The organism is Enterobacter sp. MGH85, from assembly GCF_001037655.1.
Classification (GTDB): Bacteria; Pseudomonadota; Gammaproteobacteria; order Enterobacterales; family Enterobacteriaceae; genus Enterobacter; species Enterobacter intestinihominis.
The window spans coordinates 4329536-4386868 of sequence record NZ_KQ089925.1; the positions used below are offsets into that span (position 1 = coordinate 4329536).

The 57333-nt window shown below is 59.8% G+C and carries 51 protein-coding genes and 1 pseudogene (2 of these 52 only partly in view); 21 read left to right on the top strand and 31 right to left on the bottom strand.

From position 1 onward, the window contains the following. A protein-coding gene (locus SK51_RS20600) for a sugar ABC transporter ATP-binding protein (RefSeq protein ID WP_023305667.1) crosses the window boundary here: on the bottom strand, positions 1-1280 show its 5' portion. Its footprint begins 223 nt before the window's first position; 1280 of the gene's 1503 nt are visible here — the first part of the coding sequence; its start codon is at positions 1278-1280; the stop codon falls past the left edge of the window. Positions 1281-1439: 159 nt separating this feature from the next. On the opposite strand from SK51_RS20600, the gene SK51_RS20605 reads away from it, so the two are divergent. From SK51_RS20605 to SK51_RS20620, 4 genes are all read left to right on the top strand, one after another. Next, positions 1440-2528 (top strand): oxidoreductase, encoded by a 1089-nt coding sequence (locus tag SK51_RS20605; RefSeq protein ID WP_023299565.1) that lies wholly within the window; start codon positions 1440-1442, stop codon positions 2526-2528. A gap of 57 nt (positions 2529-2585) precedes the next feature. Continuing rightward, a complete protein-coding gene (locus tag SK51_RS20610; protein WP_022647394.1) occupies positions 2586-3329 on the top strand; it encodes an SDR family NAD(P)-dependent oxidoreductase in 744 nt (247 codons plus the stop codon). A 183-nt stretch (positions 3330-3512) separates the two neighbouring features. After that, on the top strand, positions 3513-3815 hold the full coding sequence (locus SK51_RS20615; RefSeq protein WP_022647393.1) for a type II toxin-antitoxin system RelE family toxin: 303 nt from the start codon (positions 3513-3515) through the stop codon (positions 3813-3815). Beyond that, positions 3790-4194, top strand: a complete 405-nt coding sequence (locus tag SK51_RS20620; protein ID WP_023305666.1) for a helix-turn-helix domain-containing protein — start codon at positions 3790-3792, stop codon at positions 4192-4194. The genes SK51_RS20615 and SK51_RS20620 overlap by 26 nt, the downstream gene beginning before the upstream one ends. On the opposite strand, the gene SK51_RS20625 is transcribed toward SK51_RS20620, so the two are convergent. Then, the gene (locus SK51_RS20625; protein WP_006809671.1) at positions 4191-4388 is read right to left on the bottom strand and encodes a YbdD/YjiX family protein; all 198 of its coding nucleotides are present in this window, start codon (positions 4386-4388) and stop codon (positions 4191-4193) included. The two genes, SK51_RS20620 and SK51_RS20625, sit on opposite strands and share 4 nt — an antisense overlap. Before the next feature lie 104 nt (positions 4389-4492). After that, positions 4493-6598 carry a pyruvate/proton symporter CstA gene (gene cstA, locus SK51_RS20630; protein ID WP_022647390.1) on the bottom strand — a complete coding sequence of 702 codons (2106 nt, stop codon included), beginning with the start codon at positions 6596-6598 and terminating at the stop codon, positions 4493-4495. Between the two features lie 268 nt (positions 6599-6866). On the opposite strand from cstA, the gene SK51_RS20635 reads away from it, so the two are divergent. From SK51_RS20635 to SK51_RS20645, 3 genes are read left to right on the top strand one after another with little or no spacing between them, the layout of a single operon-like run. Next, a complete protein-coding gene (locus SK51_RS20635; protein WP_022647389.1) occupies positions 6867-7562 on the top strand; it encodes a nucleoside recognition domain-containing protein in 696 nt (231 codons plus the stop codon). After that, a complete protein-coding gene (locus tag SK51_RS20640) occupies positions 7559-8023 on the top strand; it encodes a YjiG family protein (RefSeq protein WP_023305665.1) in 465 nt (154 codons plus the stop codon). The genes SK51_RS20635 and SK51_RS20640 overlap by 4 nt, the downstream gene beginning before the upstream one ends. Positions 8024-8036: 13 nt before the next feature. After that, positions 8037-9149 (top strand): M20 family metallopeptidase, encoded by a 1113-nt coding sequence (locus SK51_RS20645; RefSeq protein ID WP_023305664.1) that lies wholly within the window; start codon positions 8037-8039, stop codon positions 9147-9149. Between the two features lie 90 nt (positions 9150-9239). On the opposite strand, the gene entH is transcribed toward SK51_RS20645, so the two are convergent. The 5 genes from entH to entC are packed head-to-tail and all read right to left on the bottom strand — an operon-like array spanning position 9240 to position 14065. Next, positions 9240-9653: a proofreading thioesterase EntH gene (entH, locus tag SK51_RS20650; RefSeq protein ID WP_022647384.1), complete on the bottom strand. Its 414-nt coding sequence runs from the start codon at positions 9651-9653 to the stop codon at positions 9240-9242. Further along, positions 9653-10405 (bottom strand): 2,3-dihydro-2,3-dihydroxybenzoate dehydrogenase EntA, encoded by a 753-nt coding sequence (entA, locus tag SK51_RS20655; RefSeq protein ID WP_023305663.1) that lies wholly within the window; start codon positions 10403-10405, stop codon positions 9653-9655. The genes entH and entA overlap by 1 nt, the downstream gene beginning before the upstream one ends. Beyond that, positions 10405-11259 (bottom strand): isochorismatase, encoded by an 855-nt coding sequence (locus tag SK51_RS20660; RefSeq protein WP_022647383.1) that lies wholly within the window; start codon positions 11257-11259, stop codon positions 10405-10407. The genes entA and SK51_RS20660 overlap by 1 nt, the downstream gene beginning before the upstream one ends. A gap of 10 nt (positions 11260-11269) precedes the next feature. Continuing rightward, positions 11270-12880, bottom strand: coding sequence for a (2,3-dihydroxybenzoyl)adenylate synthase EntE (gene entE, locus SK51_RS20665; RefSeq protein ID WP_023305662.1), 1611 nt, complete (start codon positions 12878-12880; stop codon positions 11270-11272). 9 nt (positions 12881-12889) lie between these two features. After that, a complete protein-coding gene (gene entC, locus SK51_RS20670; protein ID WP_023305661.1) occupies positions 12890-14065 on the bottom strand; it encodes an isochorismate synthase EntC in 1176 nt (391 codons plus the stop codon). Between the two features lie 188 nt (positions 14066-14253). On the opposite strand from entC, the gene fepB reads away from it, so the two are divergent. Continuing rightward, positions 14254-15213 (top strand): Fe2+-enterobactin ABC transporter substrate-binding protein, encoded by a 960-nt coding sequence (gene fepB / locus SK51_RS20675; RefSeq protein WP_032676374.1) that lies wholly within the window; start codon positions 14254-14256, stop codon positions 15211-15213. 77 nt (positions 15214-15290) lie between these two features. Here fepB and entS read toward each other — a convergent pair whose 3' ends face one another. Beyond that, entirely contained in the window at positions 15291-16517 is a 1227-nt protein-coding gene (entS, locus tag SK51_RS20680; RefSeq protein ID WP_023299557.1) for an enterobactin transporter EntS, read from the bottom strand. Between the two features lie 108 nt (positions 16518-16625). Between entS and fepD the strand changes: the two genes are divergently transcribed. Genes fepD through fepC form a run of 3 tightly spaced genes read left to right on the top strand, consistent with a single transcriptional unit; the run spans position 16626 to position 19416 of the window. Next, entirely contained in the window at positions 16626-17630 is a 1005-nt protein-coding gene (gene fepD / locus SK51_RS20685) for a Fe(3+)-siderophore ABC transporter permease (protein WP_022647378.1), read from the top strand. After that, positions 17630-18619: an iron-enterobactin ABC transporter permease gene (fepG, locus tag SK51_RS20690; RefSeq protein ID WP_075551303.1), complete on the top strand. Its 990-nt coding sequence runs from the start codon at positions 17630-17632 to the stop codon at positions 18617-18619. Before fepD ends, fepG begins: the two co-directional genes overlap by 1 nt. Next, complete coding sequence (gene fepC / locus SK51_RS20695) at positions 18616-19416, top strand: iron-enterobactin ABC transporter ATP-binding protein (protein ID WP_023305658.1); 801 nt, start codon at positions 18616-18618, stop codon at positions 19414-19416. The genes fepG and fepC overlap by 4 nt, the downstream gene beginning before the upstream one ends. An 88-nt stretch (positions 19417-19504) precedes the next feature. Here the strand turns inward: fepC and entF are convergent, their stop codons facing one another. The 3 genes from entF to fes are packed head-to-tail and all read right to left on the bottom strand — an operon-like array spanning position 19505 to position 24781. After that, positions 19505-23362 carry an enterobactin non-ribosomal peptide synthetase EntF gene (gene entF / locus SK51_RS20700; protein WP_048207025.1) on the bottom strand — a complete coding sequence of 1286 codons (3858 nt, stop codon included), beginning with the start codon at positions 23360-23362 and terminating at the stop codon, positions 19505-19507. Further along, complete coding sequence (locus SK51_RS20705; protein WP_023305656.1) at positions 23359-23571, bottom strand: MbtH family protein; 213 nt, start codon at positions 23569-23571, stop codon at positions 23359-23361. The genes entF and SK51_RS20705 overlap by 4 nt, the downstream gene beginning before the upstream one ends. A 10-nt stretch (positions 23572-23581) precedes the next feature. Beyond that, the gene (fes, locus tag SK51_RS20710) at positions 23582-24781 is read right to left on the bottom strand and encodes an enterochelin esterase (RefSeq protein ID WP_032670974.1); all 1200 of its coding nucleotides are present in this window, start codon (positions 24779-24781) and stop codon (positions 23582-23584) included. Between the two features lie 146 nt (positions 24782-24927). Here fes and SK51_RS20715 point away from each other — a divergent pair, with 146 nt between their 5' ends. Both SK51_RS20715 and entD read left to right on the top strand, forming a co-directional pair. Beyond that, the gene (locus SK51_RS20715) at positions 24928-27168 is read left to right on the top strand and encodes a TonB-dependent siderophore receptor (RefSeq protein ID WP_023305654.1); all 2241 of its coding nucleotides are present in this window, start codon (positions 24928-24930) and stop codon (positions 27166-27168) included. 519 nt (positions 27169-27687) lie between these two features. After that, the gene (gene entD, locus SK51_RS20720) at positions 27688-28377 is read left to right on the top strand and encodes an enterobactin synthase subunit EntD (protein WP_032670972.1); all 690 of its coding nucleotides are present in this window, start codon (positions 27688-27690) and stop codon (positions 28375-28377) included. On the opposite strand, the gene SK51_RS20725 is transcribed toward entD, so the two are convergent. From SK51_RS20725 to betT, 7 genes and pseudogenes are all read right to left on the bottom strand, one after another. Beyond that, positions 28313-29152, bottom strand: coding sequence for a metal ABC transporter permease (locus SK51_RS20725; RefSeq protein WP_023305651.1), 840 nt, complete (start codon positions 29150-29152; stop codon positions 28313-28315). The two genes, entD and SK51_RS20725, sit on opposite strands and share 65 nt — an antisense overlap. Then, entirely contained in the window at positions 29149-29997 is an 849-nt protein-coding gene (gene sitC / locus SK51_RS20730; RefSeq protein ID WP_022647369.1) for an iron/manganese ABC transporter permease subunit SitC, read from the bottom strand. The genes SK51_RS20725 and sitC overlap by 4 nt, the downstream gene beginning before the upstream one ends. Continuing rightward, positions 29994-30800, bottom strand: coding sequence for an iron/manganese ABC transporter ATP-binding protein SitB (gene sitB, locus SK51_RS20735; RefSeq protein ID WP_023299548.1), 807 nt, complete (start codon positions 30798-30800; stop codon positions 29994-29996). The genes sitC and sitB overlap by 4 nt, the downstream gene beginning before the upstream one ends. A gap of 2 nt (positions 30801-30802) precedes the next feature. After that, positions 30803-31714, bottom strand: a complete 912-nt coding sequence (locus SK51_RS20740) for a metal ABC transporter substrate-binding protein (protein WP_022647367.1) — start codon at positions 31712-31714, stop codon at positions 30803-30805. Positions 31715-31925: 211 nt separating this feature from the next. Then, positions 31926-32210 carry a NadS family protein gene (gene nadS / locus SK51_RS20745; RefSeq protein ID WP_003858821.1) on the bottom strand — a complete coding sequence of 95 codons (285 nt, stop codon included), beginning with the start codon at positions 32208-32210 and terminating at the stop codon, positions 31926-31928. Between the two features lie 65 nt (positions 32211-32275). After that, positions 32276-32467 (bottom strand): annotated as a pseudogene (locus SK51_RS25795) (type II toxin-antitoxin system RelE/ParE family toxin); the annotation flags it as partial. A 138-nt stretch (positions 32468-32605) separates the two neighbouring features. Then, complete coding sequence (betT, locus tag SK51_RS20755; RefSeq protein ID WP_023305649.1) at positions 32606-34639, bottom strand: choline BCCT transporter BetT; 2034 nt, start codon at positions 34637-34639, stop codon at positions 32606-32608. Positions 34640-34767: 128 nt separating this feature from the next. Here betT and betI point away from each other — a divergent pair, with 128 nt between their 5' ends. The 3 genes from betI to betA are packed head-to-tail and all read left to right on the top strand — an operon-like array spanning position 34768 to position 38519. Then, positions 34768-35355 (top strand): transcriptional regulator BetI, encoded by a 588-nt coding sequence (betI, locus tag SK51_RS20760; RefSeq protein ID WP_023305648.1) that lies wholly within the window; start codon positions 34768-34770, stop codon positions 35353-35355. Between the two features lie 13 nt (positions 35356-35368). After that, positions 35369-36841 carry a betaine-aldehyde dehydrogenase gene (gene betB / locus SK51_RS20765; protein WP_032676375.1) on the top strand — a complete coding sequence of 491 codons (1473 nt, stop codon included), beginning with the start codon at positions 35369-35371 and terminating at the stop codon, positions 36839-36841. A 13-nt stretch (positions 36842-36854) separates the two neighbouring features. Then, positions 36855-38519, top strand: coding sequence for a choline dehydrogenase (betA, locus tag SK51_RS20770; protein WP_032676376.1), 1665 nt, complete (start codon positions 36855-36857; stop codon positions 38517-38519). A 93-nt stretch (positions 38520-38612) separates the two neighbouring features. On the opposite strand, the gene SK51_RS20775 is transcribed toward betA, so the two are convergent. From SK51_RS20775 to budA, 5 genes are all read right to left on the bottom strand, one after another. Continuing rightward, positions 38613-39311 carry a GNAT family N-acetyltransferase gene (locus SK51_RS20775; RefSeq protein ID WP_023305645.1) on the bottom strand — a complete coding sequence of 233 codons (699 nt, stop codon included), beginning with the start codon at positions 39309-39311 and terminating at the stop codon, positions 38613-38615. A gap of 107 nt (positions 39312-39418) precedes the next feature. Beyond that, on the bottom strand, positions 39419-39892 hold the full coding sequence (locus SK51_RS20780; protein ID WP_022647360.1) for a cold-shock protein: 474 nt from the start codon (positions 39890-39892) through the stop codon (positions 39419-39421). Between the two features lie 130 nt (positions 39893-40022). Then, positions 40023-40793 carry a (S)-acetoin forming diacetyl reductase gene (locus tag SK51_RS20785; protein WP_022647359.1) on the bottom strand — a complete coding sequence of 257 codons (771 nt, stop codon included), beginning with the start codon at positions 40791-40793 and terminating at the stop codon, positions 40023-40025. Between the two features lie 20 nt (positions 40794-40813). Further along, entirely contained in the window at positions 40814-42493 is a 1680-nt protein-coding gene (gene alsS / locus SK51_RS20790) for an acetolactate synthase AlsS (RefSeq protein WP_022647358.1), read from the bottom strand. A 13-nt stretch (positions 42494-42506) separates the two neighbouring features. Next, positions 42507-43286, bottom strand: coding sequence for an acetolactate decarboxylase (gene budA, locus SK51_RS20795; protein WP_088581799.1), 780 nt, complete (start codon positions 43284-43286; stop codon positions 42507-42509). A gap of 105 nt (positions 43287-43391) precedes the next feature. Here budA and SK51_RS20800 point away from each other — a divergent pair, with 105 nt between their 5' ends. After that, positions 43392-44288, top strand: a complete 897-nt coding sequence (locus SK51_RS20800) for a LysR family transcriptional regulator (RefSeq protein ID WP_023305644.1) — start codon at positions 43392-43394, stop codon at positions 44286-44288. 226 nt (positions 44289-44514) lie between these two features. Here SK51_RS20800 and cspE read toward each other — a convergent pair whose 3' ends face one another. Next, positions 44515-44727, bottom strand: coding sequence for a transcription antiterminator/RNA stability regulator CspE (gene cspE, locus SK51_RS20805; RefSeq protein WP_022647355.1), 213 nt, complete (start codon positions 44725-44727; stop codon positions 44515-44517). Between the two features lie 703 nt (positions 44728-45430). Between cspE and SK51_RS20810 the strand changes: the two genes are divergently transcribed. The 3 genes from SK51_RS20810 to SK51_RS20820 all read left to right on the top strand — a co-directional run bounded on the left by SK51_RS20810 (position 45431) and on the right by SK51_RS20820 (position 47027). After that, positions 45431-45886, top strand: coding sequence for a hypothetical protein (locus SK51_RS20810; RefSeq protein ID WP_023305643.1), 456 nt, complete (start codon positions 45431-45433; stop codon positions 45884-45886). Between the two features lie 200 nt (positions 45887-46086). After that, positions 46087-46497 (top strand): ASCH domain-containing protein, encoded by a 411-nt coding sequence (locus SK51_RS20815; protein ID WP_023299534.1) that lies wholly within the window; start codon positions 46087-46089, stop codon positions 46495-46497. 200 nt (positions 46498-46697) lie between these two features. Continuing rightward, positions 46698-47027: a type II toxin-antitoxin system HigB family toxin gene (locus SK51_RS20820; RefSeq protein WP_032671566.1), complete on the top strand. Its 330-nt coding sequence runs from the start codon at positions 46698-46700 to the stop codon at positions 47025-47027. Positions 47028-47110: 83 nt separating this feature from the next. Here the strand turns inward: SK51_RS20820 and SK51_RS20825 are convergent, their stop codons facing one another. The 5 genes from SK51_RS20825 to SK51_RS20845 all read right to left on the bottom strand — a co-directional run bounded on the left by SK51_RS20825 (position 47111) and on the right by SK51_RS20845 (position 53789). Continuing rightward, a complete protein-coding gene (locus SK51_RS20825; protein WP_023305642.1) occupies positions 47111-47674 on the bottom strand; it encodes a hypothetical protein in 564 nt (187 codons plus the stop codon). Positions 47675-47806: 132 nt separating this feature from the next. Continuing rightward, positions 47807-48145 (bottom strand): barstar family protein, encoded by a 339-nt coding sequence (locus SK51_RS20830; protein ID WP_023299531.1) that lies wholly within the window; start codon positions 48143-48145, stop codon positions 47807-47809. Next, complete coding sequence (locus SK51_RS20835; protein ID WP_082193729.1) at positions 48145-52326, bottom strand: RHS repeat-associated core domain-containing protein; 4182 nt, start codon at positions 52324-52326, stop codon at positions 48145-48147. The genes SK51_RS20830 and SK51_RS20835 overlap by 1 nt, the downstream gene beginning before the upstream one ends. Before the next feature lie 17 nt (positions 52327-52343). After that, a complete protein-coding gene (locus SK51_RS20840) occupies positions 52344-52781 on the bottom strand; it encodes a DcrB-related protein (protein WP_023305635.1) in 438 nt (145 codons plus the stop codon). A gap of 117 nt (positions 52782-52898) precedes the next feature. Further along, positions 52899-53789 carry an oxidoreductase gene (locus SK51_RS20845; RefSeq protein ID WP_023299515.1) on the bottom strand — a complete coding sequence of 297 codons (891 nt, stop codon included), beginning with the start codon at positions 53787-53789 and terminating at the stop codon, positions 52899-52901. Between the two features lie 105 nt (positions 53790-53894). Here SK51_RS20845 and SK51_RS20850 point away from each other — a divergent pair, with 105 nt between their 5' ends. Beyond that, positions 53895-55016: a YbdK family carboxylate-amine ligase gene (locus SK51_RS20850; RefSeq protein ID WP_022647338.1), complete on the top strand. Its 1122-nt coding sequence runs from the start codon at positions 53895-53897 to the stop codon at positions 55014-55016. On the opposite strand, the gene SK51_RS20855 is transcribed toward SK51_RS20850, so the two are convergent. Beyond that, a protein-coding gene (locus SK51_RS20855; protein WP_023305632.1) for an efflux RND transporter permease subunit crosses the window boundary here: on the bottom strand, positions 54946-57333 show its 3' portion. Its footprint extends 768 nt past the window's final position; 2388 of the gene's 3156 nt are visible here — the last part of the coding sequence; the start codon falls outside the window, past its right edge; it ends in the stop codon at positions 54946-54948. The two genes, SK51_RS20850 and SK51_RS20855, sit on opposite strands and share 71 nt — an antisense overlap.

Consider the following 57333-nt stretch of genomic DNA (forward strand, 5'->3'; position numbering starts at 1 on the left):
TTGGTCGGCTCGTCGAATATCAGCACGCTGGCGTCATTGCGCAGCCATTTCCCGATGGCGACCTTCTGCTGGTTACCGCCGGAAAGCCGACGCAGCACCTGCCCCGGCCCGCGCGTGCGCACGCCGACGCGGGCAATCACCTCTTCCGCCCAGCGCCACGCCTGACGATGACCAAACAGGCTCCAGCGCGAGAAACTGTTATCGGCGCACACGGCAAGGTTCATGCTCACCGGCTCGTCGATAAAAATGCCCTCTTTGCGCCGCTCCTCCGGCACCAGCGCCAGACCGCGTAGCACCGAGTCTGCCGGATCGCGCGGTTTCCAGGCCTGATGGTTCAGCTCGCCGCGCGCCACGCGGCTTTTGCTGGCGCCAAACAGCGCCTTGCAGAGTTCCGTTTTCCCCGCCCCCGCCAGCCCGGCAATGCCGAGGATTTCACCTTTGCGCAGATGCAGGGAGATATCTTTCAGCAGCGCGTCGTCGTGCAGGCCTTCCACCCGCAGCAGCATCTCTTCACCGTGCGGCGGTCGCGGGGGCGGATAGATATCGCTCAGCTCGTGGCCGAGCATCTTCTCGACGATCTCCTCTCCGCTCAGATCCGCCATCGGGCCGGACTCAATCAGCCTGCCGTCGCGCAGCACCGTCAGGGTGTCGCAGATGGCCTTCAGCTCGTGAATGCGGTGAGAAATAAACACCACGCCAATGCCCTGCTGTTGCAGACGTCTTACTACCGCAAACAGACGCTCGCTTTCTTGCGCGTCCAGCGGCGCGGTGGGCTCATCAAGAATGAGAAAACGGCAGTGGTGCGAGAGCGCCCGCGCCAGCAAAATCTGCTGCTTTTCAGCCAGCGTGCAGCTGTCGATGGAACGGCGAACGTCCAGCGAAACATCCAGCTGCGCCAGCGCCTGCCGCGCCTGCTGACGAATCGCGCGCCAGCTGTAGCGGTGTCCCGGCTGCGCCAGCTGGTCGAGCATAATGTTCTCCGCAATGCTCAGCCCGGGGATCAGCGCCACGTCCACCTCCTGCTGCACAAGGTGGATACCCAGCCGTTTGGCGTCCAGCGGCTCGCGGATGCTTACCTGCTGGTTGTTAATGCAGATTTCGCCTTCATAACGATCGTGCGTCCCACACAGCACCGCCATCAACGTCGATTTTCCCGCGCCGTTGGCGCCGGTCAGCGCATGCACCGACCCGCCATTCAGGGTGAAATCCACGCGCGACAGGGCCTGAAAGCCGGAAAAGGCCAGGCTGATACCGCGCATCTCAAGGCGACTGGAAACCATCCGCGTAAATCCTTCATTACTCTTCTGATTTAGCGAATTTTTCACAGCTCCGGTTGACTGACAACGACGGAAAAGGCATAAGATAAAGCGAAATATTATTAGCCATCCGGATGTCCAGACATAACATCGGGTTAGCGCTTGCTAAAAAAGGACAACTTCATGAGCAACACCGATATCCGCGTCGTGCCCGGCCCGGCGAACTACTTCTCTCATCCGGGAAGCCTTGCGCACCTGGATGATTTCTTTACTCCGGAACAGCTTTCCCGCGCGGTGTGGATCTACGGCGAGCGGGCTATCGAGGGCGCACGCCCTTATCTGCCGGAGAGTTTTAACGCGACGGGGGCAAAACATCTGCTGTTTAAGGGCCATTGCAGCGAGCGTGACGTCACTCATCTGGTGAACGCGTCGGGTGGTGAAGCCAGCGTGGTGATTGGCGTGGGCGGCGGTGCGGTAATGGATACCGTCAAGGCCGTGGCGCGTCGTCTGGGCGTGCCGTTCGTGGGCATTCCCACCATCGCCGCCACCTGCGCGGCGTGGACCCCGCTCTCCGTGTGGTACAACGATGCCGGGCAGGCGCTACAGTTTGAGATTTTTGACGACGCCAACTATCTGGTGCTGGTGGAGCCGCAAATCATCCTTAACGCCCCGGCGGAATACCTGTTGGCAGGCATCGGCGATACGCTGGCGAAGTGGTACGAAGCGGCGGTACTCGCCCCTGAACCGGAAAACCTGCCGCTGACCGTGCGTCTTGGCCTGAACGGTGCGCTGGCGATCCGCGACGTGCTGCTGGAGCGCAGCGAAGAGGCGCTGGCCGACCAGCAGCGCGGCGACCAGACGCAGGCGTTTCGGGACGTGGTGGACGCCGTTATCGCCGGTGGCGGTATGGTCGGCGGTCTGGGCGAACGCTATACCCGTGTGGCGGCGGCACATGCGGTGCACAACGGCTTAACCGTGCTGCCGCAGACGGAAAAATACCTCCACGGCACCAAGGTGGCCTACGGCATTCTGGTGCAGAGCGCCCTGCTCGGTCAGGAGGACGTGCTGGCGCAGCTGGTGGCGGCATACCAGCGTTTTAACCTGCCGACCACGCTTCGCGCGCTGGAGGTCGATATCCATAACCGCGACGAGCTGGACAAGGTCATTGCTCACACCCTGCGCCCGGTGGAGTCGATTCACTTTTTACCGATTACGTTAAGCCCTGACGTTCTGCGCGCCGCGTTTGAGAAGGTGGAATCCTTCAGCCGTTAATCGCGCCGACGGGCTATACCTAATGATGATTCTCTCCACTCTTACAACGAGGTCATCATGCAGATCGATTTAACAGGTAAAAAGGCGCTGGTCACCGGCGCCAGTCGTGGGCTGGGTCGGGCGATTGCGCTGTCGCTGGCACGCGCCGGTGCCGATGTGGTTATCACCTACGAAAAATCCGTCGATAAAGCCCAGCAGGTCGTCGATGAAATCAACGCGCTGGGGCGACACGGCGAGGCGATTCAGGCCGACAGCGCCAGCGCGCAGGCGATTCAGGATGCGGTCACGCAGGCGGCGCGCTCCCTCGGCGGGCTGGATATTCTGGTCAATAACGCCGGGATTGCACGCGGCGGCCCGCTGGAGTCCATGACCCTGGCGGACATCGACGCTCTGATCAACGTCAATATCCGCGGCGTGGTGATCGCCATTCAGGAAGCGCTGGTGCATATGTCTGACGGCGGACGCATCATCAACATCGGCAGCTGTCTGGCGAACCGCGTGGCGCAGCCGGGGATCGCCGTCTACTCGATGACCAAATCGGCCCTAAACTCCCTTACCCGGGGTCTGGCCCGCGATTTAGGCCCGCGCGGCATTACCGTCAACCTGGTTCATCCCGGCCCGACCAACAGCGATATGAACCCGGAAGACGGCGAGCAGGCGGAAGCCCAGCGCCGGATGATCGCGCTTGGTCATTACGGCCAGCCGGAGGATATCGCAGCGGCGGTCACCTTCCTCGCCAGCCCGGCTGCGGGGCAAATTTCCGGCACCGGTCTGGATGTGGACGGCGGTCTGAACGCCTGATCGCAAATTTACTGTATGCCTCTGTCGCCCGGCAGAGGCCTGTTCGAGTCGCCTCGACGATTCGCGTTTTGCCGCTTTCTCGCGGTTTTTCTCCGCTCTACAGTACCCCATAAGAAATTCGGAATTTATCTAATAGTCTTATTATTTCCTTATGTTTTGTGTGGGCGTACAGTGGAGGTACGGATGAAGATTGTCTGGTCTAAAACAGCAGAGAAGCAGTTTTCTAAAATCGATCCTCGATATCAGAACCGCATTAAATTCAGGCTGGAGAAGATGGACGATAAAACATCACCTGTCGCGGATATCAAGAAATTATCTTCTCCCGAAAACCACTACAGGTTGCGATTAGGTGATTACAGGGTCATTTACACCTTCGGAGACCCGCCGGGTGATATCTGCTACGTAGTGGCAGTAAAACGCCGGACAACCACTACCTACCTTCATGAGGAGCATACGGAATATGACTATTCAGTTCATCAAGGATGAAGAAGGAAAAAAACAGTATGTTGTCATACCCTACGGTGAATATTTTCGCATGCGTTTAGCCATGCTTGAGTATGATGACGATGATGAAAACGACTGGGAAGACATCCCTTACGAATCAGACATCTACGATAACGTAGGTTTACCGGGTGAAGTGTGCGACATCATGCATAGCGAGAACGTCAGCCTGCAGGCCGCGTGGCGTATCCTGCGCGGGCTATCCCAGCAGGAGGTGGCGGAAAAACTCGGCATCAGCCAGTCCGCTGTATCACAGCTGGAAGCGCTGGACTCCCGTCCGCAAAAGCGCACACGCGAAAAGCTGGCGGCAATTTATGGCTGCAAGCAGGAGCAAATCAGCCTCTATTTACCGAAAGAGGGTTAACAGCACTTCGCCCCGCCCTTACCGCCGTAACGGGCGTCCTGGCGGTCGCGGAAAAATTCTTCGTAGGTCATTGGCGTCTGATCCGGGTGGTTGACGCGCATATGCTCGACGTAGTTGTCGTAATCCGGCACGCCAATCATCATTTTAGCGGCCTGGCCCAGGTATTTACCTGCTTTGGAAAGGGTGTCGAACATAATCAGTTTCTCGTTTGTTTCCCTCACCCCGGCCCTCTCCCGGAGGGAGAGGGAGGATAAGAAATGTAGGCCGGGTAAGGCGAAGCCGCCACCCGGCACACGGGTTAATGCGCCCCTTTCGCCTGGGTGACAATCTCGTCCAGGTTCTCAGGCATTGGCTCATACGGCGTCTCTTTCGCCGTTGGCGTGTCGACTTTCAACGCCGCCAGCGCGGTTTTCAGAGAATACAACGCCAGCACCACAACCACCACCATAAAGAAGATGGTCAGCCCGGCGTCCAGGCGGTTGTTAAACACCAGCTGGGACAGCTGAGATTCGGTGTACTGCGCCGGGATCTTGCCGCTGTCGATCATCGCCTGGAACTTGTTGGCAATGGCCAGGAAGCCCACCTTGTTGTCCGGGCTGAAGGCTTTCTGCCAGCCTGCTGTCAGGGTACAGATCAGCAGCCACGCCGTTGGCACCAGCGCCACCCATGCGTAACGCTGGCGCTTCATCTTGAACAGGACTACGGCACAAAGCATCAGCGCCATGCCCGCCAGCATCTGGTTGGCGATACCGAACAGCGGCCACAGGGTGTTAATCCCGCCCAGCGGATCGACCACGCCCTGATGCAGGAAGTAGCCCCACGCCAGCACGCACAGTGCCGTCGCCAGCAGGTTAGCCGGGAGTGAATCGGTACGTTTCAGATTCGGGGAGATCACCCCCAGCAGATCCTGCAACATAAAGCGCGCCGCGCGCGTACCGGCATCCACCGCCGTTAGGATAAACAGCGCCTCGAACAGAATGGCGAAGTGATACCAGAACGAGACATCCATCAGCCCGCCCAGCGCACCGTGCAGGATGTAGGCCATACCCACCGCCAGCGTCGGCGCCCCGCCCGCACGGGAGATAATCGACTGCTCGCCGACCTCGTTAGCGATATGCGTCAACGTATCAGGGGTGATCGCAAAGCCCCAGCCGCTCACCACCTGCGCAGCAGAGGCGACCACGTCAACAGTGCCGGCCGGGGCCAGTACCGCCATCGGGCTGTTCATCGCGAAGTACACGCCCGGGTCGATAATACAGGCCGAGACCAGCGCCATAATCGCCACGAAGGATTCCATCAGCATGCCGCCATAGCCAATCAGGCAGGCCTGATTTTCATTCGCCAGCATCTTCGGCGTGGTCCCGGAGGCGATAAGCGCATGGAAGCCAGACACTGCCCCACAGGCGATGGTGATAAACAGGAACGGGAACAGATTGCCGGTCCAGACCGGGCCGGTGCCGTCAATGAATTTGGTCAGGGCAGGCATGGTCAGGGTCGGGCGCATAATCAGAATGCCGATCGCCAGCCCGACGATGGTACCAATTTTCAGGAACGTAGAGAGGTAGTCACGCGGGGCCAGCAGGAGCCATACCGGCAGCACCGCCGCCACGAAGCCGTAGCCCACCAGCATCCAGGTCAGCTGCACGCCGGTGAAGTCGAAGAACGGTGCCCAGGTCGGGCTTTCCGCCACCCAGCCGCCGGAGATAATAGCAAACACCAGGAACACCAGGCCAATGACTGAAACTTCACCAATGCGTCCCGGACGCAGATAGCGGATGTAGATCCCCATGAACAGCGCCAGCGGAATGGTGAAGGCGACGGTATAGGTTCCCCACGGGCTGTGGGTCAAGGCTTTCACCACAATCATCGCCAGTACCGCGAGGATGATGACCATGATCATAAAGGTCGCCACCAGCGCAATCACCCCGGCAGTTGCCCCCATCTCCTCTTTCACCAGCTCACCCAGCGAACGACCGTCGCGACGGGTGGAGACGAACAGCACCATGAAGTCCTGCACCGCGCCCGCCAGCACCACCCCCGCGAGGATCCAGATCATCCCCGGCAGGTAGCCCATCTGCGCGGCCAGTACCGGCCCCACCAGCGGGCCTGCCCCGGCAATCGCCGCGAAATGGTGACCGAACAGCACTTTTTTATCGGTCGGCACGTAGTCCAGACCATCGTTATGACGCACGGCCGGCGTCATGCGCGTGCCGTCTACGCCCAGTACCGTCTTCGCGATATAACGGCCATAAAAACGGTATGCGATCAGATAAATGCAGACGGAGGCGACCACGATCCAGAGCGCATTGATCTGCTCCCCCCGGTTGAGGGCGATGTAGCCCAGGGCAAAGGCTCCCACAACGGAGAGCCCTGCCCATATAAGGTATTTCCCTGAGTTGTTCATAATGGTTATCCGTTGTTGTGAAACAGTGAGATGTTACATTTTGTTTCTAGAACAACGGATAAAATTTAACAACTTTGAAACGCAATAATGCGTGGTCAAACCAGACATTTACACCACATTGTTAAGCCGATCACTTTCGTAGCGTCACCGTTCACACTTTTACCTTTTTCGGCCAGACACCGCCTTACGGAATGATTTGTATCATTTTTTTTGGCCATAACCTCGCCAGAATGATCCTGCGCAATCGCGTGCATACAAGGAAAAGGATATGAACAGTTCAGTACCTCAGGATAGTCAGGTCGGGCCGGGCGCGTACTTCGCGCTGGCGTTTGCAGCCGTTTTCTTCTCGGGTCTGTTAGGCGGACAAGAGTGGTACGGCGTCTTTGATTTCACCACCCTCAACGGCGCTTTTGGCAAAGTGGTCAGCAAGGCCAGTCTGGATGACGGTACGTTAACCACAGCCAGCAGCGCCTTTCGCGGCACCGGCGGCAGCGGCGCGATGGACGGGTTTCTCTTCGCGCTCGGTTTAATTCCTGCGGTGATGTTCGCCCTGGGGATGATCAACGTGCTGGAGCACTATGGCGCCCTGCGTGCCGCGCGCAAACTCTTAACTCCTCTGCTGCGCCCGCTATTGGGGATCCCTGGCACCACCGGGCTGGCGCTGATTGGCAGCCTGCAAAGTACCGACGTGGGCGCGTCGCTTACCCGTAATCTCTCTGATGAAGGGCAAATCAGCGAAAAAGAGAAAGACGTTTTCGCCATGTTCCAGTTCTCCGCCGGGGCGATGATCACCAACTTTTTCTCTTCCGGGGCGATCCTCTTCACGCTGCTCGCCGTTGACGGCACGGCGGCGGTGCCCACCTCCATCGGGGCCTGTATCGCGGTGATGTTTATCATGAAAATTGTCGGCGCCAATCTGCTGCGCCTGATCCTGACGTTTACCCATAAAGGAGACGCCGCATGAGTGCCCCACAGTCCAATCCCGTCATTACCGATGTGTTTATCGAAGGCGCGCGCAAAGGCTGGAGCATTGCCACCAGCAGCACGCTGCCCAACGTGGTGATGGCCTTTATCATCATCAAGGCGCTGGAAATTACCGGCGCGCTGAAAGGGCTGGGCACAATCTTTTCCCCGCTGATGGGCCTGTTTGGCCTGCCGGGCGAAGCGGCCGCCGTGCTGATTGGCGGCTGGATGTCGATGGGCGGCGGGATCGGCGTTGCCATCGGCCTGTTTGATAAAGGCATCCTCACCGGCGAGCACCTGGCGATCCTGGCGCCCGCCATCTACCTGATGGGCTCGCAGGTGCAGTACCTAGGCCGCATTCTGGGGGTGATTGGCACCCGCGCCAAACGTATTCCGCTGATGATCGCCCTCTCGGTGGTCAACGCTTTCTTAGCCATGCTGCTGATGCGCATTATTCTCTGAACAGGACGTGAACATGAATCTTGACCATTATATCGAAGAGCTGAAAACCCTGGTGAACGTAGACTGCGGCACCCAGACGATTGACGGCGTCGCCGCTGTTGCAGGCATCATGCAGCAACTGTGGCAGCGCGAAGGCTGGCATACGGAGCAGGTGAACCTGGGCGACAAGGTGGGCCCCGGCGTCTTCGTCAGTAACAAGCCGCAGGCGGAACGGTTCGACGTGCTGCTGGTCGGGCATCTGGATACCGTATTTCCCGCCGGCACCGTGGCCGCGCGTCCGCTGAGCGAGGATGAAACCCGCCTGTACGGCCCCGGTGTCTCGGATATGAAGAGCGGACTTCTGAATATTTTGTGGGCAATGCGCGCGCTTGACGCCGCAGACAACGATCGTCTCGCGATTGCCGTTGCGATGAACCCGGACGAAGAGACCGGATCTGTCCATTCCCATGAGTGGATTGGCGAGCTGGCTAAGCGTTCCCGCTGCGTGCTGGTGTGCGAAGCCGCCCGCGCCGACGGTTCGCTGGTGAAAGCGCGTAAAGGGATGGCGGGCTATCACTTCACCTTTAGCGGCGTGGCGGCACACGCGGGCAATGACCCGGAAAAAGGCCGCTCGGCGATCACCGCGCTGGCAAAGAGCGTTATCGCCATCAATGCGCTGACGGACTGGGATCGCGGCACTACACTTAACGTCGGCGTGATTCAGGGCGGCAGCGCGGCGAACGTGGTCGCGGACAGCGCTGTGGCAGAACTGGACGTTCGCTTCTGGGAAAACGACGAGTATGACCGGGTGAACCAGGCGCTGGAGTTGTTATGTGAACAAGGCTTTTTAGACGGCGTGACCACCACGCTGACGCGGGTTAATCACAAACCGGCGATGGCCGCGAGCGACGCGACGCAGGCGCTGATGCAGCAGGTTGAAGCGGCGGGTAAAGCGGAAGGCATCGACATTACCTGGCAGGCAGTCGGCGGCGGCAGCGACGCCAACCACACCGCCGCGCTCGGCATCCCCACGCTTGACGGCTTCGGGCCGGTTGGCGCCGGGTTCCACAGCCCGGCGGAATGGCTGGATAAAGCGTCCATTGCACCGCGAGTTCGGCTGTTGAAGCGGGTGGTATCGATGTTGTAACAACCGCCGGGTGGCGCTTCGCTTACCGGGCCTGCATGTTTCGTAGGCCGGGTAAGGCGAAGCCGCCACCCGGCACTCCCGCCGCACAATCTAACCCAGCACCATCGTACTCAACCGACACGTACAGCAGCGCCGCCCCTGCTCGTCGAACACCACAATCTCCCAACTCTGACTGGAGCGGCCCAGATGCAGCGGCTGACATACGCCGCGCACCTTACCGTGAGAGACCGCGCGGTGGTGCGTAGCGTTCAGTTCCGTGCCCACCACATTCTGCCCGTCGCGGGTCATCAGAAAACCGGCCATCGACCCCAGCGTTTCCGCCAGCGCCGCCGACGCACCGCCGTGCAGCAGGCCAAACGGCTGGTGGGTGCGCGCATCCACCGGCATCTCCGCTTCCAGCGTATCGTCCCCGAGGCGGGTATAGACGATGCCAAGGTGTTCCACCATCGTGTTCTGGCTAGTGGCATTCAGTTCGTCGAGGGATAAATGACGTTTCCAGATCATTACGCCCCCAGCGTGGAGCCGCCGTCCACCACGATATCCTGCAAGGTGATATGGCTGGCGGCATCGGATGCCAGGAACAGCACGGTCGCGGCAATCTCCTGCGGACGGGCAATTTTACCGAGCGGAATGCCGAGTTTGAACTGCTCGCCGAAGCCGCGAATGCGCCGCTGTTCCGCATCATCGCTGGTCCACAACGTGCGCTGCATGTCGGTATCCGTAGAACCCGGCGACACCAGGTTACAGCGTACGCCGCTGCCCGCCAGCTCCAGCCCGACTGTCAGCGCCAGGCTTTTCAGCGCCGCTTTCGACGCGCCGTAGGCGCTCATGCCGATGCGCGGCGTGTGCGCCGCGTCAGAGGCTACGGTCACAATCGCCCCGCCCTGCTGACGACGGAACTGGCCCATCGTCTGCTGGAACAGGTTGAACGCGCCGCCGACGTTGACCGCAAAGGTCTGCTGCCAGTCCTCCTGCGAAAGCTGATCCGTCGCGCCCATACGCAGAATGCCCGCCGCGTTAACCAGCACGTCGAGCCGCTCAAGGCTGCTGAGCAAACGCCCGCAGACATCACTCGCCTGCGCCGCATCCGCCACGTCCAGCGTTTCGGTGGCAAACGGATATTCGCCGTGAGGGAAAGCCAGATCGAACCCGGTCACCTGCGCCCCGGCCTCCACAAATGCCAGCGCGGTCGCATAGCCAATGCCCTTACCCGCGCCCGTCACCCAGACGGTTTTACCGGTAAAATCAAAAGCCATCACTTCACCTCGCGGGAGAGCAGCGCCCACCAGGCGTCGAGGGTCGGATTTTTTGCCAGCATCACGAAATCAATGTCGCCGTGCACTTTGCGCCAGCGGGCGGCGAGCGCCATCATCCGTACTGAATCCAGACCGTAGTCGATCAGGTTTTCGTCATCCATCGGCTCGTCGGACTCGTCCAGCAGCGGCAGGATCAGCTCACGCAGCGCGGCTTTCGTTGCCGGAACAGACGGCAGCAACTCGTCGGTCATCACCACGCGGCCCGAACGTCCGGCCACGTATTTCAGCGACATCAGGTGCTCGTCGCGGGTGAAATCCGCCAGCGCGTCGGCGATAAAGAACGGTTTGATGTCGCGCATAAAGGCGTCGGTGGCGGTGGTCATGCAGCCGATGTGGGCGTACACGCCGGTGATCAAAAGCTGGTTGCGGCCGGTCTCTTTCAGCATCTGCTCCAGCGGGGAGCGGTGGAACGCGCTGTAGCGCCACTTCACCAGCACGGTGTCCGCTTCGTCCGGGGTCAGCTCAGCGACGATGCGCTGCTGCTCCGGCGAGCGAGTCAGACCCGGCCCCCACATATCGTTCAGCAGGGCGCGGTCTTCATCGCTCTGATCTTTCGGCTGCGCGGTGTAGTACACCGGAATATTGTGCTCTTTGCAGTACGCGCGCAGTTTAGCGATGTTCGCCACTACCTGCTGCATCATGTCGCTATTTTCGCCCCAGAAATTCAGGAAGTACTCCTGCATATCGTGGATCAGCAGCGCGGCGCGCTCCGGCTCAAACGCCCAGCTTACTTTACTGGTCGGCAGTTCGGCGGCGGTTGGCAGCGCATATGCGGTTAATTTTGGAATAGCCATTCTCTGTTCCTCAGCCCCGGGCGCGTTCAGCAAGCCACAGGCGCAACTGTTTCTTATCAACTTTGCCGACCGGCGTGAGCGGAAGCGCATCCACGCTCTCCACGCGGTCCGGCAGCTTAAATTCGGCAACGCCCTGCTCGCGCAGGAAGCGGCGCACCTCCACCGCGCGCAGCGGCTGTTTCACCACCAGGTACGCGCAGCTTTTTTCGCCCAGCAGGCTGTCCTCCATGCTCACCAGCGCGGCGTGGATCACCGCGTCGTGGCGCAGCAGCAGGTTTTCGATCTCTTCGGCGGCGATCTTCTCGCCACCGCGGTTGATCTGATCTTTCTCGCGCCCCTGCACGGTGATGTAACCCTGCTCATCGATGGCGATCAGATCGCCCGAGCAGTAGAAGCCGTTGGCATCGAAGGCGCTGGCGTTGTGGTCCGGGCTGTTGAAATAGCCGCGGAAGGTGTAAGGGCCGCGCGTCATCAGACGCCCGACCTCCCCGCGCGGCAGCGGGTTACCGTCCTCGTCCGCCACCCACACTTCATCGTCCGGGCACATCGGGCGGCCCTGGGTATTGATGATGCGCTCCGGCGCATCGTCGAGGGCGGTATAGTTCACCAGCCCTTCCGCCATGCCAAACACCTGCTGAAGCTGGCAGCCAATTTCCGCCGGAATGCGCGCCGCAAGCGTGGCGGAGAGGCGTGCGCCGCCCACCTGGAGCAGCCTGAGGGATTTCAGCTGGGCGTTCCCCGCGCCGTCGGCAATCGCCTGCAACCACAGGCTGACCGCAGGCGGCACCAGCGAGGTGACATTTATCTGATGCTGCTCAATCAGCGGGAAGCAGAGCGTGGCGCTCGGATCGTTAGCCAGCACCACGCAGCCACCCGCCGTGAAAACGCCTAACGATCCTGGCGAGCTCATGGCGTAGTTGTGCGCCGCGGGAAGCGCGTTCAGATAGCGGGTGTGCGCAGTGATACCGCAGATTTCGTTGCTGCGACGGATGCTGTAGTCGTAATCGTTATGCGTGCGCGGGATCAGCTTCGGCGTGCCGGTGCTGCCGCCGGAGAGCTGGAAGAACGCCACTTCGTCGGCGGGCGTCGGGTTCGGGATGAAATTGTCCGCCGGGCGCGCAATCGCCGCCTCCAGCGCATGTTCGCCCTTATCGCCACGCAGCAGCACAACGCGTACCGAGCGATGCGCATCCACAAAGGTGTTGAGAAAATCGTCGCCCGAGAACAGCGCGTGGTCGCGATCGGCAATCAGCACGGCGGGTTTAATCTGCTCCGCGTAGGCGTTGAGTTCACTGCGCTGATGGCTAAAGAGCGCGTTGACCGGCGCGACGCCGATTTGCAGTAGCGCGAAGAAGGTGATGTAGAACTCAGCCACGTTGCCAAGCTGCACCAGCGCGGTCTCCCCGCGATGCAGCCCCTGCGCCTGAAGGGAGGACGCCAGATTCGTCACCGCCTGATTAAACGCGCGGTAGGTGATGCGGCGATCGCCGTCAATTATCGCGACCGTATCGCTGTCCGCATGGTCCGTCAGGATGTGGGTCAGCGGCAGATCCTGCCAGTAGCCTTTTTCACGGTAGCGGCGGGCAAACTCCTCAGGCCAGCGGGTAAAAGGGATGGTCATGAGTATTCCTTAGTGCAAACCAAACACGTTGAGCATGGTGGAGAGCTTCACGCCCGTCTCGCGCCACTCGCCGAACGGGGAGGAGGCAGGCACAATGCCCGCGCCGGCAAACAGGCGAACGGTATTTTGATGCAGCCGCGCGCAGCGGATAGTTACCACCCACTCGCCGTTACCTTCGCTGTCGCACCAGCCGACGATGCCGCCGAACAGCTCGCGGTCGAACGGCTCCAGCTCGGCAATCAGCTCTTTTGCCGCCTGATGCGGGAAGCCGCTCAGCGCGGGCGTCGGGTGCAGCAGGCAGGCCAGCGTCAGGGCGTTCTCGTTTTCACGTGCCTCACCTTCTACCGGCGTGGCCAGATGCCACAGCGTCGGGGTGGTGATGAGCTGCGGGGAAGCCGGCATGCTCAGATGATGGCTACGCGGTTCCAGAATGGTTTTCATCGCCTGCGTGACCAGATCGTGCTCGTGGCGGTCTTTTTCGGAGGCCAGCAGCTTAGTGCCCGCTTCGCGATCCAGCACATCGTCCGGCTGACGGCGCGCAGAGCCTGCCAGCGGCAGCGAGCTAAAGTGCGCGCCCTCTTTGCGCAGCAGCAGTTCCGGGCTGGCGCCCAGCAGCACGCCGCCGTCTTCCAGCGGTACGTGGAAGTTAAAGCTCGCCGGGTTCTGGGCGATAAGACGCTCCATCAGCGCGCTGCTATCGATCTGTTTGTCGGTAGCGATATCAATCAGGCGCGACAGCACCACCTTATTCACCTGCGGCGTAGCGGTGAGCGACGCGGCGCGAGCAACCATCTCCTCGAAAACCGGCTGCGACGGGATCTCGGTGCGCTGTTGCACGTTCAGCGTCTGCGCGCCGGAGGCATAACGTGCGGACTGCTGACGCGCCGGGCGGGAGAAGGTTTGCCAGCGTTGCGGAATAAACAGCGATGACGGTTTGCGGGTATCGAAGGGGATCGCCCCTACCATCACCGGATGGGCAATGCCGCTGTTTTTCGCATTCCGGAAAGCCTGAGCTAATTTCTGCTGAAAGGGACCCGCCGGATCGTCACTGCCGACGGCGGGTTCAGAAAAACGGGCAAAACAGCCGGACGTGGTAAAACTGCGGTAAGGCGACATAAAGAAAAAGCTGTCTGATTGCAGCGTTGTCGCGGTGTGCTGAACTTCCTCAGCCAGGGACGTGTCCATATCATCCTCCTTAAAATGATAAAAGAAGCAATAATGATTATCATTTATATTTTCGTCGGCTAACCTAATCCCACATCGCCCCGCTGTCAACCGTCGGGCAAATAACTTGTGCGACAAACGCTTGCATCCCTTCCCTACAGCCCTGAAAATGAGAAGCATTATCTTCAATAAAATCAGGATGCCGCTCTGTGAAAATCGCTGCCGTTTGCCGCAATGCCCTTCTTTTAACAGGACTTTTTGTTTTAGGACTAACCTCAGCCCTCGCCGCCGACTGGCCGCGCCAGGTCACCGACAGCCGCGGCGTTCACACGCTTGAGAGCAAACCGACGCGCATTGTCTCCACCAGCGTGACCTTAACCGGCTCCCTGCTGGCCATTGACGCGCCGGTCATTGCCAGCGGCGCGACCACGCCAAACAACCGCGTGGCGGATGCGCAGGGCTTCCTGCGTCAGTGGGGCGATATCGCCAAACAGCGTAAGGTTGCCCGGCTGTACATCGGCGAGCCGAGCGCCGAAGCCGTCGCGGCCCAGATGCCGGACCTGATTTTGATCAGCGCCACCGGCGGGGATTCCGCGCTGGCGCTCTACGATCAGCTTTCCGCCATCGCGCCGACGCTTATCATTAACTACGACGACAAAAGCTGGCAGGAACTGCTGACCCAACTGGGGACGATCACCGGGCAGGAGACACAGGCCGCAGAGCGCATCGCTGCCTTCGACAAACAGCTCGCCAAGGTGAAACAGCAGATGAAGCTGCCGCCACAGCCGGTGAACGCCATCGTCTACACCGCCGCGGCGCACACGGCGAACCTGTGGACGACAGACTCCGCGCAGGGCAAGCTTTTGCACCAGTTGGGCTTTACGCTGGCCGACGTGCCTGCCGGGTTGCACACCTCAAAAAGTCAGGGCAAACGCCACGACATTATCCAGTTAGGGGGTGAAAACCTGGCGACGGGGCTGAACGGCGAAGGGCTGTTCGTGTTTGCCGGCGATCAGAAAGACGTGGACGCGATTTACGCCAACCCGCTGCTGGCGCATCTGCCGTCGGTGAAGAACAAGCGCGTCTGGGCATTAGGAACCGAGACGTTCCGCCTGGATTATTACAGCGCGATGTTGGTGTTGCAGCGTTTGAATTCAATTTTTAAATAAGTGGCACGTTCCCCGTAGGCCCGGTAAGCGCAGCGCCACCGGGCGTTTTGTCGGGTGGCGGCTACGCCTTACCCGACCTACAGGGTTTGCCTGAACCGACGCAACTCCACCAGAACCGCCAGTAAAATCACGCCAACAACGGCTAACACAAACCCGCTGCTGCTCGCCGACGCCACCGGGGTCATTATCGCCCCCAGCCCGCCGAGGATCGCCGCGCCAATCGCATCGCCCGTGACGTTCTGCGCCGTCCACAGGCCGTTAATGCGCCCGAGCATCCCTTCCGGCGTCTGGGTCTGGATCAGGGTGTACTGTAAAAGAGAGCTGACCGCGCTCAGCCAGCCGAAAATCACCAGACACATCACGCCCAGCGCCCACACCGGCATCAGGCTAAAGAAACCAATGGCGATAAACGAGGCCAGCGTCGCCACCAGCATGATCAACCCCGGTCTCGCGCTCTGCGCCAGGTTGCCGCTGGTCAGCGCCCCGAAGGCCGCACCGAGCGGAATGGCGGCGTACAGCACGCCAATCTCTGAGGCGCTCATCTGCCACTCACCCGCCAGCGCCGGATACAGCACGCGCACGGCGCTCGCCATCGTCAGCAGGCCGCCGAGCAGCGCAATGCCGCCAATCAATGGGTTGCTGAACAGGAAACGAATCGCGGCCATCAGGGACTTCAGCGGATGCTCGCGCGGCTGCGGCGGGGGTGGCAGGAGCGGCAGACGCAGTAGCGTCAGGGTGGTAATAAACGTTCCCGCCGCGGCAAGGCCGTAGTTCCACGCCACGTTGCCGGTCGCCAGCAACAGACCGCCCACCATCGGCGAAATCACCGAGCCGAGACGTACGGTGAGCATGGTGATCGCCCCCGCCTGCATCAGGTTCTCGCGCCCGACCAGCGCGGGCGTGGCCGCCAGCAGCGCCGTCACGCCTAACGAAGCAAAAAAGCCGTCCCACAATCCCAGCACGTAAATGGCCACCAGCGACGGCTCCGGCAGCATGGCGTTCAGACACAGCCCGACAAAGCCCACCCCGCAGGTGCCGCGCGCCAGCAGGATCAGCTTTTTACGCTCGTAGCGGTCCGCCAGCACGCCGCCCACCATCAGGCCGATAAACATCGCCCCGCCGGTTAAGGTGACGGATAACCCCACCAGCCAGCTGGAGTGAGTCATGGTCTGGATTTGCACCGGTACGGCCACACCAAGCAGACCGAGGGACAAAATGGAGATAAAGCGAGCGATAAAAACGGCGCGATACGCCGGGTGTGTTTTGAGCAGGCTGAGGTTAAGCAGCCAGGATTTTTGATTCATGACAAAGCCTTGAGTCTATTTCTACCCATTCCATGGGCGCACATGCTAACATAGCCAAATAAGATAGATAACGATAATCACTATCATTATCAAATCATGGATGTTGCTATGTCGTTTTCCTCTTCTGCGGTGCGCGCCCTTGCCGTGCCCGTTTTATTGCTACTGCTAATCCTTGCGATTGCACTCAGCCTGCTGGTCGGCGCAAAACCGCTGCCCGCGTCCGTTATTGTCGATGCGCTATCCGGTACCTGTCAGAGCGCCGACTGCACCATCGTGCTCGACGCTCGCCTGCCCCGCACCCTTGCCGGATTGCTGGCTGGCGGTGCGCTCGGCCTTGCCGGTGCCCTAATGCAAACCCTCACCCGCAACCCGCTGGCGGACCCCGGCATTCTCGGCGTTAACTCCGGCGCCAGCTTTGCCATCGTGCTCGGCGCAGCGCTGTTTGGATTTACGTCCCCCTCTGAACAGCTGATGATGGCTTTTTGCGGCGCGCTGGCAGCCTCGCTGGTGGTGGCGTTTACCGGCAGCCAGGGCGGCGGCCAGCTCAGCCCGGTACGCTTAACGCTGGCGGGCGTAGCGCTCGCGGCGGTACTGGAAGGCTTGTCCAACGGCATCGCCCTGCTCAACCCGGACGTGTATGACCAGCTGCGCTTCTGGCAGGCGGGTTCGCTGGATATTCGTACCCTTGAAACCTTAAAGGTGGTGGTGATCCCGACGATCGTCGCTGCCGCCGTGGCGCTCTGTTTAAGCCGGGCGCTGAACAGCCTGAGCCTCGGCAGCGATACCGCGACCGCCCTCGGCAACCGCGTGGCGCGCACGCAGCTGACGGGGCTACTCGCCATTACCGTGCTCTGCGGCAGCGCGACCGCCGTGGTCGGGCCGATTGCCTTTATCGGCCTGATGATGCCGCACATGGCGCGCTGGCTGGTGGGGGCGGATCACCGCTGGTCGCTGCCGGTCACGCTGCTGGCGACCCCTGCCCTGCTGCTCTTTGCTGACGTACTGGGCCGCCTGCTGGTGCCGGGTGAACTGCGCGTCTCGGTGGTCAGCGCCTTTATCGGCGCGCCGGTGCTGATCTTCCTGGTTCGACGCAGACGCGGGGGTGGCGCATGATGGCCCCGTCCCGTCGTTTACTTACCAGCGTCGCCCTGCTGGTCGTCGCCAGTCTGCTGCTGGCGGTCTGGAGCCTGCAAAGCGGTGCCGTAACGCTTGATTTCGCGCAGGTCTTTCACGCTCTCAGCGGCAGCGCGCCGCGTAACATCACCATGGTGGTCACCGAATGGCGACTGCCGCGCGTGGCGATGGCGATCCTGGTGGGCGCGGCGCTTGGCGTCAGCGGCGCGATATTCCAGTCGCTGATGCGTAACCCCCTCGGGAGCCCGGACGTGATGGGCCTGAATACCGGCGCGTGGAGCGGCGTGCTGGTGGCGATGGTGCTGTTCGGGCAGCATCTCACGGTCATTACCTTTACGGCGATGGCGGGCGGCATTCTCACCTCCCTGCTTATCTGGGCCCTGGCCTGGCGCAACGGCATCGACACCTTCCGTCTGATCATCATCGGGATCGGCATCCGTGCGATGCTGATGGCGTTTAACACCTGGCTTCTGCTACAGGCATCGCTGGAAACCGCGCTCTCCGCCGGGCTGTGGTACGCCGGCTCCCTCAACGGTCTGACGTGGGGAAAAACCTGGCCCGCCGCGCCGCTGATTTTGCTGATGTTTATTGGCGCGTTGCTGCTGGTCTGGCGCATGCGGCTGCTGGAGATGGGCGACGACAGCGCCTGCGCGCTGGGCGTGAGCGTAGAGCGCTCGCGCCTGATGCTGATGCTGGTGGCGGTCTTGCTGACCGCAGCGTCTACCGCCATCGCCGGGCCGATCTCCTTTATTGCCCTCGTAGCCCCGCATATCGCGCGGCGTCTTAGCGGTACCGCGCGCTGGGGATTAACCCAGGCGGCGCTGTGCGGCGCATTGTTACTGCTGGCCGCCGATCTCTGCGCTCAGCAGCTGTTTATGCCTTATCAACTGCCGGTGGGCGTGGTGACCGTCAGCCTCGGCGGGATTTACCTCATCGTCTTGCTCGTTCAGGAGTCACGCAAGAAATGACAGATTCAACATTCCGCTTGCGCGGCGAAAACTTGACCCTCGGCTACGGCAAAAAAATCATTGTCCGGGATTTATCCGTGTCCATTCCGGACGGCCACTTCACCGCCATTATCGGTCCGAACGGTTGCGGCAAATCGACCCTGCTGCGCACGCTGAGCCGCCTGATGTCGCCGGTTGAGGGTAGCGTGTTCCTCGACGGGGAGCAGATCCAGCGCTTCGCCAGCAAAGAGGTGGCGCGCCGAATTGGCCTGCTGGCGCAAAACGCCACCACGCCGGGGGATATTACCGTGCAGGAGCTGGTCTCCCGCGGGCGCTACCCGCACCAGCCGCTGTTTACCCGCTGGCGCAAGGAGGACAACGAGGCGGTGAAGCGCGCGATGCAGGCGACGGGCATCACCGATCTGGCCCAACAAAGCGTCGATACTCTCTCCGGCGGACAGCGCCAGCGCGCCTGGATTGCAATGGTACTGGCGCAGGAAACCTCGATTATGCTGCTGGACGAGCCGACAACCTGGCTCGATATCAGCCATCAGATTGATCTGCTGGAGCTGCTGAGTGAACTGAACCGCACGCAGGGGTACACCCTGGCGGCAGTGCTGCACGACTTAAATCAGGCGTGCCGCTACGCGACGCATCTGATTGCGCTGCGCGACGGCGAGATTGTGGCGCAGGGCGCGCCGAAGGAGATTGTGACGCCGGATCTGATCGCGCGGATCTACGGCATGCGCTGCATGATTATTGACGATCCGGTGGCGGGTACGCCGCTGGTGGTGCCGTTGGGCAAGCGTGCGGTCTGATGCCCTCACCCCGGCCCTCTCCCACAGGGAGAGGGAGCAAACCATCCCCTCTCCCCGTGGGAGAGGGTTAGGGTGAGGGGCATTTGCACTAACCTAAAATTTCCTTCAGTACCGGCCCAATCTTCTCAAACGCCTGCGGTGAAATAATATCCACGTGGGCGCAGTCCTGGCTGTACACCTCCAGCGCACTCACCCACGGCGCCCATGCGGCCTGCGGATCCATGGTTCGCGTGCGTTCGGCGACAAACAGCGTCGCTTTACCGTCAAACCGCGCGCTGTGCGCCGTAGTAAGCAGCCGCACCGCATCGGCGTAGTTGCCTTCAATAGCGTTAAACAGCTCGCTGGAACCTTGCCCCTGCTGGGCGGCGATAAACGCCTGACGCTCGCGCTCAATTTCCGCCAGCACCTCCGGATCGAGGCCATTGGCCTCTTTCTCCGCCCAGTTCTGGGTTTCCGGCGGCCAGGTATCCAGCAGGCCGAGGAACGCCACCGCTTCACCCTGCTCGCGCAGACGCGCCGCAATGCCCTGCGCCAGCGTGCCGCCGAGGGAATAGCCGAACAGATAATACGGCCCCTGCGGCTGCTGCTTACGCAACGTGTTCAGATGATGTTCGATCACCGCATCGAGATCCGCACACTGCTCCATCGGCCCCTCAGGCCGGGGAGACTGAATGCCGAGGATTGACCAGCGCGGGCTGAGGTAGCGCGCCAGGACGCTAAACTGCCAGGCAAAGCCGGACGCCGGATGGAAGCAGAACAGCGTCGGGCCGTTGCTTTCACGCAGCGGGAGAACAGTTTCATACCCCAGACGCTGCGCCTGCTCGTCGCTCATCTGCGAGTCCAGCAGGCCGCTAAGCTTACTCACCGTCGAGGCGACCATAATCTGGCCCGGCGTGACCTTACGGCTGAACGCACGGCTGAGCTGAGCCGCGAGGCGCATCGCCAGCAGCGAGTGGCCGCCGAGGGCAAAGAAATCGGCTTCGATATCGTTCACTGCGCAGCCCAGCAGGGCAGAAAACGCCTGCGCCACGGCGACTTCGGTTTGTGTCTCAGGCGCGCGACCAGAGGTTTTGCTGGTCAGCTCCGGCAGCGGCAACGCCTTGCGATCCAGCTTGCCGTTGGCGCTTAACGGCAGCGCGCTGATTTGCAGCAGCACCACCGGCACCATATGTGGCGGCAGCTGGGCTTTGAGTGATGCTAGCAGCGCGTCGCGATCCAGCGGTAAGCCGGATTCGGAGACAACGTACCCCACCAGCTGGCGGGCATCGCCACCTGTCGCCGCTGCCTGGTTGAACACGCAGGCGTGCGCCACGGCCTGGGCCACATCCGGCAGCGCAAGCATGGCCCGGTCGATTTCGCCCAGCTCAATGCGCTGTCCGCGGATTTTTAACTGGTCATCGCTGCGGCCCAGATATTCTACCGCGCCGTTGTCCAGCCAGCGGGCAACGTCCCCGGTGCGGTACATCCGCTCGCCGGGGGCAAACGGATCGGCGATAAAGCGGCTGGCGGTAAGGTCGGGGCGTCCCAGATACCCCTGCGCCAGCTGGATGCCGGTGAGATACAGATCCCCCGCCACGCCGAACGGCACCGGGCGCATCATCGCGTCCAGAATGCGCAGCCCCGTATTCCACACCGGGAAGCCGATCGGCACGCTGTTCCCTTCCACCGCCGCCAGCTCGGGGCCGTACGCCGGATACCAGCTGACGTCCACCGCCGCTTCGGTCGGGCCATAGAGGTTGTGCAGCGGCGCATGGGTGAGCTGTTCCCACTCGCGGCACAGCGCAGTCGGCAACGCCTCGCCGCTACAGAACACCTGCTTCAGCGTCCTGCAACAGTCGACGTTTTCCGGCGTCAGCGAGGCGACGAACGCCGCCAGCATCGACGGCACGAAGTGGGTGGTGGTTACGCCATATTGTGCGAAGAAGCTCTGCATCGCCTGCGGATCGCGGTGCGCGTCCGGCTCGGCCATCACCAGCTTCGCCCCGGCGATAAACGGCCACCAGAACTCCCACACCGACACGTCAAAGCTGCACGGCGTTTTCTGCGCCACCACGTCATGCGCCGCCAGTGAATAATGATCCTGCATCCACTTCAGGCGGTTAACGATGGCGGTATGGCCGACCATCACGCCTTTTGGTCGTCCCGTCGAACCGGAGGTAAAGATGATGTACGCGGTCTGCTCCGGCTTCGCCAGGCGCAGAGGTTCAGCATCGGTGCCCGGTAATAGTGTGTTGTAACTAAAGGTGGCGATCGGCAGATCGTTAAAGCGCGGAAGCTGCTGGGCGGTGGTAATGAGCAGCGACGGCTTCGCGTCCTCCAGCATCATCCGCAGACGGTCGTCCGGGTAACCGGTATCCAGCGGCAGCCAGGCGGCGCCAGCTTCAACAATCCCGTGCAGCGCCAGGGTCAGGAACACCGAGCGCGGGAGCGCCACCGCCACGCTGTCGCCCGGCTTCACGCCGCGCGCGCGCAGCAGATTTGCCAGCGCGACCACCTGCTCGCGCATCTGGCGGTAGTTCAGCTCAGTATGGGCATCCGCCAGCGCCGGGGCGTCCGGCGTTTTGCTCGCCTGCTCCGCGACAAGGTCCGCCAGCGTGGTGGACGGCAGCGCCAGCCCGGTATCGTTGATTCGCGCCAGCCGGGCGTATTCCTGCTCTGATACGGTTTCCACGTCGCCACAGCGCAGGTCCGGGTTGGCGGCAAACTGCGTCAGCATTGCGTTCAGCCGCGCCGCGTGCCCCTTCAGCGTCGCCTCGTCGTAACGCTGCCTGTTGGCGAGGATCTCAATGCTTAGTCCGCCCTGCTCGTCCGGGAATAGCGCCAGCTCCAGATCGTTCACCGGGCCGGTCGCCAGCGTGTGGGTAATGGCCTCCACGCCGTCGATATCCAGCTGATAATCGAACACCTTGACGTTCAGCACCGGACCAAACAAGGGTTCGTCCCCTGCTGCCTGCCCGCTGTCGCGCACGATCTGCTCGGCATCGTAGCGCTGATGGCGGCGCATCTTTTTCAGCTGGTTCGCCAGGCGCAGCGCCAGCGCTGGCAAGCTCTCGTGCGGGCGAATATTCACCGCCAGCGGCAGGACGTTGAGCACCGGTCCGGTCGCGGTCAGCGCGGCGGAGCCCATACGGCGCATAAAGATAAACCCGGCGGCGTAGTCCAGCCGTCCGGTCAGGCGGCCCAGCCACAGCGCCACCAGCGCAAGCGCCAGATCGGTTCGCTGCGTTTGTCCGGCCGCCTGTGCAAGCTGGCTGAACGCACGGCCGTCCATCGCCATTTTCAGGCGCAGGATGTCGGTGGTGGCGGCGCGTCCCGGCAGGGGCGCGGAAGAGAGCGAGACCGGAGAAGGAAGCTGTTGGCGCTGTTCGGCCCAGAAAGCACCGTCGCGCTGATACGCCTCGCTGTCGCGATAGCGCTGATACTCCTCCACCACCTCGGCGAACGGAGTAAACGGGGAGGCGGGCGCAGGTTCACCTTTCTGCCACGCAGCGTAAATGGCGGCGATCTGACGGGTAATGGCCGGGAAACTGAAGCCATCTACCACCAGATGATGATACCGCTGATACCAGTACCAGTGGTTTGCTCCCACCTGAATCAGCTGGTGAAACGCCAGCGGCTGACCGCTGTCGACGCGCAGGTTCTGGTTGAGATCGGCCTCCATCAGCGCCACGGCGGCGTCGTGGGAGTTAACGCGCACAATGGACGGCTCCGGCAGGATCATGGCCTCATCGACCCACTGCCACACCTCGCCGTTATCCTCAGCGAAACGCATCCGCAGGGTGTCGGCCTGCATCATGCCTTCAGCGATGGCTTTTGCCAGCAACGGCGCGTCGATAGCGCCTTTCAGTTCGGTGTAGTGCGCCACGCTCCAGGCGTTTGGCAGGGAGGAAAGCTGCTCTGCCATCCAGATCCCCGGCTGGGCGGCGACAAGAGGGAGACGGTTCATGCGCGCTCCCCCGCAAAATAAGACGGCTCAAGCGTCTGCCACTGTTCCGCCAGCCACTGCTGGCACGCCTCCTGAGAATGTGGTTCGCACACCACGCGCCAGCCCGCGGGCAACTCGCACTCCTGCGGCCACAGGCTGTACTGCCCCTGGTCATTTTGCAAAATGGCGAACTGTCCCTGCGGATTATCGAAAGGATTGCTGAATTCCATACAGACTCCGTTATTGAATAAGCGGCTGCCAGAGGGTCATCAGCCCCTGTGTCAGCCCACCGCGCCAGCAAAGCGCATCGTGTCCGCCGTCAACCTGACGCCAGAAAACCGGTTGCTGAGTGTGTAGTTCGGCGAGGATCGCCTGGTTTGCGCGTAAGATAAGCGGCTCGTTGCGCCCGGCCTCAAGGACGATGCGCAGCCCGCGAGCGGTTTTTTCACCCGCTTTGAGTTGTTCAATGAGCAGCCCGTCCTGCTGCGCGCCGCGGTGCGGCCACCAGTAGGATCCGGACTGGCTGAGGATGCAGCCAAAACGCTGCGGCCAGTTGAGGCCCGCATAGAGGGAAGAGAGCCCGCCGAAGCTTTGGCCCGCCACCACGGTATGGTCGGCGCGGTCGCTGAACGGGGCCATGCTTTTCACCTGCGGGAGGAGTTCGTCCTGCACCGCCAGCCAGAAATCAGGGTTGCACGGCAGCTCGCGGCTGCGGTGTGCGGTGTCAATGACGTCGATTAAGACATAAACCGCAGGCGGCAGTTTGCCTTCATGGGTGAGCGACGCCAGCGCAGGCCAGACGGGCATGCTTTCGGCCCAGAACTGCCCGTCAAGCAGCACCGCCAGCGGGCGCTCCGGGCTTTCATCCCCGGTGGTAAAAATCCACACGCGGCGATGGTTCCTCAGACGCGCGCTGTGCCACTCAATGCAGACTGGCTTTTTATAGGGCGTATCGGGATGGTTCCAGCCGGGCTGTACGGGCGCCTCCGGCATCTCCAGCGCCGAGACGGCGTGCCCGCGCCCGCCGCGCCAGCTCTGGGCATTCAGCGGATCGGAAACCGCGTGCGGCAGCAGTTTGCGCCAGCCTTCGCGCAGCGCCATGCGGTCCGGCTGCTCGCCTTCAAACACTGCGCTGGCAAAATCATCTTCATTGTCGGAGGGGATAAAACAGTAGCTGCCGCGCCATTCGGGGCTGAACTCGCCCTGCCACTGCCAGACGTCGGTATCCGGGATACGTTCAAGGGACTGCGGACGGGCATTTTGATGGTGATCGGTCACGCCGGTGACGTAGAGCCAGACGCGTTTAATCGTCGACGTTTTCTGCGTTCCCGCCGGGTCCCGCCACCAGAATGTCACGCGATAGTTTTCCTGATGACGTTCCCGTTCCGGCCCGTTTTTCGCCTGCCACCACGCTTCACTTCCGGTTGTTAACGCCGTCACCCTTATAACCCCATGTTTAACAGTCTTTTTTGTTTCAGAGCAAATTTTATTGATAATATTATTGATAACTATTTGCATTTGCAATAGCGTAATGCCCGCGCTGTGGGAAGCGCGCTCATTAAATAACCATAAAAGCGGGACGTACAATGAATAAGAAGATTCACTCTCTGGCCTTGCTGGTCAATTTAGGGATTTATGGTGTCGCGCTGCCCGCCATGGCAGACGACAACACCGCCTCCGCGCAGCACGAAGACACCATGGTGATCACCGCCGCCGAGCAGAATTTGCAGGCGCCGGGCGTGTCGACCATCACCGCCGATGAGATCCGCAAAAACCCGCCCGCGCGCGACGTGGCGGAAATCATCCGCACCATGCCGGGCGTTAACCTGACCGGCAACTCCACCAGCGGCCAGCGCGGGAACAACCGCCAGATTGACATTCGCGGCATGGGCCCGGAAAACACCCTGATTCTGATTGACGGCAAGCCGGTCACCAGCCGCAACTCCATCCGTCTGGGCTGGCGCGGCGAGCGTGACACCCGCGGCGATACCGGCTGGGTACCGCCAGAGATGATCGAGCGCATCGAAGTGATCCGTGGCCCGGCCGCTGCACGCTACGGTAACGGCGCGGCGGGCGGCGTGGTGAACATCATCACCAAAAAATTCGACGACCAGTGGCACGGCTCCTGGAACACCTACCTGAACGCGCCAGAACATAAGGACGAAGGTTCGACTAAACGCACCAACTTCAGCCTGAGCGGCCCGCTGGGCGGCGACTTCAGCTTCCGCATGTTTGGTAACCTGGACAAAACCCAGGCCGATGCGTGGGACATCAACCAGGGTCACCAGTCTGAACGTACCGGTGCCTACGCCAACACCCTGCCCGCAGGCCGTGAAGGTGTGGAAAACAAAGACATCAACGGCGTGGTGCGCTGGGACTTCGCACCAATGCAGTCGCTGGAGTTTGAAGCGGGCTACAGCCGCCAGAACAACCTGTATGCGGGCGACACGCAGAACACCAACAACGACAACGCGCTGGTGAAGAAGAACTACGGTAAAGAGACGAACCGTATTTATCGCCAGAACTTCGCCGTGACCTGGAACGGCGGCTGGGATAACGGCATTACCACCAGCAACTGGGCGCAGTACGAGCACACCCGCAACTCCCGTCTGGGTGAAGGACTGGCGGGCGGTACTGAAGGTCTGTTCAACAGCAATAAATTCACCGACACCGATCTGTCCGACGTGATGCTGCACAGCGAAATCAACCTACCGATTGATTTCATTGTGAACCAGAACCTGACGCTCGGCACCGAGTGGAACCAGCAGCGCATGAAGGACTCGACCTCCTTCACGCAAACCCAGCAGGGCGGCACCATCCCGGGCATGAGCGAAGACCGTAGCCCCTACACGTCAGCGGAGATCTTCTCCCTGTTCGCCGAAAACAACATGGAGCTGACCGACAGCACCATGCTGACCCCTGCCCTGCGCTTCGATCACCACACTATTGTCGGCGATAACTGGAGCCCGTCCCTGAACCTGTCGCAAGGTCTGGGGGATGACTTCACCCTGAAGATGGGCATCGCGCGCGCCTATAAAGCACCAAGCCTGTATCAGACCAACCCGAACTACCTGCTGTACAGTAAAGGCCAGGGCTGCTACGCCAGCTCCGACGGCGTGGGCTGCTACATGATGGGTAACGACGATCTGAAAGCGGAAACCAGCATCAACAAAGAGATTGGCCTGGAGTGGAAACGCGACGGCTGGCTGGCGGGCGTGACCTGGTTCCGCAACGACTATCGCAACAAGATTGAAGCGGGCTACGCGCCGATTGGCCAGACGTCCACCGGCAAAGTCACCACCGATATCTACCAGTGGGAAAACGTACCGAAGGCGGTAGTGGAAGGTCTGGAAGGCTCCCTGAACGTGCCGGTCAGCGATACCATCAACTGGACCAACAACATCACCTACATGCTGCAAAGCAAGAACAAGGAGACCGGCGATCGTCTGTCGATCATCCCGGAGTATACGCTGAACTCTACCCTGAGCTGGCAGGTACGTCAGGATGTCTCATTGCAGTCGACCTTCACCTGGTACGGCAAGCAGCAGCCGAAGAAGTACAACTACAAAGGTCAGCCGGTGACCGGGTCTGAGAAAGACGAAGTCAGCCCGTACAGCATCGTTGGCCTGAGCGCGACCTGGGACGTGACGAAAAACGTCAGCCTGACCGGCGGCGTGGACAACGTCTTCGACAAGCGCCAGTGGCGCGCCGGTAACGCCCAGACCACGGGTAATACCACGACGGGTGCGTATATGTACGGTGCGGGTGCGTATACGTATAATGAGCCGGGTCGCACCTGGTACATGAGCGTGAATACGAGGTTCTGATACAGGCAGTGACTTCCCCCTCTCCCTGTGGGCTGAGGGATCCCCAGTAATTTTTTTATGCAGAAGCAATAAAGTTGCTTTCTAAATGACTGAGGGCTGTCAGCGATGCCCTGGTCCGGCTGTAAATCGCTGAGGCGTTTGCCTTCCGGCCGGGGCGAGGCGCAGGGATGCGCCGAGAGGGCGGCTTTACAGGGACGTTGCCTCCGCCCGTACCCGATAAGCCGGAAGGAATAAGCCGAGGGCACCGCGAAGCGGCGATTTACCGCCGGGAGCCCGGGTCGCCAGGGTGGTGGCGACTGAGCCACCCTGGCACGTTCACCGGTCATGTCGTTACAGAGTAGCAAGGAACATAAAGTGAACGGAATGACCACCACCGCCGTATGTTCCCCTCACCCTAACCCTCTCCCCGGAGGGGCGAGGGGATTGCTCAGTGCTCGCATTAATTTGTGGGGAACCCTCAGCCCTTTGGGAGAGGGCCGGGGTGAGGGCATCAGGCCGCACAATACTGAAGGGAAAACCATGCACACAACCCACAGCACATTTTCTCTCGCCGGCCACACCCTTCACCGCATCACTTTCGACCCCACCACCTTCATCGACGCCGATCTCCTCTGGCTCCCCCATCACGCACAGCTGGCTGACGCCGGACGCAAGCGCAAATCCGACCACCTGGCAGGCCGCATCGCCGCGGCGCATGCGCTAAACGAGCGCGTAATCCCCGGCATCGGACCCAGCGGCGAACCGCTCTGGCCGCAAGGTATTTCCGGCAGCATCACCCACAGCGGCACGCAGGCGATGGCCGTCGTCACGCAATACCCTGCGCTTATCGGCATCGATTGTGAAACGATCCTTTCCGAAAACGAAGCCTGGGAAATCAAAGACGGCATTATTGATACGCAGGAAGAACCTGTGCTTTCCCGCTCGGGATACCCGTTCGCCCTCGCCCTGACGCTGGCGTTCAGCGCCAAAGAGAGCCTGTTCAAGGCCCTCTTTCCGCAGGTGCAGGCCTGGATGGGTTTTGACAGCGCCCGCATTACCCTGCTCGACGACAGGACGCTTACGCTGGCATTGACCCGTCAACTTGCAGGCTTTGAGGAAGGCACTGCCTTCACCCTTCACTGGCAGCAGCACGGCGAACAGGTCATCACCCTGCTGTCACACGCTCCTGCCGACGTGCCTTCACGCTGGTCAACACAAACGTCACGATAAACACCATCGCGAACAGGACCACAATGGTCGGCGCGGGCGCGCTGTCGAGATAAAACGAGGCATAAACGCCGCTTACCGACACCAGCGCTGAAACGGCGACCGCCACCAGCAGCGCCATGTGAAAGCGTCGGGTGATCAGCACCGCCACCGCGCCGGGGGCAATCAGCAGCGAAATCGACAGAATTATACCCACCGCTTTCAGCGTCGCCACGATGGTCAGCGAAACCATGCATAGTAAGCCGTAGTGCAGCCAGCGGGTGCGCAGGCCGCTCGCCTGCGCCTGCTGATAGTCAAAGCAGAACAGCAGAAAATCGCGCCACTTCAGGCCAATCACCAGCGCAATCAACCCCGCGACGAGACCGCTTTGCAAAATGTCCATCCCGTTAATGCCCAGCATATCGCCGAACAGAATGTGGTCGAGATGCACCTCAGGTTTGACGGCGATATAGAGGATCAGCCCGGCGCCGAACATGCCGGAAAAGACGATCCCCATAACCGTATCTTGCTTGATTCGGCTGTTATCCTTCAGGTATCCGGTGGCGACCGCGCAGAACAGACCGGCCACGAATGCGCCCAGCGCCAGCGGCAGGCCCATCATCCAGGCCAGCACGACGCCGGGAAACACCGCGTGGCTCATGGCGTCGCCCATCAGCGCCCAGCCTTTCAGCACCAGAAAAACCGACAGCAGCGCGCAGGGCACGGCCACCAGGAGTGAAATCATCAGGGCGTTGTTCATAAACGCAAACTGGAACGGTTCGAGGAGCTGCGTCATCATGGATGTGCCTCCCGCGCCCGACGGCGGCTGGCAAGCAGCCCGTGCTTCGGCGCAAAGACGAACGCCAGCAGGAACAGCAGCGTCTGGGCGACCACGATAATGCCGCCGGTGGCGCCGTCCAGGTAATAGCTGGCCCACGCACCGAGGAAGCTGGTGATGCTGCCAATGGCGACGGCAATCATCAACAGGCGCGGGAAGCGATCGGTCAGCAGCCAGGCGGTCGCACCGGGCGTAACCACCAGACAGATCACCAGAAATGCGCCGACGGTTTGCAGCGCCGCCACGGTAGAGACCGCCAGTAGCGTAAAGAAGAGAATTTTCAGACGTTCCGGGCGCAGACCGATGGCGCGGGCGTGGTTCTCATCAAAAAAGGTCACCATCAGATCTTTCCATTTGAACAGCAGGATAACTATCGACACCACGCCGATAATCGCCAGCTGGACGATATCTTCCGGGGCGATGGCGAGAATATTGCCGAGGACGATGGTCTGAATGTTCACCGAGGTCGGGTTGAGTGAGACCATAAACAGCCCCAGCCCGAAAAACGAGGAGAAGATCAGCCCGATAATGGCGTCCTCCTTCAGGCGGCTGCGCTGGTTGAGAAACAGCATGCTGCCCGCCGCCAGCCCGCCCGATAAAAACGCCCCCAGCGAGAACGGCAGTCCGAGCATGTAAGCGCCCGCTACGCCCGGCACGATGGAGTGCGACAGCGCATCGCCGATCAGCGACCAGCCTTTGAGCATCAGATAGCAGGAGAGAAACGCGCACAGCCCGCCCACCATCGCCGAGACCCACATCGCGTTGAGCATGTACTCGTAGCCAAAGGGTTCGAGAAGCGCGTTCATTTGGCCTCCTGTCGGTGCGTGACGAAGGGGCGTTCGTCGTCGGTAATAATGCGATCTTCCGAGCCGCTGAGCACCACGTGGCGCAGCACACCGCTGAAGGCGCGCTCAAGATTCTCGGCGGTAAAGGTGATATCCGTCGGGCCGCTCGCCAGCACGGTGCCTTTGACCATCACCGTGTAATCGCAGAATTCCGTGACCGAGCCCAGATTGTGGGTCGAAACCAGCATCGTTTTACCCTCGTCGCGCAGCTCCCGCAGCAGGCTGATGATCCTGGCTTCGGTTTTGACGTCCACGCCGGTAAACGGCTCGTCGAGCAGGATCACCTCGCCCTGCTGGGCAATCGCCCTCGCCAGAAACACGCGCTTCTTTTGGCCGCCGGAGAGCTCGCCAATCTGCCGATGACGCAGCTCAAGCATGTCCACGCGCTTCAGGGCGTCGGTTACAATCTGCCTGTCGCGCTCTTTAGGCCGACGCAGAAACCCCATATGCCCGTAGCGGCCCATCATCACCACGTCCTCGACCAGCACCGGAAATGACCAGTCGACCTCTTCCGACTGCGGCACGTAGGCGACCAGGTTCAGGCGCAGCGCCCGGTGAGGCGGAAGCCCGAGAATGGAGATAGTGCCGCTCGCCGCCCGCACAAAGCCCATCACCGCCTTAAACAGCGTGGACTTGCCGGAACCGTTCACCCCCACCAGGGCGGCAATCGATCCGCCCGGCACGCTGAACGACGCGTCGCGCAGCGCCGTGTGGCCGTTGCGGTAGGTCACGGTCACGTCGGTTACAACAATCCCCTTCTGCATGGTTACTCCTTCATCCCGTCGCGGATGCCCTGCACCAGCGTGCGGGTGGTGACGTTCAGTAGATCGATATAGGTCGGCACCGGGCCGTTTTCTGCGCTCAGAGAGTCGACGTACAGCACGCCGCCGTAATGGGCGCCGGTTTCCCGCGCCACCTGACGGGCGGGCTTATCCGAGACGGTGCTTTCGCTGAACACCGCCGGAATGTGATGTTTTTTCACCAGATCGATAACCTTGCGCACCTGCTGCGGCGTGCCCTGCTGATCGGCGTTGATCGGCCACAGGTACAGCTCTTTCAGGCCCAAATCCCGCGCCAGATAGGAAAACGCCCCTTCGCTGGTCACCATCCAGCGTTTGTCTACCGGGATCGCCGTGACCTGCTTGCGCAGCGGTTCGAGAGTGGCGGTGATCTTCTGCTTGTAGGCGTCGGCGTTACGCTGATAGGTCTGCGCGTTGGCCGGATCGTACTTCACCAGCGCGTCGCGGATGTTATCGACGTAAATCAGGGCGTTGTCCGGCGACATCCACGCGTGCGGGTTGGGCTTGCCGTTATAGGGCCCTTCGCTGATGCCCATCGGGGTGATGCCTTTGGTAACAATCACCTCCGGCACGCCGTTCAGATGCTGATAAAAGCGCTGGAACCACAGCTCCAGATTCATGCCGTTCGCCAGGATCAGCTGCGCCTTCTGCGCGCGTTTGATATCGCCCGGGGTGGGCTGGTATTCGTGAATTTCCGCGCCCGGTTTGGTGATGGAGGTGACCTCTGCGGCATCCCCCGCTACGTTTTTCGCCATATCAGCGATAACGGTAAAAGTGGTGATGACCTGGAACTTTTCAGCCGCCAGCGCGCCGGTTGTGGTCGCGGTCATAAGCAGCGCGCCGAGCAACAGACGCTTCAATCCTTGCCGTGGATGCATCGCAGAAGTCTCCTGAGGTGATTAAATTAAAAGCAAAATTAGCCCGTGCTATAAGGTATAGCACAGGCTATATTTAAATGAAAATAATTATCATTAAAGTTGTATCAACGGAGGGAGAGCCTGATGGCGCTTCGCTTATCAGGCCTACGGTAAAGCAGTTTTGGAGTTTTGTAGGCCGGGTAAGCGCAGCGCCACCCGGCATAAGGGCGACTCACTGCCCGGCAAGTGCCTTATAAAATGCAGGATTCTCCCGAATCACATTAAGTACCTTCGCCGCCAGCCCGGTTGGGTTGCGACGTTTAGACTCCCAGCTCTTTATCGTATCGACGCTCGTGCCAAGCGCCTTCGCCATTTCGCTTTGCGTGATATTGAGCTGCTCTCTGATGGCGCGCACATCAGCAACTTCATAGCGGGTTACCCGGGAAGCGGCTTTTCTTCCGTTATGGATCTCAACGGCCTCTTCAAGCGAAGATTTTAATTCATTAAAAATACTCATTATCAGCCTCCACCTGCCTGATTAGGGTACATAGTACACCTCAAATTTACGTCACTGGAAGCAGTATCTTTCAGAATGGAAGTCAGCTTTTTAAGTTCTGCTTTCTCTGTCTCTGTCAGGCTGTCCTTTATGCATTTTGGATAGGCCATAATGAAATAGATCACCTCTTGCAGATCCTTTAATTCATCATCCGTAGCAATGCTTTTAATCTGTCGGGTAAAGAGTGATGTTTCGATAAACTCTATCGCATGACTCATCCATAGTTCCTTCCCTAAACGCAGCAAAAGCCCGAATGCTTCAGCATCAGGCTCTTGCTGCATGGTTACTCTTCCTTGAGTAATGCTGCGCCAAATAACTGTATTTATATACAGTCTGAAGGTATTTTAAGAATCCGTTTAGACATCCGGGAACATCACGCTATTCCCCGGCGCTTCCCTGTGGAGATGGATAAAGTTCAGGTGCCGTTCATACTGGTCCAGAATATCCGTAATTACCTGCTCCTTGCTGTAATCCATCAAATCATTCCCTTGGCTCCCTTCCAGCAGGAAGGTCTCCAGCCGGTAGTAGGTCGATTTCCCGCTGCGCGCCCGGTAGGTAAAGCCGGGAACCGAATACTGCTGCGGCCAGATCTGATAAACAAAGTTCTGCTCGTCGCCCATGTGCACCAGCAGATCCAGGTGCCCCAGGGTTTCGCCCTCTTCCGGCGGCAGGTTTTTCAGTTCCACGTAGGCGCCACGCAGCTTCAGCTCCTGCGCCACCTCTTCCATCGCCGGGAAGCAGACCGTCTCCATCATCTGGCTGGTGTAGCGCGTGCCCGGGTAGTTCATCAGGCGCGACAGGCGTTTCTTCCAGCTCAACCTGTCCTGCGCGCCCATCGGCCGCGGCGCGGTGTCGCGGCTGGCGCTGACGCGGCGGTAGTCTTCCACCTTAAGCGATTTATACAGCCCGGCCATCACGAAGAAGATCACGAAGCTGAACGGCAGGCCCATGATCACCGTGGTGTTCTGCAACGCAGAGATACCGTTGGTCATCAGCATCCCGAGCGTCAGCAGGCCGATGGCGACGGACCAGAAGATGCGCAGCCAGTTCGGCGCATCGCTGTTGATGTCTTTAAGCTTCGAAGTGAAGTTCCCCAGCACCAGCGCGCCGGAGTCCGCCGAGGTGACGTAGAACAACAGGCCGGTAATGGTTGCTACGGACGCGCTAAAAGTAAACGCCGGGTACTGCGCCAGCAGGCTGTAGAAGCCGCGCTCCGGGTGCACCATCGCTTCCTGCGCGAAGGTCGCATTGCCGTGGATAATTTCGTGCAGCGCGCTGTTGCCGAAAATCGACAGCCACAGCAGGGTGAAGGTGAACGGGATGATCAGCGTGCCCATCACGAACTGACGGATGGTGCGCCCACGCGAAATGCGCGCCAGGAACAGGCCGACAAACGGCGACCAGGCCACCCACCACGCCCAGAAGAAGAGCGTCCAGTTGTTCATCCACTCCACCGGGCGGTCAAAGGCGAAGCTGTTCAGCGTCATGCCCATAAAGCGGTTCACGTAATCACCTACGTTGAGCACTAAGGCGTTGAGCAGGAACGAGGTGTCGCCCATAAACAGCACGAACAGGATCAGCCCCAGCGCCAGCGCGACGTTCAGCTCGGAGAGCACGCGAATACCTTTATCCACGCCGGAGGTCACCGAGATGGTAGCGATGATCACCGACAGCGCAATCAGCGCCGCCTTCGCCGCCATCGAATCCGGGATGTCAAACAGCACGCTCAGCCCGTAGTTAAGCTGCACCACGCCAATCCCGAGCGTGGTGGCGATACCAAAGATGGTGCCGATCACCGCCGCGATATCGACGCTGTGGCCAATCGGGCCGTTGATCTTTTTCCCGAAAATCGGGTACAGCGCGGAGCGGATGGTAAGGGGCAAATTATAACGATAGCTAAAGTATCCGAGCGCCATGCCCATCAGGGCATACATTGACCAGCCCGTCAGGCCGTAGTGGAACAGCGTCCAGACCATCGCCTGACGCGCGGCCTCCATCGTCTGCCCTGCCCCTTCCGGCGGCTGCATATATTGCGTGACCGGTTCCGCCACGGAGAAGAACATCAGGTCGATGCCAATGCCCGCGGCAAACAGCATCGCGGCCCAACTCAGCAGGCTGAACTCGGGCTTGGACTGCTCCGGCCCAAGCTTCACCGAACCGAAGCGCGAGCAGGCAATGCAGACGACGAAGACGATATAGAGCGTCGCCGCCAGAAGGTAGTACCAGCCGAAGGTCTTCGACACCCAGTTCAGGGTGCGCCCAATCCACTCGGCAGAAAAATCACGAAAGAAGATGGTCGTCAGGGAAAACAACAAAATCAGCCCGGCGGACGTATAAAAAACGACCGGGTTGATTTTGTCTTTTTCTCTGTCTTGTGAAAGGTCTGTCATCCAGTATCCCCACTGTTTTTGTAACTATTAAAATCCAAAATCGCAACAATTAAGACACATTTTATATTGAACGTCCAATCAAAAACCGCTTTAATAGATTACCAACGCTGATGAATGGAGTGGCAAAAATGCCCAAAGTGGGGATGCAGCCGATCCGGCGCAGGCAGCTCATCGATGCCACGCTGGAAGCAATTAATGAAGTGGGAATGCATGACGCAACCATCGCGCAAATCGCCCGTCGGGCGGGCGTGTCCACGGGGATCATCAGCCACTATTTCAAAGATAAAAACGGTCTGCTGGAAGCAACCATGCGCGACATCACCGGTCAGTTACGCGATGCGGTATTAAGCCGTTTACGCGCCCTGCCGGAAGGCAGTGCAGAGCAGCGTTTGCAGGCGATTGTCGGCGGCAATTTTGATGAAACCCAGGTCAGCGGCGCGGCGATGAAGGCCTGGCTGGCCTTCTGGGCCAGCAGCATGCATCAGCCGATGCTCTATCGTTTGCAGCAGGTCAGCAGCCGCCGGTTGCTCTCAAATCTGGTGTACGAATTCCGCCGCGAACTGCCGCGTGAACAGGCTGAAGAGGCGGGCTACGGGCTCGCCGCACTGATTGACGGGCTGTGGCTGCGCGCCGCGCTCAGCGGCAAACCGCTGGATAAAACCCTGGCCCAGTCGCTTACCAGCCACTTTATCAGCCAGCATTTACCGACCGAATAACCGAGGAGGAAGCATGTCCCGAATGGCAGAACAGCAGCTTTATATCAATGGTGGTTATACATCCGCCACCAGCGGTCGCACCTTCGAGACCATCAACCCGGCCAACGGTGAAGTTCTGGCGAGCGTGCAGGCCGCCGGGCGTGAAGACGTGGACCGCGCCGTGGATAGCGCAAAGCGCGGGCAAAAAATCTGGGCGGCGATGACCGCCATGGAGCGCTCGCGCATCCTGCGTCGCGCCGTCGATATCCTGCGCGAGCGCAACGACGAGCTGGCAAAGCTGGAAACCCTCGACACCGGTAAAGCGTTTTCTGAAACCTCGACCGTCGACATCGTCACCGGCGCGGACGTGCTGGAGTACTACGCGGGGCTGATCCCGGCACTGGAAGGCAGCCAGATCCCGCTGCGCGAGACCTCCTTCGTCTATACCCGCCGCGAGCCGCTGGGCGTGGTGGCGGGCATCGGCGCGTGGAACTATCCGATCCAGATCGCCCTGTGGAAATCCGCCCCGGCGCTGGCGGCGGGCAACGCGATGATCTTCAAGCCGAGCGAAGTAACGCCGCTTACCGCCCTGAAACTGGCGGAAATCTACACCGAAGCGGACGTGCCGGACGGCGTGTTTAACGTTCTGCCGGGTGTGGGCGCGGAAACCGGCCAGTACCTGACCGAGCATCCGGGCATCGCCAAAGTCTCCTTTACCGGCGGCGTCGCCAGCGGCAAAAAGGTGATGGCGAACTCGGCGGCCTCGTCCCTGAAAGAGGTAACGATGGAGCTGGGCGGTAAATCCCCGCTGATAGTGTTTGACGATGCGGATCTGGATCTCGCGGCAGATATCGCCATGATGGCCAACTTCTTCAGCTCCGGTCAGGTGTGCACCAACGGCACCCGAGTGTTCGTGCCCGCGAAGTTTAAAGCCGCGTTTGAGCAAAAAATCGTTGAGCGCGTGGGCCGCATCCGCGCGGGCGACCTGTTCGATGAAAACACTAACTTCGGCCCGATGGTCAGCTTCCCGCACCGCGACAGCGTGATGCGCTACATCGCCAAAGGCAAAGAGGAAGGCGCGCGCGTGCTGTGCGGCGGTGACGTGCTGAAGGGTGACGGCTTTGATAACGGCGCGTGGGTTGCCCCGACCGTGTTCACCGACTGCACCGACGAAATGACCATCGTGCGCGAAGAGATCTTCGGCCCGGTGATGTCCATTCTTTCCTATGACACTGACGAAGAGGCCATTCGTCGCGCCAATGACACCGACTACGGTCTGGCGGCGGGCATTGTCACCGCCGATCTGAACCGCGCCCACGGCGCTATTCATCAGCTCGAAGCGGGCATCTGCTGGATCAACACCTGGGGCGAATCCGCCGCGGAGATGCCGGTGGGCGGATACAAACACTCCGGCATTGGCCGCGAGAACGGCGTCATGACGCTTCAGAGTTACACCCAGGTGAAGTCCATCCAGGTTGAGATGGGTAAATTCCAGTCCATATTTTAACCGGGAGGTTTATTTGCAATTTGACTACATCATTATCGGGGCCGGCTCTGCCGGCAACGTTCTGGCAACACGACTGACTGAAGATCCGAACACCACCGTCCTGCTGCTTGAGGCGGGCGGGCCGGACTACCGCTTTGACTTCCGCACCCAGATGCCTGCCGCGCTGGCCTTCCCGTTGCAGGGCAAGCGCTACAACTGGGCGTATGAAACCGAGCCAGAGCCTTTCATGAACAACCGCCGCATGGAGTGCGGACGTGGAAAAGGGCTGGGCGGCTCGTCGCTGATCAACGGCATGTGCTACGTGCGCGGCAACGCAATGGATCTGGACAACTGGGCGAAAGAACCGGGTCTGGAGCACTGGAGCTATCTCAACTGCCTGCCCTACTACCGCAAGGCAGAGACCCGCGACGTGGGGCCGAACGACTACCACGGCGGCGACGGTCCGGTGAGCGTCACCACCTCTAAGCCGGGCGTGAACCCGCTGTTTGAAGCGATGGTGGAGGCAGGCGTGCAGGCGGGCTACCCGCGCACCGACGATCTCAACGGCTATCAGCAGGAAGGCTTTGGCCCGATGGATCGCACGGTCACGCCGCAGGGCCGACGCGCCAGCACCGCGCGCGGCTATCTGGATCAGGCCAAACCGCGCCCGAATCTGACCATCCGCACCCACGCCATGACCGATCACATTATCTTTGACGGCAAGCGCGCGGTGGGCGTCGAGTGGCTGGAAGGCGAAAGCACCATTCCTTCAAAAGCGACAGCGAAGAAAGAGGTACTGCTGTGCGCGGGCGCTATTGCGTCACCGCAGATCCTCCAGCGCTCCGGCGTGGGCAACGCTGAACTGCTGAAGCAGTTTGATATCCCGCTGGTACATGATTTACCCGGCGTGGGGGAAAACTTGCAGGATCACCTGGAGATGTACCTTCAGTATGAATGCAAAGAGCCCGTTTCCCTCTACCCTGCCCTGCAGTGGTGGAACCAGCCGAAGATTGGCGCGGAGTGGCTGTTTGGCGGCACAGGCGTGGGCGCGAGCAACCACTTCGAAGCGGGCGGGTTTATCCGCAGCCGCGAGGAGTTCGAGTGGCCGAATATTCAGTATCACTTCCTGCCGGTAGCGATTAACTACAACGGCTCGAACGCGGTGAAAGAACACGGTTTCCAGTGCCACGTCGGCTCCATGCGCTCGCCGAGCCGCGGGCACGTACGGATTAAGTCCCGCGACCCGCATCAGCATCCGGCGATCCTGTTCAACTATATGTCCCACGAGCAGGACTGGCAGGAGTTCCGCGACGCGATCCGCATCACCCGCGAGATCATGCACCAGCCCGCGCTGGACAAGTATCGCGGTCGCGAAATCAGCCCGGGCGTCGAATGCCAGACCGACGAACAGCTGGACGAGTTCGTGCGTAACCACGCCGAAACCGCCTTCCATCCGTGCGGCACCTGCAAGATGGGCTACGACGAAATGGCGGTGGTCGATGGCGAAGGCCGCGTTCACGGGCTGGAAGGGTTACGCGTGGTAGATGCGTCGATTATGCCGCAAATTATCACTGGCAACCTGAACGCCACCACCATCATGATTGGTGAGAAGATTGCCGACGGCATTCGCGGGCGCGAGCCGCTGGCGAAGAGCACGGCGGCGTATTATGTGGCGGATGGGGCGCCGGTTCGCCGCTGAGTGCGAACTTCTCCCCTCACCCTAACCCTCTCCCAGAGGGAGAGGGTGTCATCGTCCCCTCTCCCTCTGGGAGAGGGTTAGGGTGAGGGGAAATTATTGCCGAAATGCTTCAAGCCGCTTAACCTGCCGCCCTTCCGCGTCAAAATTCTCCGCCGCCAGCCAGGCGCGCAACTCCGCGTCCCTTTCCTGCCACTCGCCGTCAATAATAGAGAGCATGTCGCTGTCGCGGTTGCGCCCTTTACGCACCAGCCTCTGGCGCAGGCGCCCTTCCCAGACAAACCCCAGCCGCTCCGCCGCGCTGCGTGAGGCGGTGTTCATCGAATCGCATTTCCACTCCAGCCGACGGTACTTATGCTCAAAGGCATTTTTCAGCAGCAGCCACACCGCTTCGGTGCCGATGCGGGTGCCTTTCATCCTCCGCGACCAGGTGACATGGCCGATCTCCACCGAGCCCTGGAACCGCTCTATCGCCATGTAGCTCACCAGCCCTACCGCCTTTTCGGTGCGCAGATCGATAACGGCAAAGGGCACCAGATCGTCATCCATCACCTTGCCGAGCACCCAGTGGGCGGTGGCTTCCACGCTTTCAGGCTGGGTGCTGGCAAGCCACGTCCAGTCGCTCTCATCACCCAGCGCGTAGGCCTCATATAAATCAGCCGAGTGACGATCGGCGTCCAGCGGCTCCAGACGACAATACTGACCGGTGAGCGGGGTGCGGGTTAAGACCCGGGCGCACTTCCAGTCCGGGACGATATCGTTAACGGTTTGACCATATTGATTGATTTCGGGCACGGCGATGACTCCCTGAAAGGTAAGGAGTTTGTTATAGCAGGTTAAAAAGCGGACGAAAAGAGAGGAAATGCAGGCCGGGTAAGGGAGAGCCGCTACCCGGCACGAAATTACTTCAGCAGCTTAACCGTCGCGTCGATGTCGATTTCATCTTCGGTGAAGATCATCGTCGTGTTCTGGAAGGTGGTGATCGCCAGCTTCTTCACCGTGCGCATCTCGCCCGGCTTTTTCTCACTTTTCGGCTTGATGCTGTTCATCAGTAGCCCCACCGACAGCACCGCGTTCTCTTTGTCGATTTTGGTCTCAACGGGCTCTTCTTCGCTGAACACCACGAAGGATTTGATCGAGGTGAGCTTCACGCGCTCGCCCGCGATATAAAGATGCTTGCTCTCCGGGATCACCTTCACCGCATACGCGGAAAGGCCTTTGGTGTTGGTGGTGGGTTCGAAGGTCACCGCCGCATCTTTCTTAATCAGATCAGGGTTGGCGACCTTAATCACGTGAAAATAGCGGTTGTCGCCGTTTTCATCTTTGATAAATCCGAAGCCTTTATCTTTAAACCACGTTGTGATTGTACCGTTCATCGCTGTTACCGCCTGTCAGATCTTAAGACTAAAGTTTTGCAGCGCGCAGTGTAATGCACAATGGCGGAGGAGACAAAAAAAAGCCCCTGCACGGGGGCAGGGGAAAACTCATGTCAGAGCTTATTAGAATTTAGTTGAACACCATCCCACCATCAATCAGCAGCGACTGACCGGTCATGTAGTCGGAGTCTGGTCCGGCGAGGTAAGAGACACAGGCGGCCACATCTTCCGGTTCGGACAAACGGCCAAGCGTAATGCGTTTGGCAAAGGTCTCGGTCCCGTAGCCGAGCGGTTTACCCGCTGCCTCGGAGACCTGACGGTCGATCTCCGCCCACATCGGCGTTTTAACGATGCCCGGGCAGTAGGCGTTGACGGTGATCCCCAGCGGAGCAAGATCCCGTGCGGCGGTCTGGGTTAAGCCGCGCACCGCAAATTTACTGGAACTGTAGACGGCCAGCTCCGGGTTGCCGGTATGGCCCGCCTGGGAGCAGGCGTTGATGATTTTGCCGCCGTGCCCCTCTTTGCGGAACGCGTCAATCGCGGCCTGAATGCCCCAGATCACCCCTTTCACGTTGATGTTGTAGACCTTGTCGACAATTTCCGGCGTGATGGATTCGATTGGCGTGGACGGCGCCACCCCGGCGTTATTGACGATGACGTTGAAGCCGCCCAGCGCGGTGCGGGCTTTTTCCACCGCCGCAAACACCTGGTCGCGGTCAGAGACGTCCACCTTCACGGCGACGGCTTTCCCGCCGTTGCGGGTGATCTCATCCGCGACCGCTTTCGCCGTCTCTTCGTTGTAATCCGCAATAGCGACGGCAAAGCCGTCCTTCACCAGGCGAAGCGCGATCGCTTTGCCAATCCCCTGGCCGGAGCCGGTTACGAGAGCCACTTTTTGCATTTCTCTGTCCTTATATTGATTCACAAAATCTGGCTGAGATGGAGCTGGCCCATCAGCAGCGGGTTATCGCTGTAGTCGACGGGAATGGCCACCACGGCCGGGCCATCGACATCCATTGCGGCACGCAGCGTCGGTTCGAGCGCGTCGGCGCTCTCGACGGCAAAGCCTTTCGCACCGAAGGCGTCGGCATAGGCTTTAAAATCGACCGGGCCAAACTCCACGCCGGAGAGACGCTGGTATTTTTTCTCTTCCTGGATCGCCACCATGTTGTAGGCGTTATCCACCCAGATGATGTGCAGCACGTTGGCATTGAGGCGCACAGCGGTTTCCAGCTCCATGCTCGACTGCAAAAATCCGCCGTCCCCGGAGACCGACACCACCTTGCGCCCCGGGTTGACCAGCCACGCGCCAATCGCCCACGGCAGCGCCACGCCCATGGTCTGCTGACCGTTGGAGATCATCACCTGACGCGCGCGGAAGCTGTAGAGGTAGCGGGCGATCCAGATGTGGAAGCTGCCCATATCGACGGTGAGCGTTACGTCGTTATTCACGATGTCCTGCATGGCGCGCACGATGCGCAGCGGATGCAGGGCAAACTGGTTTAGCGATGCGCCGCGACGGTCGAGGAGGTCACGCTGATGCTGGCGATCGACAAGAATTTCCGAGGCGCGCTGGCTGAGTTCAAGTTTGTGCTCGATTCGGCTGGCAAGCAGATTCAGCGTGGCGGCAATATCCCCGACCAGTTCCAGATCGGGAACATACTTGCGCTCCTCATAGGCGGGCAGCACGTCAATGTGCACCAGCGTGGCATCGCCGCTGTTCCACATGGACGGCTCGTATTCCACCGGGCTGTAGCCGATGCAGATAATCAGATCCGCCAGATGCAGCAACCGATCTCCGGCCTGGTTGTTGAACAGGCCGACGCGCCCGGCGAAGCGGGTGAAGTGTTCCTGATTCACCGCCCCGGCGGCCTGATAAGTGCTGGTGACCGGAATGCGGCTTTTCTCCAGCAGCGTGCGCAGCGCGGCGCTGTTGGCGGGCTGGCTGGCCATCAGGCCGAGTAAAATGACCGGGTTTTTGGCGTTCTCGATAAGCTTCGCCACGTCGTTAATGGCGGACTCCGGTGCCGGGCCCATCAGCGCCGGGCCGCTGGCGGGTAAAATCGCTCCCGTGGTGGGCTGGTCGACAATATCCTGCGGCAGGCTGACAAACGCCCCGCCCGGCCTGCCCTGCTCGGCAGCGCGAAACGCGTTCGATACCACCTCAGCAATCGCGTCAGGCGAATTGACTTCGACGGCGTATTTGGTCACCGGGCTGAACATGGCGACAGTGTCCATGCTCTGGTGCACCAGCTTGGCTTTATCCGCCCGCTTCACCGCCCCGCCCAGCGCGACGACCGGGTCGCCTTCGCTGTTGGCGGTGGCGATGCCGGTGATCAGATTGGAGCAGCCCGGCCCGGAGGTGACCAGCGCGACTCCGGCCTTGCCGGTTAACCGCCCTACCGCTGCCGCCATAAACGCCGCGTTCGCCTCGTGACGCACCGGGATAATCTCGATGGAGGAGTCCAGCAGAGAGTCAAAGACCTTGTCGATTTTTGCGCCCGGGATCCCGAACACCTGCTTCACACCCTGCGCTTCCAGCTGGCCGACAACCATATCGGCGCCGTGCGCCCACTGACGTGACTGTTTCTCACTGTTCACGGTAGTTCTCCTGTTAGTTTTCGACGGCGCGGATAGCCGCATCAAGGTTGCTGGGGTGCAGGTTGGCCTGTAAAAACGCGCTGTCGGCGGGCAGGTCAATCATCAGCTTGTGGATTTCGCCGAAGGTGAGCACGCCGCTCTCCAGCTGATAGTCGAGCAGATGGCCGCCGCCCTGACGGTCGTCGGTGATAAAGTGCTCGTGATAGCCCGCCACGTTGATGCCCTGCATATGCTGCGGGGTGCGGAACCCGACCAGCACGCCCTCGCGCTGGTTAAAGCGGAACACCGGCTGGTCGTCCAGCACGTCGGTCATCGCCCGGTACGGCGGCGTCTGGCGCGGAACGGTGCGGGTATGCGCATGGCGGAAGTTGCCATCGATGCGCAGCGCGCAGAACAGGTTATCGGAGGGGATCTGCTGGTCGATCACGTCGTGGATCTGCTGACGGCTGACCGGACCGTTAAAGGTTTTGCGGTACTGCGGCTGGAACCAGGTCATCACCGCGAACGGCGTTTTTTGCTCCGGCTTAGCGGCGCGGGCGCTGCCGTCGGCGCGCAGCTGGTACACCTGGCTGCTGAAGGCAATCATTTCACCGTCCAGCTCGTTAAAGGTGCCGAGACCAAAATCACCGTGTGCCAGCAGGTCGGCGATCGTCGTCTCCCCTTCGTAGACGCCGCTTAGCAGGGCGCTCATTAGCGATGTCTGATAGATCACGCTGTCAGGATGCTGAGCCGAGAACCCACGCAGGGTCTCGCATAAACTCGCCTCACAGTCGCATGCAGATGAATGCATCATCATGCCCGTCCTCTTCAACTTTATTTATAAAGGTTAAATAAATGTTGACCCGATTCAGCAGAGAGTTCCAATATAGAATCCATGCTGGTTTGAGACGTTTTTGATATGGAACTTCGTTATCTGCGCTATTTTGTCGCGGTTGCACGCGAGCGACACTTCACCAGGGCGGCCAAAGCGCTGGGTATTTCACAGCCTCCACTGAGCCAGCAGATTAAACGGCTTGAGGAGGAAGTGGGCACACCGCTGTTCAGGCGCCTGACGCGGGGCGTGGAGCTGACCGAGGCGGGAGAAGCCTTCTATGAGGACGCCTGTAAGATCCTGGCGCTGAGCGACGCCGCGCTGGAGAAAGCCCGGGGCATCGCGCGCGGCCTGAACGGCAGCCTGTCGATTGGCATCACCAGCTCCGACGCCTTTCATCCCAAAATTTTCGCGCTGATTCGTCAGTTTCAGGTGCAGAACATGGCGGTGCAGGTTCACCAGGTGGAAGCCAATATGTCTTCGCTGACGACAATGCTGGCGGAGGGTGAACTGGATATCGCCTTTGTGCGCCTGCCGTGCGAAAGCAGCAAGGTGTTCGAGTTGAAAATCCTCGACCGGGAGCCGATGGTGGTGGCGTTGCATCGCGATCATCCGCTGGCTGCGTGCGATTCGCTGGCGTTAGAGCAGCTTCGGGATACACCGGTGGTGCTGTTCCCCCAGGAGGTCGCGCCGGGACTGTATGACCGCGTTTACGGCAGCTGCGAGCGGGCCGGAGTCGATATGCAACACACGCTGCAATCTTCACAACTTTCCTCTTCTCTGAGCATGGTCTCCGCTGGCGGCGGGTTCGCGCTGGTGCCGAAATCGATGGCCGCTATTTCTCCGCCGAATGTCACCTACCACGCGCTGAGCTCACCGGAGCTTTATACCGATATCGCGCTCTGCTGGCGGCGCTTTGAACGCTCACGGACGGTGAAACGGTTTCTGGCGATGATGAGCGAGGGGGAACGGGAGCAGGGATGAACCTTTTCAGAAACTGCGGACTGTATTGATGCTCAATTTATTGCGAAGCAGTTTTTGAGGCTGAATTTGAAGGGAGTACGGGCAGGCTGCCATATAAAACTCAGTACCATTACCCTTTAAAAATAAAAAACCCGCACAGGTGCGGGTTAATTTTTATCAGTACAGCTTAACTGCTCGGATTATTGTCTTCATCGCTATCGTACGCCGCACTGATATTTAGCGCGGGTTACAGTGGAGAAACGTTTCCAGCTGCTGGACCTTTTGCGCCATTCTCAATGGTAAAGGAAACTTTCTGACCTTCATCAAGCGTTTTGAAGTTGTCGCTCTGAATTGCAGAGAAATGTACGAATACATCTTTGCTGCCGTCGTCAGGGGTGATAAAGCCAAAACCTTTATCTGCGTTGAACCATTTTACTAAACCAGTCATTTTATTAGACATAGATAAATCCTTAATTTATGAGCCACTTAAGCGCGGCGATGATGGCCTGTATTTCGAGAGTTACTTATTTGGCACTTAGGAGGAGGCTCACGAAGAAGGAGTATCTACTGATAACACCTGAACTGAGGACTGCTTTACTAAAACTGCTTTCATAAGGTCTGTATTCCAAACCGATGACGCTATTAAGACACAGCGAAATTTATTGCGCAATGATTATTATTATTTATTTTAACCATTTAAACGCCCGGATGGCTGGTCGCGGTGCCAGACATCGTTCTGGCTTGAGGTCTACCATGTACTACAAAATGTCTACGCTTTCACTGTGCCGGGAGTTTGGGGTGTTTTGTTCACAGGCGGGAAAATCCTCCCGCGCGACGCAGACATCATTAGAAGGGATGCTCAAAATGAAAAGGTCTGCGTAAGACGTAACCGCAGTGCAAACTGTGCCCGGGGGCGCTGCGCTTGCGCGGGCCTACGGGTCGTATCGCGGTGGTTTTGGAGGCCGGGTCGGGCGTAGCCGCCACGCGGCAATCCCCTTCTGGAAGCCGCCTCGCAAACCTGCAAGCAACCTTATGTAATTCAGGGTTATCCCTTTTCATCCCTTCTTCACGGTCGTAAAGTGCCTGCGTTGCGGCACATCCGTAACCGGGCGTAGGAACCCGTTAGCATAACATGACACTTTTCTGCACGACGAGGATGCTAAATGGCTACTACACCTAACTTTTCTTATGCGCTCTCTGAAGAAAGCGCTGTTCATCAGCTCATCAACGCTTCAATTTCCGATTTTGCGAATCTTTTCGAGCTGGCTGATACCTGCGCCGCGTATGTCAGCGTGCTGGTGGAAACTGACGACACAGTGACGTTTACCACGCTCTGCAAGCGATTGCTGGCCGCGCTGAAGCGGCTGCGTGAGTGCTGTGACTCAGAGCTTCCGTCGTATCTGGTTGAGCAATTGATTGCAGGTGAAAAGATTACTTCCTGCGTGCCGGACTGCTGGCAGGAAACGGTGTTGCAGGTGGATTATGCCGTGGCATTAACGCTGGCGGTGATGGGCGGGACACTGCCTGCGAGCGTGGCGAAAGAACTCACCGGGCTACTGCATGATATGGTCTGGTTGCTGGCAGAGTTTGTGAAGGAGCCGTATATAACGACGCACTGAGGCGGGTGATGGGAGGCCGGAGTTCTGCTGGGTAAGAAGCGGATCCCCGGCCATACGCAAAATTTAATGTTGTTTTTGAATGTCTGGTAAGAGCGAAGAGCGGACAAAGTAGCAGAGGGAAAGCATCAATGTTAATGTCCGGAAAGTTCATGTTAAAACTCTGTATGACATTTTTCATCGACGATTAAAAAGGGCTCTTAATGGCTACTGTTGAGGTATTAAAAGTAAAGTATCCAGGCGCAGATGCCTGGCAAATGGGAGACAGCCCGGAACTGGCCAGCGAGCTTGCGGACCTGATTAAAAAAGGGATTAAAACGGCCTCCTGCGGATCCTTTGCCTCTTACCAGCAAGAAAAGTCTGCCCCGAGGATTGGAAGCTATAACATTATCCTTGATGGCCTGAATGCCCCGGTCTGCGTGACCCGGCTGGTTTCAATGCGACTGGTGCGTTTTTGTGATGTGACTGAGGAGTTTGCCCGCAAAGAAGGTGAAGGCGATTTAAGCCTTCAATACTGGCGAAATGAGCATCAGCGATTTTTTACCCGCGAAGGTCATTTTTCTAAAGATATGGAGTTGATCGCAGAAGAATTTGAAGTGGTTGAAGTGCTGTAAGACGAGAGAGTCCGGCTGGCGTCTGCTGCTATTAATAACAATGTCCGCTCCTGGCACAAAGTGGACATTTCTTTCACAGTCACCTCTTACAGTGTTCACACTCATTAAATGATCGCCTTTATCACGAGCAAATGAAAACTGCAATCCATGACAATTCCCACATTCTCAACCCGCCGACCACCACCTTAAATGTTTCCAATCTGGAAACAAGGGGCAAAAATGCCCGCAGTCTCAAGAGCGCTTTCGACGCGGCCACCAGACATTTTCCTATTCAAGAACTCGCTCTGGAAGATCTTTACTGGGTACTAAAAGGAGACCACTACCCATCACCAGACGACATGCGAAAGCGCTTCCCCAGCCGGGAGAGGATGAAATACCGGGAAAAATGGTGGGTCATTGACGTAGGTGGCGGGTATTTAAGAGTAATGTTATTTACTGATTTTGAGCGCGGAAAGCTCTTCATCAAACACACCAGCACTCACGCAGAGTATGACAAGCTCACGTACCTCTACCGGAGAACGAAAGAATGAACTTTGCAGCAGCCATCAAAGCGGCGAACAATCTGACAAGCGAGGCATATCCCATTCATTTATTTAAATAAAAAACATGTACCCTAGCCATAAAAATAATCATAGAATGCATTAAAACCTTCATTACCGATAAGAGGCGCAATTCTTTTCCGCAACTCATCAATAAAGTCACCTTTCACTTCGTCATTATCATCTGCTATATCAAAGATACCGTATTGACCATATACCAAATCAATAAGCTCAGCTAATGAAAATATAAATCCAGAGAGACTGCTAGCTATTTTAAATGGTTCAATTACATCATAACTAGCATAGACAGAGGTATTCCCTTCTTCGATAACCGCAATTAAAGGTTTACCTCCACCTAAATCATCACCAATAACAAGATAATTATCCGGTAAGTATTCATAACCACTTTGAGCCTTCGAGAGCTCACTGATAGAGTGAATTTTAATTGGCGTGAAGCCTGTTTCAATGTTTAATTTTTCCGGATTGTAATTTTTATATAAGTAATCAACATCTGTGGAACGAGGTAGGTTGGTTGGAAATGCATTGTCCAAGTCATTAACGGTATTGAAATTTCCGGATACCGAGTATTCATTACAAATAACGGCTAGTTGCTTCAACGCCTCTTTAATCCCTCTCATCAGCCCTCCCTAAAGTATCTATGATTACACTCCACATAGTGAGTGAAAAATATACTTTCCGCAACATACTTCCGTTCAGAATAATATCAATTAATAAAAAACAGGCGAATTTTTCTTTTCGCCCGCCATATTTCACTTATGTTGTGCACAAAGCAATAACAAGATAGTTGGCTCCTCACCAAATAAAATACTTCTATTATTTACCTCTTGAATTGACAAAAGAAAATCATGCTTCAATCCCTCATTCAAATTGTTGATATTACTTATCTTAAGTAATAAAAACTCGTCTTGCTTTAAGTTTAAAGATGTCATCCCCTCTTCTGGGAATCGCAAACTAGTCAGGCAATCTATGAATGCATGGAAATTATTACCATAGAAATCAGGAAAGCCAAACAAGTGCTTAACCCTATCATGAAATTCTGTAACATCATTTATTTCTTTAAAGTCAATAGATAAAGTAATTACTTTCATTACTTCCATCCTCCCAGACCGATCTCTATGAAAGTGTTGTAATGGTCGTGACTATAAAATGCTTGACCTGTTTTTGTATCCACAACTATACGCCTGGCTCCTCGATTTCCTACACCAGGTGTTTTTACTGTCCATTCTCTATAAGGACCGCTTCCTGTATTAAGGCGCTGACTATCTGGTGAAATTTTGAAATTATTTTCAAAAGGTATTCCATCACGAGGAAAAGCTGGTCTATTCAATTTAATATTATCGATTGTTTTTTGTACTTCCCTCATTTCTGAGGCGGTCATTTTATGCCCCCATTTTTCGTTTACAACAGCATGAAATTCTTTAGGATTCTTTGATGAATGAGAACATTTAAGACCCAGCGGATCAATCCACCCCAACGGATTCGGCGCATACTGATATAGGTTCCACCCACCATTCAACCCAATCGGATCCTGCACAATAAACCGCCCGACCTGCGGGTCGTAGTAGCGGAACAGGTTATAGTGCAGTCCCGTCTCACCGTCAGCGTACTGCCCGGCATAGCGAAGCGGCTGGTGTGCCATCGCTGTGCGATTCACAACCCGTGAGAACCCTTCGCTCTGATGGCGCACCTCGCCAAAGCTGCCGTACTGGCCGCTCCAGCGCACCGCGCCGCGCTCGTCTGTGACCTCCAGCGGAGCACCGTTCAGATCGGTATTGAACCAGTAAATCTCACCGCTGCTCTGGTCACGAAGGTGATCCACCCGCGCCAGCGGGCTCCAGGCTTCATTCGGGTCGTATACATAGGTGCTGCGCAGCCCGCTCTCCTGCTGCTCCTGCAACAGGCGGTAGCCCTGCCACAGGAAGCGGGTGTCGGTGGTGCCGTGCGTCGTGGTGACGATTTTGCGCGTACGGCGGCCCAGCGCGTCGTAGTGATAGCGCGCCTCAAACCGCCCTTCCGGCCCGGTTCCCCGGGCGGACACCAGCCGGTTCTCGGCGTCATACGCGTAATGCTGCTCATACAGCCCGTTGCGGCGGCTGACCAGGTTGCCCCAGTGGTCGTATTTCATGAAAAGCGCCTGCCAGTGCTGGAGGCGGTTATCCGTGACCGGTGCCGCAGCGTCACTGGCGGCGAGGTTATCCGCGGCGTCGTAGCTGAACTGCGCGCGGCTGTGTCCCTGTCGGGCCTCGTAGTGCTTCAGCAGACGCCCTTCGGCGTCGTAGCCGTAGTCCACCTCACCGCGCAGTGTATCGCTGACGCCGGAAAGCTCACCGCGCGCGGTGTAGCGGTACAGGCGTTCCAGTAGCGCCTGCTCCGGCAGGGTCACGTCCGTGCTCAATTCGCTGCGCTGCAGGGTGCGTCTGCCGAGACTGTCATACTGACGGAGCTGCTCGCGCGCGCCCTGGGTGCGGCGCACTTCGCGATGCAGGCGGTCGCGGGTGAACTCGGTCACCAGCTGCTGCCCGAAGCGGATGGCGCTGACGTGGCCGGAGCCGTAGTGCAGCCAGGCCAGCTTTTGCTCGCCGGGCAGCGTCAGGCCGGTCAGGTTGCTCATCGCATCCCATTCATAGCCCACCTCGCCGTTAATGCCGGACTCGCTCAGCACGCGTCCGGCGGCGTCGTGGCGGTAAGCGATCTCATCGCTTTCGATACCCAGGGCAACGCCTTCGGCGGTTGGCGTGCGGCGGATGCGGGTAATCTGGCCGCTCAGGTCGCGGAAGTAGCGGTACTCCGCGTGGCGCTGAGTGCGCCCGATCAGCAGCCCGCTGTCGTCATAGCTGAACTGCTGGACGCGACGGGCGATACCGCCGTCGGCGGCAGGCCGTCCGTTTTCTTCGAGCGCGCAGAGGAACCCTCGCGCGTCCCATTCCATATGGCGCACGGTCTCGTCCGGGCGCATTTCGCTGAGCGGGTGGCCCACGGCGTCATAGGTGAAGCGGTATTCCGCCCCGTTGCCGTTATCGAGCCGCAGCAGGTTACCGCGCGGGTCGTAGCGCCACTGGCGCACGCGGCCAATACGGTCGGTAAGGCTGACCGGGAGGCCGAGCGCGTTATAGGCCCAGCTCACCTCGCTTTCCAGCGGGTCGCGCCAGCCCGTGAGCTGGCCGCGTTCGTTCCAAACCAGCGACTCGCGGCTACCGTCCGGATGGATCACGGCGCTGAGCAGCCCGGCACGGCTCCACTCCCGCCGCGTGATATTCCCTTCTGCATCTTCGCTGGCAATCAGCTGCCCGAAGCGGTCGTAGGTGAAGCGGGTGACGCTGCCGGAGCAGTCGGTGCGCTGCGTCAGCAGCCCCTGGTGGTTCCAGACCAGGCGCACCACGCCGCCGATAGCGTCGGCGATGCTCTCCGGGAGGAATTCTTCATCATCGGGATAGCGATACGCGGTGGTGCTACCGGCCGGATCCGTCTCCGACAGCAGTCGACCGCGAAGGTCGTACATGGCCTGCGATGAGGTACCGTCCGGGTAAACCGTGCGGGTGATGCGGTCGGTCAGGCGATGCCAGTGATACTCCGTGCGGCGGCCCGCCGGGTCCGTCTCGCTGGTCATGCGGCCGTATTTGTCCCACGTGCTGCGGCGCATCGCCCCGCCCGGCAGAATGACGTGGCAGAGCTCGCCGTCCCGGTAGACAAACGTCGTCTGGCGACCGTCGTAATCCGTGAAGCGCGCGACGTTGTCGTCGTCATCCACCAGCCAGTGCGCCTGCGCGCCGTCTTCGCGGGTCGCGCGGCGGGTGCCGTTCTCAAAATCGTATTCGAACGTCAGCCGTTCGCCGCCGCTATGGCGGAAGCCGACCACGCGCGGCAGGCCGTCAATCTCCCGCCAGCGGTATTCGCTCAGCAGGCCGTTGGCGTCCTCATGAGCGCTCATCAGCCCGTCCTGCCAGCTGAAGCGTCGGCGCACGCTACCGCCCCGGCCGGTCACGGAGACCAGCTGGCGCTGTTCATCATAAGCGTAACTGACCAGGCAGATCTCGTCATCCAGCCAGGCGCCAACGAGCCTGTCGCGGTCGTAGCGGCAGACCACGCGCTGGCCCGCGCTGTCGGTCAGGGCATGCAGGGTATTATCCGCATTCCACTCAAAGAGGATATCGTTGCCGCAGGGTTCGGAGAGGCGCTGGAGCAGCGACGGGGCATCATCCCGCAGCGGCGCATAGTGCCAGCGCTCGCCGCTAACGTCATACACCGACCAGCTGTCGTCCTGGTGATGTTCAAGCCAGTTTTTTTCGCTTTCGCAGTAGGAGCGCATCCCTTTCGGGACCTTCGGGAAGGCGACGTAATCGCCGGACGGTGCGCGCCACACCAGGCCGTCCTGATAAGGCTCCAGGCGGCTTTCCCAGAACAGGCTCCATCCGCGGCCCAACACGCTGTCGCCGGGATTGCCGCTGCGCCAGTAGCGCTGCCAGCGCACCGGAAGACGGGAAGGCAGGACGAAGTCCAGCTCATCATCCCCGCTGAGAAACTTCTGTCCGCTGACGATATCCACCGGGCGGGCGATGATCCCCGCGGCCGCCACGCCGGTCATCAGCGTGCCGGCGCGACAGGCGATACGGGCCAGCTTGTTGATGCCGGGGATTTTGCCCAGCAGCTTAGAGAGCGCTCCGACTTTGCCAGCGGCACCGCCCCAGCCGCCGAGAAGCCCGGCGAACAGCAGGGTAAGATCGGAGACCTTGTAGAGCCACTCGGGCACTTCAGACTGAATGGGGAGGGTTTGCTGCGGATCGCCGCCGATAATGACGTTGTCCGAACCGGTCATCACCTTCGCGTCGCAGGTGGTGCGATCCCCGATGCGTGACGCAGGCTGGCTGTTAATGGAGACTCGCTTAGAGCCTTCGGCCATCTGCTGCGAGCCGTCGTCAGAACAGTCGACGGTGCTATCGGTGGCAAGCGCGGCGGGTTTACCGTTGATAAACACGTTGGGCGAGCCGGAGGTGATGACGCCTTTCTTCGTCATGCTGGATGCCCCGGCGTCGGCGATGCTGTCCCTGGCGGCAGTCGCCAACTCCCCGGTGTAATATCCCACGGCCAGGCTGGCGCCGACGAGCAGGACGCCCACGCCAAGACAGGATGCGCCGAGACCGGCAATAAACATGGCCCCCGCCAGAATGCCCCCGGCTGCGGCAATCAGGCCACCGACAATCGTTCCGGCAATCATCCCGGCCAGCGCACCGGAGTGGCCGATATCATCACCAACGCGTGCTGCTTCAAACATAACAACGGTCCCTGAAGTTAATGGTGGAAGCGGAAGCTCCTGAGAAGATCGCCAAACAGCACGACGTCGGCATCGCCCGGCGCGCGGGTGCAGGTCATAGTGAACACCAGGATTTTATCGCCGTCGACGTTAAACACGGCCTGCTGCTGCCAGATGCGTTTCCCGTCGCGCAGGTAGCTGGCATGGACGGTTTCACCCTGTAAAAGGCTGTCGCCCAGCGTAGCGGTGCTGCGCTCACCCTGCTTCCAGCCCTTGATGTGCTTTGCCATCAGGGCGAGCTGGCGATCGATATACGCGGCAAGCGCTTCGCCGGGGTTGAGGGCATCGCGGGAAATGTTGAACGCGGGCGCATCCGCTGCAGGCGGCGCGAAGACATTGACGGTACGGTCCTGATAGCCCTCAGGAAAAGCAATCATTCCTTCATTAAACAGGCACTGCGAAGATGGTTCTGACATTGAGCGGGTCCCACCACATTTTTTCAGAAGCGGTAAGTTTCGCATATGTGTTTAAGGCTGACTATCCCCAGATTATTGCTCCACCGTCACGCTCGCCGAACGGAAAAACAGCGGCCGTTAGCCCGGCCCCTCGCTCCCCGCCGCCAGCAGCGGCACCACCACGTCGCTGATGGGCACCGCAATACCATGCCTGCGGCCATAGCGCTGGATCACGCCGTTACGAATATCCCACTCCATCGGGCGATCGGCCTGACGGTCGGCAAGGATTGACGTGCCTAAATCCTCGGGCGCACGCTGGAAGTTCGCCAGAATCTCCTGGGCCACCGCATCGTCCAGCTTCGCCCCTTCGGCGCGGGCGACGGCAAGCCCCTCGCGCAGGTAGGCCAGCGCCAGTTCGCTGATATCCTCGCGTCTGAACATCCCGGCGCGGCGGTTGGCCAGCACCATCAGCCCGGCGACCGCGTTTTGCAGCAGCTTGCGCCAGGCGACGGTGGTGAAATCTGTCGAGAGCTCAACATCACAGCGCGTCCCGCGAAGCGCCTCGACCACCCGCTGCGCCTGCGGCACGTCCGGTAGCGTCAGACGCGGTTTTGCCCGCAGCCAGACGGAGGCGTCCGGCTCGCGCTGCGCCGGGAACCAGACCACCGACGGCAGCACCGTTGCGCCGTTGACCAAAGGCGCAAGCTGGGCTTTCTGCTCCACGCCATTTTGCAGCGCGCAGACCACGGTGTTTTCATCGCACAGGGCGCGCAGCCACCCGGCACTGTCGGCATTTTGCGTCGTTTTTACCGCCACAAAAACGAGGTCTACGGGGCGCGTAATGACGGTGGGATCGGTGAGTACCGGACCGGGCACCACAGTTTCATCCTCATCGTGACGCAGGCGTAATACCGGATGCGCGGTGCGACCGCACAGCAGCGGCGTACGGCCCGCGTCATGCAGCACCGCGGCAATGGTGGTGCCAATCGCACCGGGACCAATCAGCGCAATGGTTGGATAGTCAGACATGGGTCACTCCCCTTTTGCTAAGCCTGCTATCAGTTATACCACCCTGAAAAGAGCGCGCCACGCCCATTGTCTATACTCAACACATAACAGACAACGGAGTGCGCCATGCCCTTACCCGATTTCAAGTCCTCTGAACCTTATACCCTCGGCATTGAGCTCGAACTCCAGGTGGTTAACCCGCCGGGTTACGATCTGAGCCAGGACTCCTCTGCCCTCATCGCCGCCGTCAAAGACGACATCAAAGGGGGCGAAGTCAAACACGACATCACCGAAAGCATGCTCGAAATCGCCACCGGCGTATGCCAGACCATCGACCAGGCGGCGGCCCAGTTCTCCGTGATGCAGCAGAGCATCCTACGGGCGGCGTCGGAGCAGCACATCCAGATCTGTGGCGGCGGCACGCACCCGTTCCAGAAATGGCAGCGGCAGGAGGTGTGTGACGACGAGCGCTATAACGTCACGCTGGAGCGCTTTGGCTATCTGATTTTGCAGGCGACGGTGTTCGGCCAGCACGTGCACGTGGGATGCCGAAACGGGGACGACGCGATTTACCTGCTGCACGGCCTGTCGCGCTTCGTGCCGCACTTTATCGCCCTCGCCGCGTCGTCGCCTTATATGCAGGGCACGGACACCAAGTTTTCCTCGTCGCGGCTCAACATATTTTCCGGGTTCCCGGATAACGGCCAGATGCCGTGGGTCAACAGCTGGCAGGAGTTCGAGGGGCTGTTCCGCCGCCTGAGTTCCACCAGCATGATCGACAGCATTAAGGATCTGCACTGGGACATCCGCCCCAGCCCGCACTTTGGCACCGTGGAGGTGCGGGTGATGGATACGCCGCTGACGCTCGGTCACGCCATTAACATCGCCGGGCTTATTCAGGCGACGTCGCACTGGCTGCTGACTGCGCGGCCCTATAAGCATCAGGAACGGGATTTTCTGCTGTACCGCTTTAACCGTTTTCAGGCCTGTCGCTACGGGCTGGAAGGCATTCTGACGGACGTGCATACCGGCGAGCACAAAACCGTGGCGGAGGATATCGCCTGGCTGCTGGAGCAGGTTGCACCGTCGGCCGAGAAACTCGGCGCGACGAGCGCCATCAAGGAAATTGCCCTGCTGTTAAAGCAGGGCAAGAGCGAGGCGCAGCGCATGCGGGACTTTATCGCCGATGGCGGCTCGCTGATTTCTCTGGTGCAGAAGCACTGTGAGCTGTGGGCGACGAGTCCGTAAGGCCGTGCCCCCATTCGCGAAGGCGCTGGAACAGCACGAACAGCGCCGGGATGAACACTATCCCCACCACGGTGGCTACCAGCATGCCGCTGAACACCGTGGTGCCAATGATACGGCGGCTCTGGGCACCCGCCCCGGTCGCCAGCATCATCGGCAGGACGCCTATGATGAACGACACGGCGGTCATCATTACCGCGCGGAAGCGGCGCGATGCCCCTTCCCGCGCGGCATCGACAATCGCCATTCCGTCCATACGCCGGGCGCGGGCAAACTCCACGATCAGGATCGCGTTCTTGGCGGCGAGGGCTATCAATAGCACCAGACCAATCTGCACGTACACGTCGTTGGCATAGCCTGCCAGCCACAGCCAGACCAGCGCTCCGCCGATGGCGAACAGCACCGAGAGCATCACGCTCGCCGGCAGCGTCCAGCTCTCATACTGGGCGACGAGGAACAGCCACGCCATCACCACCGCCGCCAGCACAATCCATATCGCCTGATTCCCGGTCTGCTGCTCCTGATACGACATGCCGCTCCAGGCGTAGTCGTACCCGGCTGGCAGGTTTTCCGCCAGAATCTCGCCCATCGCCGCCATTGCGGTGCTGCTGCTCACCCCTTCCGCTGCCGAGCCGCTCACCGATACCGACGGGAACTGGTTGTACTGCTGAATAAATGGCGCGCCGACGGTCGGCGTGATGGTGACGAGGTTGCTCAGACGCACCCGCTCGCCGCTGTTGCTGCGCACGAACAGCTCGCTGATTTGCTCTGCGCGCTCGCGCCACTGCATCTCGTTCTGCATCACCACGTGGTAGACGCGGTTGTTGACGCTGAAATCCCCGGCGCGCGTGCCGCCAAAGGCGGTTTGCAGGCTGCTGAAGATGCGCGACACCGGCACGTCGAGGCGGGCCGCGCGCTCACGGTCAACGGTGAGCGTCATCTGCGGCACGTTGCTGCTCCAGGTGGTGAACACGCGGCTCAGCTGCGGGTGCTGGTTGGCTTTCGCCAGCACCTCGCGAGTTACGCGCTCCAGCTCCGCCGGGCTCTGCCCCGCCTGTGCCTGAATGCGCAGATCGAAGCCGGAGGCGTTGCCCAGCCCCGGCAGCGTCGGCGGTGCAAAGGTCATGATGGTGGCTTCCGGCAGGGCCAGCAGCTGGCGCTGAAGGGTGCCCATCACCTCATCCAGCGGCGGACGCTCGCTCCAGTCTTTGAGCATGATGGAGATAAACCCGCCGTTCGATGCGCTGGTGCCGTTGAGGATGTTAAACCCGGAGACCTGAATCACGTCTTCCACCGCCGGGTTTTTAGCGATCAGCTCGCGCGCGGTGGTCATCACCGCTTCGGTGCGCTCCAGCGAGGCTGCCTCCGGCAGCTGGACGCTGGCGAAGAAGTAGCCCTGATCCTCCTGAGGCAGGAAGCCCTTTGGCATCGACATAAAGCTGAATACCACCACCGCCGCCGCGCCTGCGGTGGCCAGCAGCGCCAGCCACGGACGGAGGTTGAACACGCTCACGATCCGGGTGTAAAGCGTGCGCGTGGCGTCCAGCCCGCGGTTGAACCCACGGAAAACGGCGGCGGGCTGTGCCGGACGCGGGCGCAGCAGCATCGCGCAGAGCGCGGGCGTCAGGGTCAGCGCCACGAGGCTTGAGAGCGTGACGGCGGTCGAGAGCGTCACCGCGAACTGGCGGTACAGCTCGCCCACGATCCCCGGCAGGAGCGCCACCGGTACAAACACCGCCAGCAGCACCAGCGTGGTGGCAATCACCGGCCCGGCAATCTGACGCAGCGCCAGCGCGGTCGCCGCCGTGCGGCTCTGCCCTTCCGCCATCAGCGTTTCGACACTCTCCACTACCACGATGGCGTCATCCACCACCATGGTCAGCGCCAGAATGATGGCGAACAGACTGAGCGTGTTCGCGGAGTAGCCGAGCGCGTAGAGCACCGCAAAGGTGCCCACCAGCGACACCGGAATGGCAAGGGCGACAATCAGCGTCGCGCGCCAGCTTTGCAGGAACAGGGACACCACGACCACCACCGCCAGCATCGTCAGCGCCAGCGAGACGCCAATCTCTTTGATGGTAGCGGCCACAAACGAGGTGGTGTCGAATTTGACTTCATAGACCAGATCGTCCGGGAAGCGCGTGGATAACCGTTCCAGCTCCGCGCGCACCGCATCGGCCACGCGCAGGGCGTTAGCGGACGGCGTCGGGTAGATGCCAAGGTAGGCGGAGTCATGCCCGTTCAGCTGCGCGCCCGAGCTGTAGCTGCGCGAGCCAAGCTCAATGGTGGCGACGTCCTTCAGGCGCACCAGCTGGCCCAT

What these genes read in the sequence shown, in the direction of transcription:
- SK51_RS20605 (WP_023299565.1), top strand. Translation starts at nt 1,440, where the DNA reads ATGAGCAACACCGATATCCGCGTCGTGCCCGGCCCGGCGAACTACTTC.
- SK51_RS20610 (WP_022647394.1), top strand. Translation starts at nt 2,586, where the DNA reads ATGCAGATCGATTTAACAGGTAAAAAGGCGCTGGTCACCGGCGCCAGT.
- SK51_RS20615 (WP_022647393.1), top strand. Translation starts at nt 3,513, where the DNA reads ATGAAGATTGTCTGGTCTAAAACAGCAGAGAAGCAGTTTTCTAAAATC.
- SK51_RS20620 (WP_023305666.1), top strand. Translation starts at nt 3,790, where the DNA reads ATGACTATTCAGTTCATCAAGGATGAAGAAGGAAAAAAACAGTATGTT.
- SK51_RS20625 (WP_006809671.1), bottom strand. Translation starts at nt 4,388, where the DNA reads ATGTTCGACACCCTTTCCAAAGCAGGTAAATACCTGGGCCAGGCCGCT.
- cstA (WP_022647390.1), bottom strand. Translation starts at nt 6,598, where the DNA reads ATGAACAACTCAGGGAAATACCTTATATGGGCAGGGCTCTCCGTTGTG.
- SK51_RS20635 (WP_022647389.1), top strand. Translation starts at nt 6,867, where the DNA reads ATGAACAGTTCAGTACCTCAGGATAGTCAGGTCGGGCCGGGCGCGTAC.
- SK51_RS20640 (WP_023305665.1), top strand. Translation starts at nt 7,559, where the DNA reads ATGAGTGCCCCACAGTCCAATCCCGTCATTACCGATGTGTTTATCGAA.
- SK51_RS20645 (WP_023305664.1), top strand. Translation starts at nt 8,037, where the DNA reads ATGAATCTTGACCATTATATCGAAGAGCTGAAAACCCTGGTGAACGTA.
- entH (WP_022647384.1), bottom strand. Translation starts at nt 9,653, where the DNA reads ATGATCTGGAAACGTCATTTATCCCTCGACGAACTGAATGCCACTAGC.
- entA (WP_023305663.1), bottom strand. Translation starts at nt 10,405, where the DNA reads ATGGCTTTTGATTTTACCGGTAAAACCGTCTGGGTGACGGGCGCGGGT.
- SK51_RS20660 (WP_022647383.1), bottom strand. Translation starts at nt 11,259, where the DNA reads ATGGCTATTCCAAAATTAACCGCATATGCGCTGCCAACCGCCGCCGAA.
- entE (WP_023305662.1), bottom strand. Translation starts at nt 12,880, where the DNA reads ATGACCATCCCTTTTACCCGCTGGCCTGAGGAGTTTGCCCGCCGCTAC.
- entC (WP_023305661.1), bottom strand. Translation starts at nt 14,065, where the DNA reads ATGGACACGTCCCTGGCTGAGGAAGTTCAGCACACCGCGACAACGCTG.
- entS (WP_023299557.1), bottom strand. Translation starts at nt 16,517, where the DNA reads ATGAATCAAAAATCCTGGCTGCTTAACCTCAGCCTGCTCAAAACACAC.
- fepD (WP_022647378.1), top strand. Translation starts at nt 16,626, where the DNA reads ATGTCGTTTTCCTCTTCTGCGGTGCGCGCCCTTGCCGTGCCCGTTTTA.
- fepG (WP_075551303.1), top strand. Translation starts at nt 17,630, where the DNA reads ATGGCCCCGTCCCGTCGTTTACTTACCAGCGTCGCCCTGCTGGTCGTC.
- fepC (WP_023305658.1), top strand. Translation starts at nt 18,616, where the DNA reads ATGACAGATTCAACATTCCGCTTGCGCGGCGAAAACTTGACCCTCGGC.
- entF (WP_048207025.1), bottom strand. Translation starts at nt 23,362, where the DNA reads ATGAACCGTCTCCCTCTTGTCGCCGCCCAGCCGGGGATCTGGATGGCA.
- SK51_RS20705 (WP_023305656.1), bottom strand. Translation starts at nt 23,571, where the DNA reads ATGGAATTCAGCAATCCTTTCGATAATCCGCAGGGACAGTTCGCCATT.
- SK51_RS20715 (WP_023305654.1), top strand. Translation starts at nt 24,928, where the DNA reads ATGAATAAGAAGATTCACTCTCTGGCCTTGCTGGTCAATTTAGGGATT.
- entD (WP_032670972.1), top strand. Translation starts at nt 27,688, where the DNA reads ATGCACACAACCCACAGCACATTTTCTCTCGCCGGCCACACCCTTCAC.
- SK51_RS20725 (WP_023305651.1), bottom strand. Translation starts at nt 29,152, where the DNA reads ATGATGACGCAGCTCCTCGAACCGTTCCAGTTTGCGTTTATGAACAAC.
- sitC (WP_022647369.1), bottom strand. Translation starts at nt 29,997, where the DNA reads ATGAACGCGCTTCTCGAACCCTTTGGCTACGAGTACATGCTCAACGCG.
- sitB (WP_023299548.1), bottom strand. Translation starts at nt 30,800, where the DNA reads ATGCAGAAGGGGATTGTTGTAACCGACGTGACCGTGACCTACCGCAAC.
- SK51_RS20740 (WP_022647367.1), bottom strand. Translation starts at nt 31,714, where the DNA reads ATGCATCCACGGCAAGGATTGAAGCGTCTGTTGCTCGGCGCGCTGCTT.
- nadS (WP_003858821.1), bottom strand. Translation starts at nt 32,210, where the DNA reads ATGAGTATTTTTAATGAATTAAAATCTTCGCTTGAAGAGGCCGTTGAG.
- betT (WP_023305649.1), bottom strand. Translation starts at nt 34,639, where the DNA reads ATGACAGACCTTTCACAAGACAGAGAAAAAGACAAAATCAACCCGGTC.
- betI (WP_023305648.1), top strand. Translation starts at nt 34,768, where the DNA reads ATGCCCAAAGTGGGGATGCAGCCGATCCGGCGCAGGCAGCTCATCGAT.
- betB (WP_032676375.1), top strand. Translation starts at nt 35,369, where the DNA reads ATGTCCCGAATGGCAGAACAGCAGCTTTATATCAATGGTGGTTATACA.
- SK51_RS20780 (WP_022647360.1), bottom strand. Translation starts at nt 39,892, where the DNA reads ATGAACGGTACAATCACAACGTGGTTTAAAGATAAAGGCTTCGGATTT.
- SK51_RS20785 (WP_022647359.1), bottom strand. Translation starts at nt 40,793, where the DNA reads ATGCAAAAAGTGGCTCTCGTAACCGGCTCCGGCCAGGGGATTGGCAAA.
- budA (WP_088581799.1), bottom strand. Translation starts at nt 43,286, where the DNA reads ATGATGCATTCATCTGCATGCGACTGTGAGGCGAGTTTATGCGAGACC.
- SK51_RS20800 (WP_023305644.1), top strand. Translation starts at nt 43,392, where the DNA reads ATGGAACTTCGTTATCTGCGCTATTTTGTCGCGGTTGCACGCGAGCGA.
- cspE (WP_022647355.1), bottom strand. Translation starts at nt 44,727, where the DNA reads ATGTCTAATAAAATGACTGGTTTAGTAAAATGGTTCAACGCAGATAAA.
- SK51_RS20810 (WP_023305643.1), top strand. Translation starts at nt 45,431, where the DNA reads ATGGCTACTACACCTAACTTTTCTTATGCGCTCTCTGAAGAAAGCGCT.
- SK51_RS20815 (WP_023299534.1), top strand. Translation starts at nt 46,087, where the DNA reads ATGGCTACTGTTGAGGTATTAAAAGTAAAGTATCCAGGCGCAGATGCC.
- SK51_RS20825 (WP_023305642.1), bottom strand. Translation starts at nt 47,674, where the DNA reads ATGAGAGGGATTAAAGAGGCGTTGAAGCAACTAGCCGTTATTTGTAAT.
- SK51_RS20830 (WP_023299531.1), bottom strand. Translation starts at nt 48,145, where the DNA reads ATGAAAGTAATTACTTTATCTATTGACTTTAAAGAAATAAATGATGTT.
- SK51_RS20835 (WP_082193729.1), bottom strand. Translation starts at nt 52,326, where the DNA reads ATGTTTGAAGCAGCACGCGTTGGTGATGATATCGGCCACTCCGGTGCG.
- SK51_RS20840 (WP_023305635.1), bottom strand. Translation starts at nt 52,781, where the DNA reads ATGTCAGAACCATCTTCGCAGTGCCTGTTTAATGAAGGAATGATTGCT.
- SK51_RS20845 (WP_023299515.1), bottom strand. Translation starts at nt 53,789, where the DNA reads ATGTCTGACTATCCAACCATTGCGCTGATTGGTCCCGGTGCGATTGGC.
- SK51_RS20850 (WP_022647338.1), top strand. Translation starts at nt 53,895, where the DNA reads ATGCCCTTACCCGATTTCAAGTCCTCTGAACCTTATACCCTCGGCATT.